Origin of the sequence: Hydrogenimonas thermophila, assembly GCF_900115615.1 — a bacterium.
In the GTDB taxonomy this organism is placed as follows: Bacteria; Campylobacterota; Campylobacteria; order Campylobacterales; family Hydrogenimonadaceae; genus Hydrogenimonas; species Hydrogenimonas thermophila.
The window spans coordinates 57,672-115,342 of record NZ_FOXB01000005.1 but is presented as its reverse complement, the minus strand read 5'-3'; the positions used below and the strand labels follow the sequence as shown (position 1 = coordinate 115,342).

Annotated in this window: 58 protein-coding genes, 1 tRNA gene and 1 pseudogene (1 of these 60 only partly in view); 19 read left to right on the top strand and 41 right to left on the bottom strand. The window is 34.3% G+C overall.

What is annotated here, in order from left to right; translation table 11 throughout:
* The 3 genes in view from BM227_RS03195 to BM227_RS03185 are tightly spaced (each overlapping or abutting the next) and all read right to left on the bottom strand, a layout consistent with a single transcriptional unit that may run on beyond the window.
* Window positions 1–204, bottom strand: partial view of a YchJ family protein gene (locus BM227_RS03195; protein ID WP_218147905.1) — the 5' portion only. Its footprint begins 186 nt before the window's first position; only the first 204 of its 390 coding nucleotides appear in the window; it begins with the start codon at window positions 202–204; the stop codon falls past the left edge of the window.
* Complete coding sequence (locus BM227_RS03190; RefSeq protein ID WP_092911127.1) at window positions 194–562, bottom strand: hypothetical protein; 369 nt, start codon at window positions 560–562, stop codon at window positions 194–196. Before BM227_RS03190 ends, BM227_RS03195 begins: the two co-directional genes overlap by 11 nt.
* Window positions 559–795 carry a hypothetical protein gene (locus BM227_RS03185; RefSeq protein WP_092911125.1) on the bottom strand — a complete coding sequence of 79 codons (237 nt, stop codon included), beginning with the start codon at window positions 793–795 and terminating at the stop codon, window positions 559–561. Before BM227_RS03185 ends, BM227_RS03190 begins: the two co-directional genes overlap by 4 nt.
* 44 nt (window positions 796–839) lie before the next feature.
* Between BM227_RS03185 and BM227_RS03180 the strand changes: the two genes are divergently transcribed.
* The gene (locus tag BM227_RS03180; protein ID WP_143089684.1) at window positions 840–1,742 is read left to right on the top strand and encodes an AEC family transporter; all 903 of its coding nucleotides are present in this window, start codon (window positions 840–842) and stop codon (window positions 1,740–1,742) included.
* 5 nt (window positions 1,743–1,747) lie between these two features.
* Here BM227_RS03180 and BM227_RS03175 read toward each other — a convergent pair whose 3' ends face one another.
* Window positions 1,748–2,212, bottom strand: a complete 465-nt coding sequence (locus BM227_RS03175; RefSeq protein WP_092911122.1) for a hypothetical protein — start codon at window positions 2,210–2,212, stop codon at window positions 1,748–1,750.
* Window positions 2,213–2,338: 126 nt separating this feature from the next.
* Between BM227_RS03175 and BM227_RS03170 the strand changes: the two genes are divergently transcribed.
* From BM227_RS03170 to BM227_RS03160, 3 genes are all read left to right on the top strand, one after another.
* Window positions 2,339–4,225, top strand: a complete 1,887-nt coding sequence (locus BM227_RS03170) for a PAS domain S-box protein (RefSeq protein WP_092911121.1) — start codon at window positions 2,339–2,341, stop codon at window positions 4,223–4,225.
* Complete coding sequence (locus BM227_RS03165; protein WP_092911119.1) at window positions 4,222–4,902, top strand: response regulator; 681 nt, start codon at window positions 4,222–4,224, stop codon at window positions 4,900–4,902. Before BM227_RS03170 ends, BM227_RS03165 begins: the two co-directional genes overlap by 4 nt.
* 123 nt (window positions 4,903–5,025) lie before the next feature.
* Window positions 5,026–7,005, top strand: a complete 1,980-nt coding sequence (locus BM227_RS03160; protein WP_177201966.1) for an EAL domain-containing protein — start codon at window positions 5,026–5,028, stop codon at window positions 7,003–7,005.
* Between the two features lies 1 nt (window position 7,006).
* Here BM227_RS03160 and BM227_RS03155 read toward each other — a convergent pair whose 3' ends face one another.
* From BM227_RS03155 to serB, 4 genes are read right to left on the bottom strand one after another with little or no spacing between them, the layout of a single operon-like run.
* Window positions 7,007–7,699 carry a tetratricopeptide repeat protein gene (locus tag BM227_RS03155; protein WP_092911115.1) on the bottom strand — a complete coding sequence of 231 codons (693 nt, stop codon included), beginning with the start codon at window positions 7,697–7,699 and terminating at the stop codon, window positions 7,007–7,009.
* A complete protein-coding gene (locus BM227_RS03150; RefSeq protein WP_092911096.1) occupies window positions 7,696–8,460 on the bottom strand; it encodes an undecaprenyl-diphosphate phosphatase in 765 nt (254 codons plus the stop codon). The genes BM227_RS03155 and BM227_RS03150 overlap by 4 nt, the downstream gene beginning before the upstream one ends.
* A complete protein-coding gene (locus BM227_RS03145) occupies window positions 8,447–10,228 on the bottom strand; it encodes an ABC transporter ATP-binding protein (RefSeq protein ID WP_092911095.1) in 1,782 nt (593 codons plus the stop codon). Before BM227_RS03145 ends, BM227_RS03150 begins: the two co-directional genes overlap by 14 nt.
* Window positions 10,218–10,841 (bottom strand): phosphoserine phosphatase SerB, encoded by a 624-nt coding sequence (gene serB, locus BM227_RS03140; protein WP_092911094.1) that lies wholly within the window; start codon window positions 10,839–10,841, stop codon window positions 10,218–10,220. The genes BM227_RS03145 and serB overlap by 11 nt, the downstream gene beginning before the upstream one ends.
* A 71-nt stretch (window positions 10,842–10,912) precedes the next feature.
* On the opposite strand from serB, the gene BM227_RS03135 reads away from it, so the two are divergent.
* Window positions 10,913–11,827 (top strand): methylenetetrahydrofolate reductase, encoded by a 915-nt coding sequence (locus BM227_RS03135; protein ID WP_092911093.1) that lies wholly within the window; start codon window positions 10,913–10,915, stop codon window positions 11,825–11,827.
* Window positions 11,828–11,868: 41 nt separating this feature from the next.
* Here BM227_RS03135 and BM227_RS03130 read toward each other — a convergent pair whose 3' ends face one another.
* Genes BM227_RS03130 through BM227_RS03095 form a run of 8 tightly spaced genes read right to left on the bottom strand, consistent with a single transcriptional unit; the run spans window position 11,869 to window position 20,517 of the window.
* The gene (locus tag BM227_RS03130; protein ID WP_092911091.1) at window positions 11,869–12,366 is read right to left on the bottom strand and encodes a chemotaxis protein CheW; all 498 of its coding nucleotides are present in this window, start codon (window positions 12,364–12,366) and stop codon (window positions 11,869–11,871) included.
* A 2-nt stretch (window positions 12,367–12,368) separates the two neighbouring features.
* Window positions 12,369–14,891 (bottom strand): hybrid sensor histidine kinase/response regulator, encoded by a 2,523-nt coding sequence (locus BM227_RS03125; RefSeq protein ID WP_092911090.1) that lies wholly within the window; start codon window positions 14,889–14,891, stop codon window positions 12,369–12,371.
* A gap of 24 nt (window positions 14,892–14,915) precedes the next feature.
* Window positions 14,916–15,860 carry a chemotaxis protein gene (locus BM227_RS03120; RefSeq protein WP_092911088.1) on the bottom strand — a complete coding sequence of 315 codons (945 nt, stop codon included), beginning with the start codon at window positions 15,858–15,860 and terminating at the stop codon, window positions 14,916–14,918.
* On the bottom strand, window positions 15,857–16,621 hold the full coding sequence (locus BM227_RS03115) for a UDP-2,3-diacylglucosamine diphosphatase (RefSeq protein ID WP_092911087.1): 765 nt from the start codon (window positions 16,619–16,621) through the stop codon (window positions 15,857–15,859). Before BM227_RS03115 ends, BM227_RS03120 begins: the two co-directional genes overlap by 4 nt.
* A complete protein-coding gene (gene argC, locus BM227_RS03110) occupies window positions 16,611–17,618 on the bottom strand; it encodes an N-acetyl-gamma-glutamyl-phosphate reductase (protein WP_177201965.1) in 1,008 nt (335 codons plus the stop codon). Before argC ends, BM227_RS03115 begins: the two co-directional genes overlap by 11 nt.
* 3 nt (window positions 17,619–17,621) lie before the next feature.
* On the bottom strand, window positions 17,622–18,113 hold the full coding sequence (gene greA / locus BM227_RS03105) for a transcription elongation factor GreA (RefSeq protein ID WP_092911085.1): 492 nt from the start codon (window positions 18,111–18,113) through the stop codon (window positions 17,622–17,624).
* A 59-nt stretch (window positions 18,114–18,172) separates the two neighbouring features.
* On the bottom strand, window positions 18,173–19,204 hold the full coding sequence (gene lpxB, locus BM227_RS03100) for a lipid-A-disaccharide synthase (protein ID WP_092911083.1): 1,032 nt from the start codon (window positions 19,202–19,204) through the stop codon (window positions 18,173–18,175).
* Window positions 19,201–20,517: a thioredoxin-like domain-containing protein gene (locus BM227_RS03095; RefSeq protein ID WP_092911081.1), complete on the bottom strand. Its 1,317-nt coding sequence runs from the start codon at window positions 20,515–20,517 to the stop codon at window positions 19,201–19,203. The genes lpxB and BM227_RS03095 overlap by 4 nt, the downstream gene beginning before the upstream one ends.
* A 46-nt stretch (window positions 20,518–20,563) precedes the next feature.
* Here BM227_RS03095 and surE point away from each other — a divergent pair, with 46 nt between their 5' ends.
* From surE to BM227_RS03075, 5 genes and pseudogenes are all read left to right on the top strand, one after another.
* A complete protein-coding gene (gene surE, locus BM227_RS03090) occupies window positions 20,564–21,358 on the top strand; it encodes a 5'/3'-nucleotidase SurE (RefSeq protein WP_092911080.1) in 795 nt (264 codons plus the stop codon).
* Window positions 21,348–21,986: a tRNA threonylcarbamoyladenosine dehydratase gene (locus tag BM227_RS03085; protein WP_092911078.1), complete on the top strand. Its 639-nt coding sequence runs from the start codon at window positions 21,348–21,350 to the stop codon at window positions 21,984–21,986. The genes surE and BM227_RS03085 overlap by 11 nt, the downstream gene beginning before the upstream one ends.
* Window positions 21,987–22,047: 61 nt before the next feature.
* Window positions 22,048–22,220 (top strand): annotated as a pseudogene (locus BM227_RS13300) (DEAD/DEAH box helicase family protein); the annotation flags it as partial.
* 114 nt (window positions 22,221–22,334) lie between these two features.
* The gene (locus tag BM227_RS03080) at window positions 22,335–22,619 is read left to right on the top strand and encodes a nucleotidyltransferase family protein (RefSeq protein WP_092911077.1); all 285 of its coding nucleotides are present in this window, start codon (window positions 22,335–22,337) and stop codon (window positions 22,617–22,619) included.
* Window positions 22,612–23,043 carry a HepT-like ribonuclease domain-containing protein gene (locus BM227_RS03075; protein ID WP_092911075.1) on the top strand — a complete coding sequence of 144 codons (432 nt, stop codon included), beginning with the start codon at window positions 22,612–22,614 and terminating at the stop codon, window positions 23,041–23,043. Before BM227_RS03080 ends, BM227_RS03075 begins: the two co-directional genes overlap by 8 nt.
* 246 nt (window positions 23,044–23,289) lie before the next feature.
* Here BM227_RS03075 and BM227_RS03070 read toward each other — a convergent pair whose 3' ends face one another.
* The 14 genes from BM227_RS03070 to BM227_RS03005 all read right to left on the bottom strand — a co-directional run bounded on the left by BM227_RS03070 (window position 23,290) and on the right by BM227_RS03005 (window position 37,811).
* The gene (locus tag BM227_RS03070) at window positions 23,290–23,763 is read right to left on the bottom strand and encodes a hypothetical protein (protein WP_218147904.1); all 474 of its coding nucleotides are present in this window, start codon (window positions 23,761–23,763) and stop codon (window positions 23,290–23,292) included.
* A complete protein-coding gene (locus tag BM227_RS03065; protein ID WP_092911073.1) occupies window positions 23,751–24,056 on the bottom strand; it encodes a nucleotidyltransferase family protein in 306 nt (101 codons plus the stop codon). Before BM227_RS03065 ends, BM227_RS03070 begins: the two co-directional genes overlap by 13 nt.
* Window positions 24,057–24,108: 52 nt before the next feature.
* Window positions 24,109–24,194, bottom strand: a tRNA-Leu gene (locus BM227_RS03060).
* A 94-nt stretch (window positions 24,195–24,288) separates the two neighbouring features.
* The gene (locus tag BM227_RS03055; protein ID WP_092911072.1) at window positions 24,289–24,594 is read right to left on the bottom strand and encodes a F0F1 ATP synthase subunit C; all 306 of its coding nucleotides are present in this window, start codon (window positions 24,592–24,594) and stop codon (window positions 24,289–24,291) included.
* Window positions 24,595–24,693: 99 nt separating this feature from the next.
* Entirely contained in the window at window positions 24,694–26,898 is a 2,205-nt protein-coding gene (locus BM227_RS03050) for a polyribonucleotide nucleotidyltransferase (protein WP_092911070.1), read from the bottom strand.
* A 71-nt stretch (window positions 26,899–26,969) separates the two neighbouring features.
* Entirely contained in the window at window positions 26,970–27,239 is a 270-nt protein-coding gene (locus tag BM227_RS03045; RefSeq protein WP_092911068.1) for a J domain-containing protein, read from the bottom strand.
* 14 nt (window positions 27,240–27,253) lie between these two features.
* A complete protein-coding gene (locus BM227_RS03040; protein WP_092911066.1) occupies window positions 27,254–28,696 on the bottom strand; it encodes an MlaD family protein in 1,443 nt (480 codons plus the stop codon).
* A 12-nt stretch (window positions 28,697–28,708) separates the two neighbouring features.
* On the bottom strand, window positions 28,709–30,781 hold the full coding sequence (locus BM227_RS03035; RefSeq protein ID WP_092911064.1) for an LPS-assembly protein LptD: 2,073 nt from the start codon (window positions 30,779–30,781) through the stop codon (window positions 28,709–28,711).
* Window positions 30,782–31,234, bottom strand: a complete 453-nt coding sequence (locus BM227_RS03030; protein WP_092911062.1) for an RDD family protein — start codon at window positions 31,232–31,234, stop codon at window positions 30,782–30,784. It abuts the gene before it with no gap.
* Window positions 31,234–32,508 (bottom strand): phosphoribosylamine--glycine ligase, encoded by a 1,275-nt coding sequence (purD, locus tag BM227_RS03025; protein ID WP_092911060.1) that lies wholly within the window; start codon window positions 32,506–32,508, stop codon window positions 31,234–31,236. Before purD ends, BM227_RS03030 begins: the two co-directional genes overlap by 1 nt.
* Window positions 32,509–32,823: 315 nt before the next feature.
* On the bottom strand, window positions 32,824–33,483 hold the full coding sequence (locus tag BM227_RS03020) for a uroporphyrinogen-III synthase (RefSeq protein WP_092911059.1): 660 nt from the start codon (window positions 33,481–33,483) through the stop codon (window positions 32,824–32,826).
* Window positions 33,474–35,018, bottom strand: a complete 1,545-nt coding sequence (gene guaA / locus BM227_RS03015; RefSeq protein WP_092911057.1) for a glutamine-hydrolyzing GMP synthase — start codon at window positions 35,016–35,018, stop codon at window positions 33,474–33,476. Before guaA ends, BM227_RS03020 begins: the two co-directional genes overlap by 10 nt.
* Window positions 35,019–35,031: 13 nt before the next feature.
* A complete protein-coding gene (nhaD, locus tag BM227_RS03010; RefSeq protein ID WP_092911055.1) occupies window positions 35,032–36,339 on the bottom strand; it encodes a sodium:proton antiporter NhaD in 1,308 nt (435 codons plus the stop codon).
* A gap of 26 nt (window positions 36,340–36,365) precedes the next feature.
* Window positions 36,366–37,811 (bottom strand): L-aspartate oxidase, encoded by a 1,446-nt coding sequence (locus BM227_RS03005; RefSeq protein WP_092911053.1) that lies wholly within the window; start codon window positions 37,809–37,811, stop codon window positions 36,366–36,368.
* 110 nt (window positions 37,812–37,921) lie between these two features.
* Between BM227_RS03005 and BM227_RS03000 the strand changes: the two genes are divergently transcribed.
* Both BM227_RS03000 and uvrC read left to right on the top strand, forming a co-directional pair.
* Complete coding sequence (locus BM227_RS03000; RefSeq protein WP_092911051.1) at window positions 37,922–38,368, top strand: hypothetical protein; 447 nt, start codon at window positions 37,922–37,924, stop codon at window positions 38,366–38,368.
* A complete protein-coding gene (uvrC, locus tag BM227_RS02995; protein WP_092911049.1) occupies window positions 38,353–40,170 on the top strand; it encodes an excinuclease ABC subunit UvrC in 1,818 nt (605 codons plus the stop codon). The genes BM227_RS03000 and uvrC overlap by 16 nt, the downstream gene beginning before the upstream one ends.
* On the opposite strand, the gene BM227_RS02990 is transcribed toward uvrC, so the two are convergent.
* The 4 genes from BM227_RS02990 to BM227_RS02975 all read right to left on the bottom strand — a co-directional run bounded on the left by BM227_RS02990 (window position 40,163) and on the right by BM227_RS02975 (window position 44,719).
* Window positions 40,163–40,618 (bottom strand): GGDEF domain-containing protein, encoded by a 456-nt coding sequence (locus BM227_RS02990; RefSeq protein WP_177201964.1) that lies wholly within the window; start codon window positions 40,616–40,618, stop codon window positions 40,163–40,165. The two genes, uvrC and BM227_RS02990, sit on opposite strands and share 8 nt — an antisense overlap.
* Before the next feature lie 14 nt (window positions 40,619–40,632).
* A complete protein-coding gene (locus BM227_RS02985; protein ID WP_092911045.1) occupies window positions 40,633–41,256 on the bottom strand; it encodes a hypothetical protein in 624 nt (207 codons plus the stop codon).
* A 326-nt stretch (window positions 41,257–41,582) separates the two neighbouring features.
* Window positions 41,583–44,006, bottom strand: coding sequence for an endopeptidase La (gene lon / locus BM227_RS02980; RefSeq protein WP_092911043.1), 2,424 nt, complete (start codon window positions 44,004–44,006; stop codon window positions 41,583–41,585).
* Window positions 44,007–44,071: 65 nt separating this feature from the next.
* Window positions 44,072–44,719 carry an outer membrane protein assembly factor BamD gene (locus BM227_RS02975; protein WP_092911041.1) on the bottom strand — a complete coding sequence of 216 codons (648 nt, stop codon included), beginning with the start codon at window positions 44,717–44,719 and terminating at the stop codon, window positions 44,072–44,074.
* Between the two features lie 74 nt (window positions 44,720–44,793).
* Between BM227_RS02975 and fliW the strand changes: the two genes are divergently transcribed.
* From fliW to hpf, 7 genes are all read left to right on the top strand, one after another.
* Entirely contained in the window at window positions 44,794–45,198 is a 405-nt protein-coding gene (gene fliW, locus BM227_RS02970) for a flagellar assembly protein FliW (RefSeq protein ID WP_177201963.1), read from the top strand.
* 21 nt (window positions 45,199–45,219) lie between these two features.
* Window positions 45,220–45,972: a pyrroline-5-carboxylate reductase gene (locus BM227_RS02965; protein ID WP_092911037.1), complete on the top strand. Its 753-nt coding sequence runs from the start codon at window positions 45,220–45,222 to the stop codon at window positions 45,970–45,972.
* 142 nt (window positions 45,973–46,114) lie between these two features.
* On the top strand, window positions 46,115–49,126 hold the full coding sequence (locus tag BM227_RS02960) for a hypothetical protein (protein WP_092911036.1): 3,012 nt from the start codon (window positions 46,115–46,117) through the stop codon (window positions 49,124–49,126).
* A gap of 4 nt (window positions 49,127–49,130) precedes the next feature.
* Window positions 49,131–49,775 carry a pilus assembly FimT family protein gene (locus tag BM227_RS02955; RefSeq protein ID WP_092911034.1) on the top strand — a complete coding sequence of 215 codons (645 nt, stop codon included), beginning with the start codon at window positions 49,131–49,133 and terminating at the stop codon, window positions 49,773–49,775.
* Entirely contained in the window at window positions 49,766–50,656 is an 891-nt protein-coding gene (locus BM227_RS02950) for a type II secretion system protein (RefSeq protein ID WP_092911032.1), read from the top strand. The genes BM227_RS02955 and BM227_RS02950 overlap by 10 nt, the downstream gene beginning before the upstream one ends.
* A gap of 11 nt (window positions 50,657–50,667) precedes the next feature.
* A complete protein-coding gene (locus BM227_RS02945; RefSeq protein ID WP_092911030.1) occupies window positions 50,668–51,096 on the top strand; it encodes a type II secretion system protein in 429 nt (142 codons plus the stop codon).
* A gap of 64 nt (window positions 51,097–51,160) precedes the next feature.
* Window positions 51,161–51,700, top strand: a complete 540-nt coding sequence (gene hpf / locus BM227_RS02940) for a ribosome hibernation-promoting factor, HPF/YfiA family (protein ID WP_092911028.1) — start codon at window positions 51,161–51,163, stop codon at window positions 51,698–51,700.
* A gap of 19 nt (window positions 51,701–51,719) precedes the next feature.
* Here the strand turns inward: hpf and recG are convergent, their stop codons facing one another.
* From recG to ribH, 7 genes are all read right to left on the bottom strand, one after another.
* Window positions 51,720–53,528: an ATP-dependent DNA helicase RecG gene (gene recG / locus BM227_RS02935; RefSeq protein ID WP_281244289.1), complete on the bottom strand. Its 1,809-nt coding sequence runs from the start codon at window positions 53,526–53,528 to the stop codon at window positions 51,720–51,722.
* A gap of 61 nt (window positions 53,529–53,589) precedes the next feature.
* Window positions 53,590–53,958 carry a HepT-like ribonuclease domain-containing protein gene (locus BM227_RS02930; RefSeq protein WP_092911026.1) on the bottom strand — a complete coding sequence of 123 codons (369 nt, stop codon included), beginning with the start codon at window positions 53,956–53,958 and terminating at the stop codon, window positions 53,590–53,592.
* Window positions 53,951–54,259, bottom strand: coding sequence for a nucleotidyltransferase family protein (locus BM227_RS02925; protein WP_092911025.1), 309 nt, complete (start codon window positions 54,257–54,259; stop codon window positions 53,951–53,953). The genes BM227_RS02930 and BM227_RS02925 overlap by 8 nt, the downstream gene beginning before the upstream one ends.
* 143 nt (window positions 54,260–54,402) lie before the next feature.
* Window positions 54,403–55,692: a M16 family metallopeptidase gene (locus BM227_RS02920; RefSeq protein ID WP_245757004.1), complete on the bottom strand. Its 1,290-nt coding sequence runs from the start codon at window positions 55,690–55,692 to the stop codon at window positions 54,403–54,405.
* 26 nt (window positions 55,693–55,718) lie between these two features.
* Window positions 55,719–56,765, bottom strand: a complete 1,047-nt coding sequence (locus BM227_RS02915) for a dehypoxanthine futalosine cyclase (protein ID WP_092911023.1) — start codon at window positions 56,763–56,765, stop codon at window positions 55,719–55,721.
* Window positions 56,762–57,181: a transcription antitermination factor NusB gene (gene nusB / locus BM227_RS02910; protein WP_092911021.1), complete on the bottom strand. Its 420-nt coding sequence runs from the start codon at window positions 57,179–57,181 to the stop codon at window positions 56,762–56,764. The genes BM227_RS02915 and nusB overlap by 4 nt, the downstream gene beginning before the upstream one ends.
* The gene (ribH, locus tag BM227_RS02905) at window positions 57,181–57,651 is read right to left on the bottom strand and encodes a 6,7-dimethyl-8-ribityllumazine synthase (RefSeq protein WP_092911020.1); all 471 of its coding nucleotides are present in this window, start codon (window positions 57,649–57,651) and stop codon (window positions 57,181–57,183) included. The genes nusB and ribH overlap by 1 nt, the downstream gene beginning before the upstream one ends.
* Window positions 57,652–57,671: the final 20 nt, after the last annotated feature.

Here is a 57,671-nt window from a genome sequence, read left to right as displayed (position 1 = left end):
ACGTTCCATCCACTCTTCTATTGCAGTTTTATTGTCTAATACAAGCGCTGTATGCACTATATAATCAACTTTTTTCATGGCATATGCACTATATCGAGATCTCATCAATGCTTCAGCTGTTGTAGGAGCTGCATCTCCTTTATGGTACTTTCCACAACACTCATCATATGTTTTACCTAAACCACAAGGACAATCAATTTGCATGAATAGTTCCTGTATGTAAATCTACCCTAAGAGACTCAGGCGTTTTTAGAAAGTAATAAACCAAATAGACAATAAGTCCAATCCCAGCAAGCGAGAGCCACAAAAGTGCAGCTCCTACGCTAAACTCTCTACGAGAGACTATAAGAGTATTTTTTTTCATATCTTCTATTTTATAGTTGTTTTGTGTAAAGAGGTCAATTATACGGGTCATCTTTTCTCTATCAAGAAGTTTTGAATCATTCACTACCTGCATTAGATAATTTTGCATTTTTGAAATGCCATCTTCTTTTAACCTCTTTTCATAAACTAAAACTACTGCACCAGCCAAAGCTGCTACTAAAAGAAATAGAAGTGTCAATCTTCACTCTTTTCTATAATTTCATTAAAAACAATTCCACGAATCTTTCTTGCTTGATAATCTAGCTTATGAAACAGTTCATAAACTTTTTGGGCATCAAGCATAACTTTACCGCTGAAATCATAAATTCCTGTATTTGTATTTTGTGGAATATGTTCATCTAAAAACTTATAAAACTCATTCCGTCTCTCTTCATAAGCTTTCAACTCTTTCATAATTGCATCTTTTTCCATTTTTTCCTCCCACTTTTTTCTCTGATTATACTATACTTTCAGCTATGATTTCACTACTAATTTCAATACTCGGTATCTATTTTTTTGTTATGCTAGGTAGCATAGCCAAATGGCACTTTAAAAATGAGTTGCAAGAACGCTCTTTGATTCTTGTTTCAGTCTATATTTTACAACCATTTTTAACCTTCTGGGGACTGACAACAAGACCTTTTGAGCCTGATATTTTTGAAGCACCTATATGGTATCTCATAATTGTTTTAAGCTTTTTTACCATAATGCTGCCTATAGGCAAAATGCTCTTTAAAGATAAGAAAAAAAGGGCAATATTTCTTATCTCTTCACTCGTTGGAAATACTGCAAACCTTGGAATACCACTGGGAATTGCCATATTTGGTGAAGAGAGTGTACCATATACAACAATGATCAACCTTGCAAATGTCTTTTTTGTAAATACAATAGGAGTCTATATATACTCCTCTGGAAACTTCAGTCCAAAAGAGTCACTGATGAATGTTATAAAAATGCCTATTTTATGGAGTGCCATTGCTGCTTTAATAGTTAATTTCTTAAATGTTCAGATCCCTGAATCTATTGCAGAAAACTTGAAACTAGGAGCTTATGCATCTATTGTCATACAACTTTTGCTATTTGGAATTTACCTATCACAAGTAAGAGTTGAACATATTGACTGGCTTTTGGTAAAAACAGTAGGTCTTATAAAATTTTTCTTACTTCCTGGTGTTTCGTGGATTTTATTAAAAGGAACATCAATAGAACCTTTTATTGCATCTGTTTTGTTAATGGAGCTTATAACCCCTTTGGCAATTGCTAATGTAAACTTTGCTGCCCTATTCCACTGTCGTCCAAAGGATGTAGCTGCACTTGTATTTGTAACCTCTCTATTTTTCTTAATCTACTTTGCTGTTATTTGGCCAATAGTTCATTGATAATGTTATACATCATAAACAACAACGCCGTACTTATCATCAATACGATAAAACCGGCAATCTGGAGTGATCTCAAGACGCTCCAGTCGATCTAACTGAATTATAGATCTCCTGCCTACTTGAATCTGATTTTCAAGAAAAAAACGGCGAATATTTACAAATTTTACATCACAAACAAACTTATACTCAAAACATTTATGAAGTTTCATCTGTTTTGTATTGAAAATATGTACATCTGTTCCCAACATTCCAGCTGCATACTGAGTAGGTAAATAACCACTTAAATCTGTCAAAATTGGCTCAACATGAGCATACTTTTCAGGTAAGCTATTTTTTTGTAAAAAGATATATCGACCAAGTTTTATATGAGGTGTTGATGGCCAAAATGTGTATGCTGGATTACTAAGCCCCAAATGCTCCCTCACCTCTTTCCATAGCCAATGCTTATCTAGAATATTGTAAAAAATCATAACAACTCTATTTTTATATTTTAAAAAATTATAGCATATGCATAAACTAACTTTACTATAAGTCAAATCAGAATTTTAGCAAATAGTTTAATTAAAAATTCATCGATTTATCTTTATAGTTTCGAAATGCACGAAATAGATTTCAAAGATTTAGTAGAAAATAGTGATGATATCATCTGGCAAACAGATGCGGAAGGGCGTATAACTTACATCAATAGAGCTGTAGAAAGAGAGCTTGGCTATAAACGTGAGGAGATTTTAGGAGCTTTAATTCCTCCTTATATTCCAAAAAAAGAAAAAGTTGGGTTTGAAAAAATATCTTACTATTTAAGAAAAGTCTCTCCACGAAGTTTTGAAGGATTGATTCAACCAAGACAACATAAAGATGGTCGTATACTATTTTTTGAGATGAGAGGAAAACCTTTTTTTGATAAAAATGGAAAACTTCTTGGATATAGAGGAATAAATCGAAAACTTCCTTATGGAATAACTACAAAAAAGATACTAAATAAGCAAATTATTGCTGAACATTTAATTCTTGAGTCAATTGTAAATACTCTTCCTATTCGTATTTTCTGGAAAGATAAATATTTTCGATACCTTGGAGCTAATCGTCTTTTTCTACAAGATATTGGAATTAACACTCTTGAAGAGCTGATAGGCAAAGATGACTATACACTTCTAAAATCTGAAAATGCAGAAGTTTGCAGAAGAGGAGATTTACAAACTCTACATACTGGAAGAGACATATATGGAATAGAAGAGGTTATCTATACTAATGATGGTAACAAAATATACATTTCACTTTACAAAACTCCTCTTAAAGACAAATTTGGCAACATTTTTGGAATTTTAGGAGCTTATATAGATATAACAAAACTTAAAGAGCAGGAAATTCAACTAAAAGAGAATACTTACCGACTTAAAGAAGCCCAACAAATGGCAAAAGTTGGTTATTGGGATTTTAATCTTTCAGATCAAACTATACAATTTTGTATAGAAACTTATAGAATTTTTGGATATGCCCCTTCTGAAAAATCAATAACACTTAAAACATTTCTTCGGCACATTATTCCTGAAGATAGAGATACCCTACTCCAAAAAGTAAAAAAAACTATTGAAAATAGAGATATTGAATATGACAATATCTTTAAAATTATTAAAAAAGATAGAACAGAAGCCATTTTACATTCACGTGCAAGAGTTATATATGATGAAGGAGATAAACCTATTCAGATAAGAGGAATGATACAAGATATAACTGAATCATACAAATTGCAAAAAGAGAATGAAGAGAAGCAAGCACTACTAATGCACCAAACACGTCTGGCACAGATGGGACAGCTTTTAAATAATATTGCTCATCAATGGAAACAACCTCTTGCTGAACTAAATGCACTAATTTTAGATATGGATACTGATTTTAGTCAAAATAAGCTTACAAAAGAGAGTTTTAACTGCTATTTTGAACAGTTTGAGAAAATAACAGAATTTATGGGTGATACAATCAAAAGTTTTCAAGAATACACAGCTCCTTCAAAAGAGTTAACTCTGATTGAACCAATAAAAGTACTAGATGAAGCACTAATAATGTTACGTTCACGTATTAAAGAGATTGGTGCAAATGTAAATATTAAACGAAGCAACAATGTAAAAATAGTTGGAACAAGACAAGATATACTTCATCTTTTTTTGGTACTTATAAATAATTCACTTGATGCTTTCTATTATCGTAAAATTCAATATCCAAAAATAGATATAACATTTAAAATATTTACAGAAGAAGATATACACAGATGTGAAATTTCTGTTAGTGATAACGCCGGTGGAATAGAACCTCACATAGCAAAACAGATTTTTGATCCATACTTTACTACCAAATTCAGAGAGAAAGGAAGAGGCATAGGTCTTTATATTGCAAAAATGATTGTAGAAAATCGAATGCAAGGCTCACTTAAACTTATTGATGCAAGAAAAAGCTTATTTAAAATTGATTTGAAAGGTGTTATATGAACCAAAAAAAGGGGTATACTGTTCTGTTTGCAGAAGATGAAGAGATTATAAGAAAGGCTTACCTAAATTTTCTTTCATACTATTTTGAAAATGTTATTGTGGCAGAAGATGGCAAAGAAGCATTTGAGCTATATAAAAAATATAATCCAGACCTTGTAATTACAGATATTGTAATGCCTAAAATAGATGGGTTAACATTAATAAAAATGATACGACAAAATGATGATATTACAAGAACAATCCTTTTAACTGCATACAGCGAACAAGAACAACTACTCAAAGCAACTGAATTAAATATTACAAAATACCTTATAAAACCTGTAAGAAAACAGGCTTTTAAAGAAGCACTTGATCGGGCTATTTCTCAACTGGAAAAAATCAATGATTCTATTTTATCACTTATTGGAAACTTCTCTTTTCATAAAAAAGATCAATTACTTATGTACAATGGGGAGCCTATTCCTCTAAGCAGAAATGAACAACTATTTATTTCCATTCTTACATCGGAACCAACCTGCTTTTTTCCTATTGCAAAAATCAGTGAACAATTTTACTTAAGGTACAATAAAGATTTAAGTAATGATGCTATTAAATCACTTATTAAGCGTCTGAAAAAAAAGCTTCCTGATAAATTAATAGAGAATCGCTTCGGTATGGGGTATCGAATTTTAAAATAACTTTTTTACTCTCATTTTTAGTAGTGACACTTTTTTGACACTTTTAATCTTTTATAATCCTATTCGATATTTAAGTTCTAAGTTTTTATTATAACAGAGCAGTCAATGAAAAGAGTCCTATTAATGAAAAAACATTACAGTATACTTATTAAAAAACTACAAAAATTTCATAAACATAATGCACTTATGCATAATTACAATCTTAAATTCAGTGAAGATGCCATTCTTGATGAAATTGAAAAATTTATCAAAACATTTGAAATAGCACCATGTTCTATTGAAACAGCAGCAGATAAACTTTGCAAAATATTTGTAAAACATGATATTCCTTTTGCAATTTTATCAGATGATCTAGAAATTATTAAAGATACACTAATCTCTACCGTTGAACCTAAAAGAGTAGAAGAGATAAATAACTATTTTGCAGAGTTAAAAAACAGTATCGCTTTTAAGTTTCTCATTATGGCAGCAAAACGACATGAGCCAATTATCTCTGGAAGTTACAAAGAAAAAATACTATATAAGATACATGCTGAATGGCAAGAAAATTTACGCAATGCTATTATTGAAAATGATATGAGTAAATTTCCTATATATGATAGCATCTCATGTCCTTTTATAGCTGCACTTAACTATCCAGAGTCTAAAATGGTTTGTAATGAATTAAATATTTGCGAATATTTACGTTCTACACATACAAAACTGCACGAGCTAGCAGCTACCTTTGCTTATCTACTTACACAAAAGCACTATAAATCGGCATATATACTTTATAATGAAATAAGAGAATATAGTGAACGACTGATGAATCTAATAGGTGTTCTCTACTTTAATGCACAACTTGATAGAACTAAAACATTTAAAAGATACATTCATAAAGCCATTCCTACACAAAAACAATCTTATATTGCTGTATTTGACATTTATAGTATGAAACATATTAATACTTTCTATAATCCAAAAGTAGGTGATATGGTTATTGAAATGGTAGATCAATCTTTAAAGCAGGTCTATAGTGATAATCAAGAATTTATGGTTTATACTAGAGGGGTAGGAGGAGACTACTATCTCTTTTTTGAAGATTTTTTACTTGAAGATGTTAAAACGGTAATAGATGAATTTAATAAAGACCTTCAGAATAGAATCCAAAATTGCCCTTCTCTTCCAGTTTTTAGTGTAAAACAGGGAGTAATAGAAATAACACCTCCTTTTACTCTGGAAAATGATGAGATAAGAACAATCTTTATCTATCTTAAAGAGAAGCTAAAAAATAGTGAATCACCTCTTTTCTTGACATCAGAGTCAGCTCAAAAAGATATGTTACACTGGATCAATAACCACTATAAGCATATTACATATCTTAAAAAAATGCTTGATAATGGAAATATAGAAATTTTCTTGCAACCAATTTCACGTATTCATAATCCTGATAATATACATGCTTTTGAAGTTCTTGCACGTATTAAAGAGAATGATAAATATATACCTGCAGGGGCTTTCATTGATCTGCTAATAGACATGAAACTTATTGGTCGTTTGGACCACTTGATTTTAGATAAAATCATACACTATAAAGATTTAATCAGTATATTTGCAACCAAGCTTTTCATAAATGTTTCAGCAGATACACTGCTTGAAAAAGATTATGTGAAAAAACTAATAGATGCAATAAGAGGACCTCTTATTGGTACTGAAATAATTGTAGAGTTAACAGAGCAGGTATTGCTGGAAAATTTGGGATTGATTGTAAAACTGCATAAAGAGCATGGGCTTATATTTGCAATTGATGATTTTGGTACCGGATACAGCTCACTTCAAACAGTCATAAAACTTGCAGAAGATGGCATCATACAGTACCTAAAATTTGATGGTTCTCTTACAAGAACAATGGAGCATTCAGAATCAACAAGAAGAATTATTCATATTGCTTCTAAAATGAGCCACTCTTTGGGACTTGAATCTATAATTGAGTGTGTAGAGACTGAAAAACAGCGCAGAGAGCTGGAAGAGTTTGGAATTGAGTATGCTCAGGGCTATTTTATTGGTCGTCCGCAAAGTGTTGAAGCATGGCATTTAAACAGAAAAGAGAAAGGGTATATATAAACTAAAATACAATCTTACCCTCTTCTTGAAGACGGCGAATAATTCCTTTCGCCTTCTCATGACCAGCATGAGCAGCTTTTCTGCACCACTCTAATGCTTTTTCATGGTCTCTTGCAACACCCCAGCCTTTGTCATAAAGCATACCAAGATTATACATTGCTCTTGGATGTCCTTCGTTAGCTGCCTTTTCATACCACTCAAATGCTTTTGCATAATCTTGAGGAACGCCATGACCCTCTTGATACATTGCACCAATAGAGTTTTGAGCTTCTGTATGACCATACCTTGCAGCTGTTTCATACCAACTTGCAGCTCGTTCAAGACTTTTTGGAGTACCTATACCATTTTCAAGCATTTGTGCTACTTCAAACATCGCATGCAGATTACCAGCGTGAGCTGATTTCATAAAATGGTTAAAAGCTGCAGACTCATCGACACTGCCGGCTTTTCCACTACGTAAAATCTGCCCAAGATTAAAGTGAGCTATAGATTGTCCCTGATCAGCTGCCTTTTTATACCATTCAACTGCTTCTTCAAGATTAGCATCACATCCTTCAGCATTTTCAAGCATATAAGCAACCATTGCCTGTGCATCAGCATCACCGTCAATAGCCAACTCTAAAAAGGAATTAAACGCCGATACTTTATCACCATCCTGATAAAGCTTAGATGCCATCTCAAAATATTTACTCATAAAACAACTCCTAAAAATATAAGCCCTACAACTATTCTATAAATCCCAAATGGAATAAAACTATGCTTCTTTACAAAGCTCAAAAACCATTTGATTATAGCTAATGCTACAATAAAAGCGGTTACAAAACCAACGCCAAGTGCCTGAGCTTGAGAAAAATCAAACTCACTATGGTGTTTGAGTATATCATATGCAGTTGCCGCCAACATTGTAGGTACAGCAAGTAAAAAACTAAACTCTGTTGCGGTCTTTCTCTTCAAACCTATTAAAATTCCACCTATTATAGTAGCACCTGATCGAGAAGTACCTGGAACCATTGCCATAGATTGAAAAAGACCAATGAGAAAGGCTTGTTTGTAACTGATCTGTTCCACTGACCCAATATGATGCTCTTTCTCTTTATAAAAGAGTTCAACCAAAATAAAAATTACACCACCAATTACAAGCATATAAGCAACTGTTTCAGGAGCAAATAGAGACTTGATAATCTTATACAAAGTTAAACCAAGTACAGCCGTAGGAATAAATCCGACAATAAGACGTTTCCAAAGCTCCAAGCTATGAAAAATTTTATCTTTAAAAGCAAAGATTACTGCAAGAATAGAACCCAGTTGAATAACAACTTCAAATGTTTTATGGACATCTGTCTGCTCAATTCCTAAAAGGCTTGAAGCTAAAATAAGGTGACCTGTTGATGAGACAGGTAAAAACTCTGTAATTCCTTCTACTATGCCTAAAATTAATGCATCAAACAACTCCATTACAAGCTCCTGACTGTTGAATATATCCCATATAAACACCCTCCTCTTTTAAAAGCTCTTCGTGTGTACCCTCTTCTACAATGCGCCCTTTTTCTAGAACATAAATATAGTCTGCTTTGCGAATAGTACTTAACCTGTGTGCGATCATAATAGTTGTACGTTTTTCAAAAAATGGCTCAAGTGCCTCATAAAGATTGGCTTCAGTATGTACATCAAGAGCAGATGTTGACTCATCTAAAATTGCTATTTTTGGATCAGCCACAATCATTCTTGCAATAGCTATACGTTGTCTCTGTCCACCAGAAAGTTTGATGCCGTCACGTCCTACTACAGTATCTAACCCTTTTTCAAAATCTTCAATTACACTCTTCATTTGAGCCATTTCAAGAGCTTTCCAAATTTCATCTTCAGAAATCTCACGTCCAAGAGTAATGTTAAAACGAATCGTATCGTTAAAAAGTTTTGGACTTTGCAATACAAGGTTTACATGTTCTCGAACTACATCTAATCCAATCTCTTTTACATCAATGCCATTAAAAAGCAATCTTCCACTGTCAATAGGGTAAAAACCTACAATCAATTGTGCCAGTGTTGTTTTACCTGATCCGCTTGCACCAATAAGTGCAATCCTCTGAGACGGCTTTGCTTCAAAACAGATATCTTTCAATATTTGTGTATCTTCAGAGTATCCAAAATTTACATTTTCAAGTTTTACACCAACCTGTTCATCTGTAAATGGGTTTTTCTTATGAGGAAATTCCGGCTCAATTGGCATGTCAAATATTTCATTAATGCGAGCAACTGCCGCTCTGGCATTGTGCAGAGCATACTGAATACCTAAAATATCCTGTACAGGCGTTACCATATACCAAAGATAGCCAAATACTGCTAACATCATTCCGATGCTTAGATCAGAAAATGCAACAGCTAAAATACTTGCAGCACGAAACACTTCATACCCGGCAAGAAAAGTAAGATATGATATACGGTTTGCCGCATCACTCTTCCAACCAAATGCTATACTGCGCTCACGAATATTACGTGCCTTATTGGTGAGTTGTGAAAAAAATCCTTGCTCTTGATTGGATGCTCTTATCTGCCCAAATAGATCAAGTGTCTCTGTCAGTGCAGATTGAAATAGATCTATAGCAAGATTCTCCTCTTTTTTTAGTTTGGAGACTTTCCTAGCCAATTTAGTTGTAAAGGTAATTACAAGAGGATTCAGTATGATGATAAAGAGTGCAAGCCCCCAGTGAATCCAAAAAAGTACACCAGCAATCCCAATAAGCGAAAGTACTGAAATTATCAATCTGCTTACCGTTGAAGCAATAAAAGTATCAATTGTTTCAATATCAGTTACTAGCTTGGAAGAGATAGAACCTGAGTGCGATGTCTCATACGCTTTCATAGAGATTCGTTTAAGATGTTCTAGTGCTTGAACACGTATGCGGTATGTTACATCTTTAGATATTTGCATAAATATTTTTGTCTGTAAAATACTAAGTGCTGTATATAAAAAACGTAAAAAAACAGTTGCAAGCAATATAGTCAACACATAGCCTAATGTATCCATTGGCATTATATGTGTATCAAGCCAATGTGTTAATGTATCACTCTTTTTCAAAAGCACTTCATCAACAAGGACTGGAATCAACAGTGGTGTAGGCACACTTACAAGTGCTGCTAAAATAGCGACAATATTACCTGCTATAAGTGCTTTCTTATAGCTTTTTATCGTATCAAAAATTTTTTTTAAACTAAGAGACATGTGCTAAAATCTGAGTTAAATCTTTTGTATCAATAATAACATTTGCCTCTTTTTTCAATATATCTTTGGCACAAAAAGCTATACGAGTATCAGCATGAGCAAACATACTGCGATCATTGGCACCGTCACCTACAACCAATGTATCTTTAGATGTAATACCCAAAAGAGCCTGAAGTCTTTGCAACATATCACCCTTAGAAAAGTCAAACATCATATCACCACCTACCAAACCGGTAAGCACTCCATCTTTAGAGTGTAAAACATTTGAAAAATCGGCATCAAAACCAAGAATCTCTTTTGCATAGCTTGTTGCATTTCTAAAACCGCCGCTAAAAACAACTACCTTATACCCAAAGCTTTTTAATTCAGCAATTGTCTCTTTAGCCCCTGGCATAAATGGAAGATTGTGGCAGATGGTATCAACCGTTTCAATAGAAAGCCCTTCTAGAAGCTGTACACGTGTTGTCAAGCTTTCAAAAAAGTCCAATTCACCTCGCATAGCACGCTCTGTAATAATTGCAACCTTCTCTTTAAGACCTAAAGGCTCAGCTAAAAAATCTATTGTCTCTCCATCCATCAAAGTAGAGTCAAAATCAAATACAGCTAACTTCATAAAAATTCTCCTAACTATTAACTCGCAAAAACAAAATGATATAATATCGTAAAAAATAGATGGATAAAATAATGTTTGAACAATTCATTGAAAAACTTCAAGATCCAAAAAAGAGCTACATTACGCTTGAAACAACACCAAAACATGATGCGAACTTTATACCGGTTATAGATACAATAGAAAAACTTGGAATTGCCGATAAAGTAGATGGTTTCAGCACTACAGATAACCCCCTGGCAAAACTGAAATTTAACTCAATTATTGCAGCAATGCTTCTTCAACAACGTTTTAAAAAACCGGTTCTAGCTACTATGAGTATGCGTGACAGAAATAAGATAGCACTACAGTCGGACCTGCTTGGGGCTAACAATATAGATGTACGTACCATTCTTGCTCTTACAGGAGACCCTGCAAAAATAAGTGATCAACCTGCGGCCAAAGGTGTCTTTGAGAGTGATAGTACAATGCTTTTGGATATCATTAAATGTTTCAATGCAGGCATAGATTTTGCCGGTCGTGAATTCAACATTAAACCTCGTCCTATCTACCCTTTTGCAGTTAGCAATGCATTTGCAAAAAACCCAAAAACATTATTGAAAAAATTTACCAAGAAACTTGAACATGGAGCAATTGGCATTATTACCCAGCCTGTTTTTGATAAAGAGAATGCACAAATGCTTCTTGAACTATTTGAAGAAGCTAAACATTTAAGCAATGCAAACAAAGGAACATTGATTATTGGTCTCTTTCCTATAACACGCCTTAAAACTGCACAATTTCTTGCTTCGCATGTACCAGGCATACATGTACCAAAAAGATGGTTAGATATACTCTATACTGCCAACCAAAAAGGTGAATCAGAAGAGGAGAAGAGAGGTTTAGAATTAAGTCAAAAGATTTATGAAGAGATAAAAGAGTTACATCCAAAAATTCACTTAATGACTGCCAACCGTTTCAAGTTGGCAAAACAACTACTAGATGAATGATGAAATTAATTCATCATTCATCACTCATAATTCATAATTTTTTAAAAGTCTCTTTTTAAAAGAGCTTTAACATTTAAAATTGAGATAAGTTTGTTTTCCTGCTTTCCTACACCTTCAATGAGATTATTCTCATCATTTAGTGTTTCAGGTGCTGGATCAATATTTTTCTCTTTAATGCGTGTAGCATGTGTCAATCTGTCTATAACAAACCCGGCAATTTCATCATCTTCTTTAATTACCATATATCTGGTATCTTCACTCTCTTTTGATTTTGAGAGACCAAATTTCATTCTCAAATCAACAAGAGGTAAAACACTACCGCGAAGATTGAAAACACCAAGTACATACCCTGGTGTTTTAGGTACTCGAGTATATTCAATAGGTTTAATAATCTCCTGAATACTTAAAATAGGAACTGCAAACTCTTCATCACCTACCATAAATCCTACTATTTGTACCTCTTTTTCCAAATCAGCTTCATCAGGAGCTTGTTGTTGTTGCTGCTGTTTTTTTAGTACTTGTTCAAGTTGTGTACTCATGATTACTGCTCCACATTAAGATTTATATTTCTTGCAACTACATTCATTAGATACTCTGGAGTATAAGGCTTGGTAATATACTCAGTCATACCAACCTCAACTCCTCTCATTCTATCACTTCGACTAGTTCTACTTGTAACCGCTATAAGTGGAATGTTTTTGAATTTGTTGAATTTTCTAATTTCACTTGCAAGAGTGTAGCCATCCATTCTTGGCATTTCAATATCTACCAATGCCGCATCAAAAATCTTACTTCCATCTTTCATAAGATTTAATGCTTCTACCCCATTGGTCGCTTCTGTTATTGATACACCTAGAGGTGCAAGAGCTTTACGCATAATAGATCTATCTGTTTTACTATCATCTACTATTAAAATATTGTAATCACTTGGCGAAGTTTTCTCTTTCATTGCATCACTTGGCCCTTCAAGGTTTTGAATAGAGCTTTTCACATCTTTTGCCATATTCATCAATGCACCAACATCTACAATAAGAGTGACTCTACCATCTCCTCGAATTGTAGCACCAGCAATACCTTCAATACCTTTAAGGTATTCACCAAGTGACTTAATAACAATCTCTTCTTGACCAACTAGAGAATCAACAATCAATCCAATCTTAGATTCAGCTAAACCTATAATAACAACATATGCATGTTCACCCATACTGAAGACACGTTCTACATCAAAAATATCAGCAAGATGAACAAGTGACAATACTTCATTTCTAAGTCTTAGAACACTTCGCCCTTCAACACTCTGTATCTCATCTGGTGTAATTCGTACTGTTTCAAGAACAGAAGCAAGAGGTACCGCATAAAACTCTTCTTGAACACTAACAAGTAAAGACTGAATAATTGCAAGAGTCAATGGAATTTTAAGTTTAAGAGTTGTACCTTTACCTACTTCAGAATCAATCTCAATAATACCATTTAGTTTTTCAATATTTGACTTAACAACATCCATACCAACGCCACGGCCAGAGACATTTGTTACTTTGGCAGCAGTAGAGAAGCCTGGTTTGAAAATCAGCATATATGCCTCTTTGTCACTCATTTGTTCAGCCTCTTTTTCGCTGATCAAACCTTTTTCCAAAGCTTTCTCTTTTAACATATCTGCATTCAAGCCTTTACCATCATCAACAATCTCAATAATGATATGGTTACCTTCATTATAAGCTTTTAATTGTACAGTACCTTTTGGTGGTTTACCTTTTGCCACACGCTCTTCAGGCGGTTCAATACCATGGTCACAAGAGTTACGAATAATATGTACAAGAGGATCACCAATCTCTTCAACAATAGACTTATCAAGTTCTGTCTCTTCACCGCTAATGACAAGTTCAATCTCTTTATGCAACTCTCTTGAGAGGTCACGTACCATTCTTGGAAACTTGTTGAAAACTTTACCAATTGGCAACATTCTGGTCTTCATAACTGCTATTTGAAGGTCTGTGGTTACCAGTGAAATTGATGAAACAACTTGATTTAACTCTTCAAGGAATTGTTCACCCTCATATCTCTCTTCTACATCATCATAAATTTTAAGAAGTCTGTTTTTACCAAGAACAAGTTCGCCAATAAGGTTCATCAAGTCATCAAGACGCTTAACATCAACACGTATGGTCTGCTCCATTGTAGTTTTTCTCTCTTTTGCAGCAGGAGCAGGTTTAGGTGTCTCTTTTTTTACTGGTGCCGAAGGTGATGGTGAAGGTGCTTTTACCTCTTGCTTGGCTTGTGGAGCTGCCTCTTCAGCCTTCTTCTCTTCTTGAGCTTTTGCTGCTTCTTCTTGAGCTTTCCGTTTAGCTTCTCTCTTTTTACGATCCTCTTCTTGACGTTGCTTCAACAACCTCTCTATCTCTGCTTCCACCTCTTCTTCAGTCATTTCAGAGATATCTTTCTCTCCACTCTCTTCAACTTTTTCACCAGCTTCTTGGGCTTTTCTTTTAGCTTCTCTTTTTTTACGATCCTCTTCCTGACGTTGCTTTAATAACCTCTCTATCTCTGCTTCCACCTCTTCTTCAGTCATTTCAGAGATATCTTTCTCTTCAGTAGAGCTTGGTTCAGATTCTTCTTCAGGCTGTGACTCAGTTTTTTGCTCAGATTCTGACTGAGATTCAGAAACAGAAGATATATCTTCACCTTTTAATACCGCATCAAGTCTTGCTACAGTAGGTGCAACATCTATAGCACCTTCATCAGTTCCAGTCTCTTTGATATGCTCTAAAAGAGCTTTCATCTTATCTGTAGACTCAAGTACAACATCCATAATCTCAGGCGTAATAACCAACTCGCCACGTCTAGCTTTATTTAATACATCTTCCATATGATGTGTAAGATGAGTCAATACATCAAAATTCAAAAATGAACTTGAACCTTTTATAGTATGAGCAACACGGAAAATACGATTCAATAAATCCAAATCTTCCGGATTGCTCTCCAAATCGATCAAATCATTATCGAGCTGTTCGATCATCTCGAACGCTTCAATTAAAAAGTCTTCTAATATTTCCTGAAATTCATCCATCTCTCATCCTTTTATTACACAACTCTAATTCTTAATGTGGGAGCGCACAATTTTAGCTACTTCTGTATAGAAAGTATTGGCATCGAATTTAACTAAATATCCTTCACCACCTGCATCTTTACCTCTTTGTTCACTAAAGTGATCACTTATAGATGAGTTAAAGACAATAGGAATTTCATTAAACCTAGGATCATCTTTTACTCTTGCAGCAAAGTGGAAGCCATCCATTAAAGGCATTTCTACATCTGATACAATAATTTTCAACTCATTTTTTACTTGATCGCCATATATATTATATAATTCTTCAAGCTTTTCAAGCCCCTCTTTACCATCTTTTGCTTCAATAACGGTAAAGCCCATTTTTGCCATTGCATCTTTTACTATTTTTCTAGCAGTTGCACTGTCATCTAAAATTAATGCCATACCACTAAAACTTTCAACTTTTATGTCTGCATCAATTTCAGGCTGATAGAAACCTAACTCTTCTACAACACTTTCAAGATCAAGAATTAAAAGTACTTCATTATTTTCAATTCTAGTCACACCAGTTATCTTGCTCTTATCTAAAACTCCATGCCCAGATACAAAAGAAGCTGGTTCAATATCGTTCCAGTTTATTCGTCTAATACGCTTTGCTTCATGCACAACAAAACCAATAAGAACATTATTAAATTCTGCAATAATTACTCTAGGCTGAATATTTAAATTTTCTGGTACCTTAATGCCCATCCATTTTGCCAGATCAACCACTGGTATTACAACACCACGAAGATCAAATATTCCTTCTATAAAATCTGGTACACCAGGAAGTTCAGTTAGTTTAGGGTATTTAATGATTTCACGCACTTTTGATACGTTAATACCATAAATACCCTCATACACCTCACCATTCTCTTCTTTGAGAATACGAAAATCCACCAACTCCAATTCGTTGGTTCCAACCTTTAATACATCTCTTTTTGACGTCATGGCGAACCTTTTTTTTCTATAAAATTGATGCCGCTTTCACTTAATTTTACAACAATATAACTTTGACAACAAGCAAAAGCAGGTAAATTACAATATTTTTTTTCATTAAAATTGTATTGTACATTTTGATGAAAATGCCCCTCTACCCAATAGTCAAATTCAAACTTTTGTTCCAATATATCTAAACGTTGTGAAACTATATTTTCAAAACTATCTATTGAATAACAAGGCTTTTTTTGGCGATTATATCTTTCAAGCCAATCTATTATTTTTCCATCTCTTAAAGAATCAATAGTGTTTAAAACTCGATCTATCCATCTATTTCTAATTAATGCAGTATATATCTCATAACCAATCCCTTGCATCATATCTCCATGATGAAGTGCTACAACTTTACTGTTTGCACTCATAAAAAGAGGCTGTTTTGTTCTTGGAACTATCTTTATAGAGTCACCAAATATTGTTTTTAAACCAAAATCATGATTTCCTTCAAGGTAGATAACCTCAACCTTTTTAGCAATGCTTTTTAAAAGATCGACCATTTTTAAATTTGGTTCAATGGAATTTGGAGCATTTCCAAACAGAAGATCAAAAATATCACCCATCAGTATGAGCTGTGGAGGTAAATCTTCATCTTTACAACTTAAAAAGTCATATAATGCAGTGTTGTAGTGGGCATAGTGAGCATCAGCAATAAGCCAAGCTCCATCTTTTAAAGTCAGGAGCTGGAAGTTAGAAGTTAAGAGTTTTTTATGGGACATAAGCAAGTTGAGGAATTCCTAGTGTTTCATCAAAACCGCAGATGATATTTGCATTTACAACAGCCTGGGAACTTGCACCCCTTAAAAGATTATCAATAGCTGAACTGATAAATAGACTATTGCCATTCATTGTTGCGTAGATATCGCAAAAGTTGGTACCAGCAACAGATTTTATGTCTACAGGATTATTTCTGACTCGCACAAACGGCTCATCTTTATATAAACTTTCAAGTACTTCAATAGGATCCAGTTCATTTTCAAGCTGCATGTATATACTACAAAGCATTCCTCTTGTTACTGGAATTAGATGAGGCACAAAGTTTACCTCTACCTGCGTTACAAAAAGCTCATCAATCTTCTCAGCAATCTCAGGTGCATGACGATGCTTTATAGGATTATAGGCAAAGATATTTTCATTAATTGTCACATAGTGGGTTGTTGATGAAAGTTTCTTCCCTGCTCCACTTACTCCACTTTTAGCATCTATGAAAATAGGAGTATCTTTTTTTATATATGGTATAAAAGGTAAAAGACCAAGCAAAGAAGCTGTAGGATAACAACCAGGATTGGCTATAATCCGACTCTCTTTGATTTTATTGCGATAAAACTCTGGAAGACCATAAGCTGCTTCGCATAAGTGTTTTGTATCTGTATGTTTGCAGTAGTGTGCTTCATATCTATCAAGTTTCAAACGATAGTCTGCCGATAAGTCTACTACTTTTACACCTAGTTCAAGCAATTGTGATGCAAAACCCATAGATGTTTTATGAGGCAAAGCCAAAAAGGCTATCTGAGCAACTTTTGCTACTTCACTAGCATCTGCCTTCTCTACTTGCATTGTTACAACGCCTTCAAGTGAAGGATGCAACTGCTGTATAGTTGTTTCACCTTCACTGGTTGCTACATAAACCAATTCAAATTCAGGGTGCTGAGTGAGAATTTTAACTAACTCTAATCCAGTATATCCACTGGCACCAATAATAGCAACAGGAATCACAGCTTAATCTCCAAAACAGATCTCTTTGTAACATACCTCATCTATCTCATAATCCTTTTCACCGCCAGGCAAGTTTACACGCACTTCGTCACCGGGTTCTTTTCCAATCAACTGTTTTGCAAGCGGCGAATGATAAGAGATAAGCCCTTTATCTGGATTTGCTTCACTTGCTCCAACAATTGTATATGTTATTTCATCATCTGTATCTATATCTATAAGAGTAACTGTTGATCCAAAACTAACACGCTTATGCTCAAATGTTGAAGGATCAACAACCTGTGCACGTCCTAAAATATCTTCAAGCTCTGCAATGCGAGCCTCCATTAACCCCTGCTTTTCTTTAGCAGCATGATATTCAGCATTCTCTTTCAAATCACCAAGCTCTCTTGCCTTTTGAATCTCTTTTGCTACTGCAGGGCGTGCTTCGCTTTTTAAATATTCCAACTCTTCACTAAGTTTTTTATACCCAAACTCTGTCATAGGTTCTTTTTGCATAAACTCTTCTCCAATCTTTTTTCTTTATATTATATCTTTATTTGGCTTTATTAAAAAAATCACGATAAAATCATACTAGCTACACGTTGAGCACTGCCAGTTTTAAGAATACTCCTAAGTTCTTCACTCTTTTTATCAAAATGGTCTCTATCCATAGTTTCATAAAACTTAAGCAGATTGTCACTGTTTACATCCTCTTGAAAAAGTTCTGGATGTACAGGCGATTTTTTTTCAAAATCCATAATAATATTTGCAAGCCCCACATGTGGAAGTTTGACAAAAAATCGTCCTATTTTATAATCCAGAGGACGAGCTTTGTAAACCAGAACAAATGGAGTTCCTATAAGAGCAGTCTCCAATGTTGCCGTTCCACTGCAAACAAAAGCAAAATGACTTTGTGCAACTGCTTTATGGGTATCTTGCACTACTTCAAAAGAGCTGATGTCACCATACCACTCTTCAATTCTATTTTTATCTATAAACTCAGGTATAACCAGCAATTTTCGTCTATTACCAAGCTGTTTAGCAGTCTCTTGAAAAACAGGCATCAACCTTGTAATTTCACTCTTTCTGCTACCAGGCAAGAAAGCTATAGTATCTTTATCACTACTTACTACTCTTTTTATATCAATCTCATCAAGCAGTGGATTACCTACATACTCTGCATTTTTAAAAAAATCTCTTTCAAATGGAAAAATTGAAGCAAGTCTGTCACAGTAGTGATCTACCAATGCTGCACGATGCTTTTTCCATGCCCACACCTTTGGCAAAATATAATATATAATCTCTTTATCCGGATACCTCTTTTTAATAGCTTTTGCAAGAGGAATATTAAAAGCTGGAGCATCTATAAGCAGAACTTTATCGCAATTTTTGCTCAAGCTCACCATCTCTGCAATCGCCTCTTTGCCTTTAAAGTATTTGGCTAGAACATCAACAACACCCATAACGGAAAACTCATCCATCCCATAAAGAGGCTCTCCTAGGCTACGATCAAATATACCTGATATATTTACATTCTCAAGCTCTTTAAGCAAAAACTTCAAATGCAAGTTTGCAGAAGGCTCCAATGCACTGACCAACAGATTCATTCTATCTTCATCCTTTCATACTCCATTGTACTTATATCAAATCGACCCAATATATCTTCTCCTCTTTCAACTACATATAGCCAACAATCTACCTTGCAAATACCAGTAGGATGATTCAACCCATCTATCAGTGTTACTACACGCCCATTTAGTGGATCATAAACTTTTACTTTTCCATTATATGTATCGCATATAAAGATTCGTTGATTGCCACAACCTCCAATACCGGCACAAAGACCCTCTGGATGCTGAAGACGCACTAATTCTGCAATTCCATCACAATCACCAAATGTAAAAAGATCCCATCCAATCAATGTTTTAACACGCCCATATTCAATAGAGCGTAATGCACTTCCTTCTGCATCTATGACATAAAGCGTATCATTCAACCAATCCAAATCTGTCGGTTGAGCAAAAAGAGCTTCTGTTACAGCATCTCCGTCACGAATACCTTCAGAGCCAATTCCGGCTAAAAGAGTAAGATTGTTTCCATCATAATCAACCTGCCATATCTGATGAGACCCAGCCACTGCAATCTGTAATCTTTGTTCATCACCTGTCAATCCCCAAGGTGAACGTAAATTATCTGCTATAACTCTTCTATTTCCATTTTGAAGATCAACTTTTACAACTGTTCCGGCTAATCTGTCTGCTACATAAATATAATCATCTTTAACATAAATCCCCTGTGGCTCTTTAAAACCTTCAATTGTTTTAATAATTTCACCGGTGTGTGTACAAATATGCACGCACCCTCTGCCTATATCACTCAAAAAAATATTCTCTTTTGTAGCAAACAGTTTTGAAAAATCACTAGATACTCTTTTGCTATTCATATTTAAGATACTCCACTCACCAGATAAAGTGTAATCATTACGGTACTTTTCAAAAGCTTCAAGTAGTTTTGGTACTCTTCCTTCTCCACTACTTCTGGCTACTTCATAGCCATCTGGAGAAACCAATACAAGAGTAGGCCAAGCCCTAACACCATAACTGTCCCATAATCTGCCATCAGCATCATTAATCACAGGATGATCGATGTTGTACCTAGCAATTAACTCCTTGATCCACTCATCCTCTTTCTCTTTATCAAACTTTCCTGTATGAATGCCAATAACAACCAAACCTTTTGGAAACTCTACACGCTTCAACTCTTCAAGAACGTGCAGACAGTTAATGCATCCGCCTGTAAAAAAGTGAAGCAGTACAAAACATTTATCTGTAAAAGTATTAATCTTTTTTCCTGATACAATACACTCTAATTCTGTAATAGATGGCGCATGTACCAGTAATTTTCTCTTCTTGCTATTCATTATGGGCCAATTATAATATAATTTGCAAAAAATTCTGGAGTAAATCTTGAAACGTATACTTATTACTAATGATGATGGCTTTGAATCGCTAGGGTTAAAAGCTTTGGTTGAAGCACTGCGCCCATTAGGTCATATTACTGTTGTTGCACCAACAGTGGAAAAATCAGCGTGCGGTCACAGTCTAACCCTTACACGTCCGCTTCGATTTGTGCAGATAGATGATGATTTTTTCAAACTGGATGATGGAACACCTACAGATTGTGTTTACCTAAGTAAATATGCTCTTTTTAGTGAAGAGTGTCAACCAGATCTTGTTGTCAGCGGAATTAACAAAGGTGCAAATATGGGTGAAGATATCACCTACAGCGGTACAGCGAGTGCCGCAATGGAAGCAGTCTTGCAAGGTATTCCAGGAATTGCCATAAGCCAGGTTTGCAGAAGCCGTTGTCAAAACATTGATGAGCTTGGTTTTGAACTGGCAAAAAAAGCAGCTTACAACATCTGTAAAAAGATTTTAGAAGATGGTTTCCCATTGGGTGACAGGCGTTTTTTAAATATAAATGTACCTCCTGTTCAACCAAAAGAGTGCAAAGGCTTTCGAGTTACCAAGGCAGGCTACAGACTATATGGGAATGATGCACAACTACACCGCAATCCACGAGGTGAAGAGTACTACTGGTTAGGACTTCACCCACTTCAATGGATTCCAGATGAAAATAGAATGTGCGACTTTGAAGCTATCAAAGAGAACTATGTTTCAATTACACCGGTAAAACTTGATATGACAAGTTATGAAGATATTGATAGATTAAAAGAGTGGAAGATTGAAGATGAAATATGAACGATGTCGAATGTTAATGGGAGATGACTTTGAAAAACTCCGTAAAGCAAAAATACTCCTGCTTGGCGTAGGAGGAGTTGGAAGTTTCTGTTTAGACTGTTTAGTTAGAAGCGGTGTTGAAGATATTACAATAGTTGATTTTGACAAATATGACATTACTAACCAAAACAGGCAAATTGGCAGTGATAAAGTTGGAGCTGTAAAAGTACATCGACTAGCAGAACTCTACCCAACTGTTACTCCAATAGAGGCTAAAATTGATGATAAATGGATAGAAAATTTTGATTTTAGCTCTTTTGATTTGGTACTTGATGCAATAGATGACATCCGTGCAAAAATTACACTAGCTCACAAAGTATCGCCAAAACTCATAAGTGCCACAGGAGGAGCCAGAAAACTGGACCCGACAAAAATAGAGATAGCCTCCATCTGGAAAACACATGGTGATCCATTTGCAAGAAAGATACGCTATGAGCTTAAAAAAAGTGGATTTAAAGGTGACTTTCCAGCACTCTTTAGCCCAGAAGAGCCAAAGTGTCAAACAAAAGGGAGCTTTGTTGGAGTAACAGGAAGTTTTGGTCTTGCTATGTGTTCAGCTGCTATTCAAAAAATAATAAATAAAGATTAATTTACCTCTAGCTTTACTATTTTTTGCTAAAATCCACATAAATCATTTAAAATGGATTGTTATGAGTTATCTTGAAGCTGACACTAAAGCAAAACTAATTACACCAAAACTAAATGAGAGTGGATGGAGTGAAAACTCATTGGCGGTAAAAGAGGTAAAAAATATTTTGTAGATTACCTTATAACTTACAGAAATACAAACTTAGCCATAGTGGAAGCAAAAGCTGAATCTAAAAAGACCCATAAGATCACCAATGGAGTTTGTAGAAAATATCAAGTAAAATAGTAAAGAGATAGATGATATAATCAAAGAGATAGAAAATATCTTAAGCAAAAAGGAGAGTAGCTAATGGATAAAACAGACATACTCAACTTTTTAAAAGAGAATAAAGAGCAATTAGAGTCAAAATATCATATTAAGAAAATAGCTCTTTTCGGAAGCTATGCAAAAAATACACAAAATCAAAACAGTGATATAGATATTTTAGTAGATATGCCACCAAGTTTTGATGCTTACTACGAACTAAAAGAGTTTTTAGAAAAAAGTTTTCAAAAAAAAGTTGATTTAGGTCTATTTCACAATGTTAGAGAACATCTTAAATCAACAATCTATAAAGAAGTAGAATATGTATAAAAGAGATATTAGTTTATATATTGTAGATATTTTTATAGCTATAGATAAAATAGGCAGATATACTAAAAACTTTGATAATGCTCAAGATTTATTATATAGTGAATTAGAATGGGATGGTACTTTAAGAGAATTAGAGATCATAGGCGAAGCTACAAACTATCTTTTAAAAGAAGGGTATTTAAGCAGTGATTACAGAAGAATTGTTGATTTTAGAAATCAAATAATTCATGGCTATTTTGGTATAGATGAAAATATTGTATTTGATGTAATTAAAAATAAACTACCTAAATATTACCAAGATTTAATAATCATTGCAAAGAATACAAATCTATTAAAAGCTATAAAATCTGCAAAAATAGAGAATGAAAAAAATCAAAATGTACTAAAGTTCTTAAATGACTTAGAAAAAGAGATAGAAGAATAATATTTACAATAGAAGTAAAAGATAGTATAGTAAATAAAATCCTCTCTATTTTAGAAGGCTTTAACAAAGATGTAAAGATTATAGAAAAAGAGGATAACTTTATAACTATTATTGAAAAATCTCAAAAAAATTTAGATGAAGGAAACCTTATATCATTCAATAATGTAGATAGATATATAAAAGAACTTGCCGATGAAATTTAGTAAAACTTTTCATCATTCAAAAATTGAAAAGTAATTCTATTAATTATATTCTATTTTTATATGTTTCTTTTATGTGATCGTATATATTTACTATAAGATCTTTTTTGGCATATAGCTGATTTATAACCAGACTCATGCTCTCAGGTTCATTCTCATAATTGTGAGATAGTTCGTTTCTATCATCTCTTAACTTCTTCCAATCATTTGCACTTTTTATTAGTTCTAGTTTTTCCATTAAGTTTAATATATCAATAAATGGTTTACCTTCAATATCTTCTTCAAGAAAAATCAATATATTCTTAAACAATTTTGCACCCATGGCATCTTGAAGTTTTGCAAACCTAAATAAAAACTGGTCAATATGTTCTACTTCGTCGTCACTTAAGTTTATATATCTCTCTTTTGTTAACGGCATAAAGCTTGACATCTTTTTGTATGCACTATTTAATCTTAAAATATGCATATCACACTCATAAAATATCTTTTCAAGTTTCTCTTTAACGACTATATCTCGCACAATAAAATACCTTTTTTTAAAGCTTCTTGCACGATTGAACTCTGTTTATCTTTAGATATTACTATATCAATCTTTTGCTCTCCAATTTTATCATATATATCCAATTTAAAATCTTGTTTCATTTTCATAACTTCTTTTAAATCAACATTATCACCTAAATCTATATATAAATCGATATCACCACCCTTTTTATTTTCATCTACGCGACTGCCAAAAAGATATACTTTACCTTTTTGAAAATTTTTGATAAAGCTTTCCCTTATTGCATCAAGCTCATACTGTTCTAATCTCATAGGCTAACTCCAATTGTAAGAAGAAGGAAAACGAAAAAGCAGAAAACTAAAGTGGTGCGTCGGGCGAGACTTGAACTCGCACGGGCGATGCCCACTGCCCCCTCAAGACAGCGTGTCTACCGATTCCACCACCGACGCGTAAAGCTATGTAGTAGTTGTTTAGAGGTCGGAATTTTAGCAAAAAAAAAGGCCCGAGTCAAGAGACTCAGGCCAATTTTAAAAAATATGCAAATTATCCTAGGAATGGGTTTGCATAAAGAGCGATCAAAGCAATAACAAGTGTATAGATAACCTGAGCTTCGATCATCGCAAGTGCGATAAACATTGTAGTCATAAGCTTTCCGCCAAGACCTGGGTTGCGAGCTGTACCAGCAATTGTAGCTGCTGCAGTGTTACCCATACCAATAGCACCACCAAGTGCTGCAAGACCAAGACCAACACCAGCTGCAACAACGCTGTATGCTTGGATCATAGACTCACCTTCACCTGCAAATGCAAACCCTGCAAATGCCATCATCAAAAGAAAAAACTTTTTCATAAAAAGCTCCTGTTAAAATATTGCAAAGTCCGTTCGGCTTGCGTATCCCTACTTATCACTTTGCAGGCGCATTTTAACCAAAGTTTTGTAAAACTATGTTTAATCCAAAGGCTTGGCAAGTGCCAACTCTATTTTATGACCCTTTTGTGATTTTACTACAACTTCAACTTCCTGACCTTCACTCAACAAATCACTTGGATGGTCAATGCGTCCTCTTGAAATTTTAGAGATGTGCAACAGACCGTCAATATCTCCAGGCAACTCAATAAACGCCCCAAAATCAACCAGTTTTTTCACTTTTCCAACAATAGGTTTATCAAGTTCAAATTGTGGAATCTCTTTTTTTGCTCCACCGTTTTGAACTATACCTTTAATATGATCGCAAGCAGCTTTCACTTTAGCTTTGCTAGGGCCTGAAACTTTAACCTCACCCTCTTTTTTGTCAAGGTCTATGCTTACTTCAAACATTTCGATAATTTCACGAATTGTTTTTCCAGCCTGACCAATAATATCTACTATTTTATGAGGCTCTACATGGAAAATTTCTGTACTTGGCAAAATAGACTCATTAACCTCAATCTCAGCAGCTGCTTTTTCCATAATTTCAAGAATATGCAATCTTGCCTCACGAGCCTGTTCAAGAGCTTCTCTTAAAAGAGTTAAACTGATACCACCTAGTTTAATATCCATTTGAAGGGCTGTAATACCATCTTTGCTACCGGCAACTTTAAAGTCCATATCGCCATCATGATCTTCCAATCCCATGATATCTGTTAAAATGGCATATTTGTCATCCTCTGTAACAAGCCCCATAGCAACTCCGGCTATCAGTTTTTGAACCGGTACATCAGCAGCTTTAAGAGCTAATGAACCACCACAAACAGTTGCCATAGAAGATGAACCATTAGACTCCAAAATTTCTGAGACTAAACGTACAATTGCATCCAACTCTGTTTTATCAAGGCTTGGCTCAATTGCACGTTTTGCAAGGTTTCCGTGTCCTAATTCACGACGACCTGGAGGTCCTATGCGAGAAGCTTCCCCAACGCTAAATCCCGGAAAGTTATAGTGAACCATAAACTCTTCATAACTAGCACTTTTACCAGTAATTCTTTCAAACATCTGTGCATCTTGGCGGTTCCCTAAAGTACACGTAACCAAAGCCTGTGTCTCACCTCTGGTAAAGAGGCATGATCCGTGAACGCTAGGCAAGATATTTGTCTCTATGCTTATAGGTCTTACATCTTTTAGCCCTCTTCCATCAGCACGACGACCCTCTTCAAGAATCATCGATCTAACTCTTGCACGTTTAACCGCATCAACAGCACACTTTACCTCTTCTTCACTCCACTCCTCTTTTACAGCAACATCATCACTCATTACTTTTGCAACTATTGCTTTGAGTTCACCACCACGCTCGCTTTTTGCCATTCCATCTAAAGCGTGATTAATGTCATCCATGTAAAATTCCTGAATGTATGCTACAATCGAAGGATTGGCTACTTCATCAAACAGTTCTACATCTGCTTTTGGTTTTACTGCTTCAGCAAATGCTTTCTCGTACTCACCAGCTGCTAGGCTGATTGCATTTTGAGCTAGAGAAATTGCTTCAACAAGCTCCTCTTCATTCAGTTCATTAACTCTTGGAATCTGAATAACCTGCTCTGCCATCATAGGATCAATCATTGGATCAACAGTTACAGATGGCTCAAGCTCAACTTCTACTGTACCAATTGAGCGCATTTCAATCATTAAAAGATCTTCTTTTGTTCCTGAAACAAAAAGGTCCAATGATCCATCTTCAAGCTCATCTAGAGTAGGATTTAAGATAAACTTTCCATCTTTTCTTCCTATTCGAACACCAGCTACACACTTCTTAACAGGAATATCAGAAAGGTAAAGAGCTGCTGATGCTGCATCAAGTGCCAATGACTGTAAATCTGCACCATCATCAACACTTAAAAGCATTACTGTTATCTGTACCGGATAAAAAAAGCCTTTTGGGAAAAGTGGTCTTAAAGACCTGTCAATAAGACGTGATGTTAAAGTCTCAAAATCGCTTGGTTTTGTCTCACGTTTTACAAAACCTCCAGGAATTTTACCTGCTGCATAACTTTTCTCTATATATTGAACAGTTAGAGGCAAAAAATGCTCTTCTACAGGTTTTTCATCCATAACTGCCGTTGCCAACAAAACTGTATTGCCACTTTTTAGCAAAACTGCTCCATTAGCTTGACGGGCAACTTTACCTGTTTCAACTGTTATGGAACGATTATTCATCTCAAATTCAAATCTACATGTCATGGTGTCTCTTTCTATCATATTTTATATTTTTAATAAGATTATTCTACAAAATAATTTTACATCTAAAAAGATTAAAATCTAAAACGTTTTGTATGAAAATCTTGGGGAAACTGTTTATCTACTTCCTCTTCACTAAATGAAAAGCGAAAATTTTCAACATATTTTTTTAATAATTCATATGCAGCATTAATTTGAGCCATCTCTTCATCATCACCACCAGTGTCAGGATGTTTTTTAGATGCCAAATATCGATATCTTGATTTTATGTCATACCAACTTACATGGGTAGGCAAACCTAAAATTTCTAACGCCTTTTGAATAGCTTCATAATTTTTACTCAAATACACTACCTATATTAGTTTGACGAAAATGCTCCAGCACTGCTTCCTAGAAGATACTTTATTCTATCATCTTCAAAACTTACACCCATACCAAACATAATATTGAAAGCATCTTGATTTAACATATTATCTGCTCCGATATATGCATCAATATGTTTTAAGAACCTATACCTAGCTAATGCTCTTAAATGTAAATCTTTTCCACGTAAATCATTTACAGCTCTAAAATCAAATGCTTCCATAGTCAATTTCAAGCGATCATGATAAAGGTAGTAGTCAATACCAAATCCTGCCGTACTCTCTATCAAGCCTCCTCTAAGCATAAAATCACGATAACGTTTTCCTACTTGGGCAGAAACAAAAAACTTTGATTTCGCATGGTCTACATTAGCTAAATAATTTCCATTTATATCTTTCTCTGAATAATCAGGCAATGACACGACATCTATCATATAGTGACGGCTATATGAAGGCATATAGTCAGCTCTAAAAACTCCTCTACTTTGTCCATCATTTGCCATATAAAAATAGTCCATTCCCAAATCAAGCCGACTTTGTGTTACAGAGTTTAGATAATTGTCAAGTTTATCTATGGTACCTTGCCCCTTTTTGAAAAAGCCATCTACAGATTTAAGAGCACTGTTTAATGGCTGTTTATTCTCTTTTATTACTGTATCGAGTTGATCTTCAAGTAATTCAAATTTATCTGCCAAAGTTGGAAGTTTTGTATCAAGGGTTTTACCTACACTATCAAATGAGACAAGAATATTTTCAAGCTTTGTCATAATATTTGGCAAGTCAGCATTTATCGTATCAGCACTGGTGGAAAATTTTGATGACATATTGCCAAACTGTTTTGCCGCATCATTAATATTTTTAACTAAATCATCTATATTCTCTTTATTACGCTCTACAACCTCTTTTAAATCTTTTGTTAATTTTTCCAAATTTGAGAAAGTCTCTTTAAGTTGTTGACGACTCTGATCATTCAGTGTCATACGAAGTTCATGTATAAAGTGCTTAAGCTCTTCGGCTGCTAAAGCAACCTCTGTACCCATCTCTTCAAGAGAAACACTTCTTTTCTGATGTTTTAAAATTCCATCAGCTTCTAAAAAAGTTTGTGAACTACCTGGAAGTATATTTACATACTTTCCACCCAACAATGACTCTTGTGCTAAAATAATAGTTGAGTCTTCAGGAATCTTAACACCTTCATTAATTTTCATTCGAACTAAAACACTATTACCATAAAGTTTTATTAAATTGATATATCCAACTTCTACACCTTTCATTTTTACTTTTGCATGATTTTCTAATCCACTAGCATCTGTAAGAACAGCTTCAATTTCATACCCTTTCTTAGTAAAGCCTTGAAATTTATTGACTTGTGTACTGAGCAGGAAAAGAAATACTAATCCTATTGCTATAAAAAGCCCTACTTTAGCTTCTGTTTTCATAGTTTAATCCTTTTAAAACCTCTGCTCATAGACTTGTGAAATCCCACCTAAAGGGAAAAGGTTTATCTGAAAATAAACAGCAAAGTTATTTATTGATTCAGCTCCTATAGATGTTAATATTGGTCTTTTCTCATTTTTTATGCCGAGTAAAAAATCCCAACATCCACGAAAAAGCTGAATTCCAGCTTCCCATTTGAGAAGTGTGCTGTCTATGTTATTATATGCAAAAGATGCATAAACATCACTTCCCTCATTATATTTTACTCGTGTTGAAAAAGTAAAAAAATCTGATACAATTTCTTCTTCTGTTTTTTTATAAAAATGTGTTAACATTATATCGTAAACACTATCTCTATACTTTATATGTGAAGACTCTGATGTTATGTTGTGTTTATAGTATGAATAAAAAATATTAGAGTACAATTCATAATTATTCCAAAACTTTAAACGTATCTCATTTTCAATATCACCATAATCATGTTCACTATTTTCAAAATATAAAGGTTGAGATACTCTGTAAAACAACCACTCTTTACCTGAAAAATCATAAAAATAGTTTACAGCACTAAGTATCATATTCTCTTTTGGAGAGCGTAAAACAGATATATTTTGATCAATATACCCACTTTCAGTAGTGTAACTTGGTCTATTATAGGTAGCTCTAAGTTGTAAAGTATGAAAAAAGTTTGCATATGGACGTGCCAAATCAGAGTAAAGATCTATTTTATGATAATTTCTAAAAAACTTATAATAACTCTCTTTACCGCTTAAGTCTATATTTTGATATCCTATATAAGCATAATACATATTTTCAGAAATAGAATACTTTATATAATCACCAAACAATGAGCCATAAAATGTCAAAGGAAGATTTATCTCTTGTAACTGTGTATGCTGACCACTACCGGTAAAAAAGTTACTAATTTTATAATCTGCTGAATATTGTAAATTATTCCAATCTAATACTATATTTTGATATTTATGCAATTGGACTATAGGAAATGTCTGTATAGTTTCTTTATTGTTTTGCAAAGAAGTATCAATAAAGTATTTTCCGTAAATACCCGCATAATATTGTGGTGTATCAAAATAGTAGTTAATTCTAGATTGAATTTGAGAGCTGTAAAGAAGTTCAACTAACGACTCTTTTTGCAAATTCAAATAGTCAGGATCTTTCAGATATGTAATATCCAAATATATACCATCTCTGCTACTTTTTTGATTGTCTGAAAAGAGTTTTGCAGAGTTATATAAAAGTTGATACCCATAATGAGAACTATTTTTTATATTATATTGATTTACATATGAACTCTTATTTCTAAAATATCCAGTTGTAAAAGAGCCATGAGAGTTTGGAGAATCAACAAACCTTAATGTTGAAAATATTCCTTTACCACGTAAACTTCTTATTTGAGGATCAAATTCAAGATCCCACTCTGGACTAGTAGCTATATAGATTGGTTGTCTATATATAAACCCATCACGAGAAGATATTCCCAATGAAGGATACAATAATCCACTTCTTCGTTTTGTATTTGTAGAAAAACCTATATAAGGAAAGTACAAAACAGGTACATCTCCCATATATATTAAAGGATTCCAGACATTCAACCACTCTTTCTCTTCATCATACTCCAGGGTAGAAAAGTGCATTGTCCAGTCAGGGCATTCAACATCACAACTTGATACCAGTGCATTGCGCAAAGTTATTATGTGAGCCTTTTTTTCTGCATTACTCCCTTTTGCCCATAATGCTGTTTCCGTCTGGGTAAGAAAAATAGAAGTAAATGAAGCATCGTTCTCTTTAAGATCAAACTTGGCATAATCACTTAGTGAACCATATTTTATACCTTTTATTATCTCAACATTACCAAATAGTTCAAGAAGTGATCTGTTTTGATCATAAATTGCTCTATCTGAGAGTAAAATTGTATTATTATATAGTACAACTACATCACCAGATGCATTAACAAGGTTATTCAAATACAAAATTTTAGATGCAAAAATCTCAACTTTTGGCTGAAATTCACTCTTACCAAAAGCTAAACAATAAAAAAATATCAACAAAAAGATAAAAATTCGCATTTAATCTTTACTTACAACCAGTGTAGAAGCTGTTTTATCATGAAGTGTCTGTCGTTTGGGATCAATAAATGCCCAAACAAAGCCTAAATAAAATATCATACCACTTACAATTCGAAATATAGCACGATTCAAAGCTACACTAAACCTTGGTTTTGAATATCCATTAGACTCAACAACCTCTATTCCCATTGCAATTTTGCCTAATGATGCTCCATATTGCCAAACAAAGAAAGTATGGTATATAATTTGTGTCATTACCATAAAAAGCCAAACACTATTTATGATTGCTGCAACCTCTTCTACACTTGTAGAAGATTTAACAGGTCCCCAAAGTATTATAATAAATAAAATGCTAATCAATAAATCATCAATAGCATAAGCCAGAATTCTCTTGCCAAAAGGTGCTAACTCCGGCTCTGCTTTTCTATCTCTTTCATTTAAATAATCAGACACTAATCACCCTTAAGAGCCTGATATGCAATATCACTTCGACACTGCTTACCTGCAAAATGTACTTGTCCACAAAGCATATAGGCATTATCTCTTGCTTCTTTAATAGAGTCACCTAAACCAACGCAAACAAGTACACGACCACCGGTTGCCATAAGTTTTTCATCTATTAAAGATACACCGGCATATGCAATCAAGGCTTTCTCTTTCAACTCTTTGTGTACAATCTCATCTACAATTATCTCTGCTGGTTCACTGCTTTTATATGGATAATCTCTACTTGCCATTACAACACCAACAGCATATTTGTCGATAAACTCAACTTTTAGTTCATCTAGTTTTCCTGATGCTGCTTTATCAAAAAGTTCACCTGCAGGAGTTTTAAGAAGAGGCATCAAAACTTCACATTCAGGATCACCAAAACGTACATTAAACTCAAGTGTATATGGTTCACCGTTTACAATCATCAAACCAGCAAAAAGTACCCCTTCAAAAGGCATACCCTCTTCTGCCATTCCATCGATCGTAGGCCTGATTATTCGATCTTCTATTTTTTTATACAACTCTTCATCTATCAATGGTGTTGGAGCATATGCACCCATTCCACCGGTATTTGGTCCTTCATCATTATCTAAAAGTCGTTTATGATCCTGTGCTGCCGGCAGTAAAACAAAATCTTTACCATCACATATAGCAAAAAGTGAAAGCTCATAACCATCAAGAAACTCTTCAACAACTATCTTTGTTCCAGCTTCCCCAAATGCTTTACCGCTCAACATTTCAGAAGCAGCTTTTTTTGCATCATCATGAGTAGGAGCAATGATTACTCCCTTACCTGCACATAAACCATCAGCTTTTACAACTATTGGTGCTGGAAGTGAATCAATAAATTTAAAAGCCTCTTCAATGCTATCTGTTTCAATATATCTTGCTGTAGGAATATTATGTCGTGCAAGGAAGTTTTTCATAAAAATTTTGCTTCCTTCCAACTGTGCAGCTTTTTTGCTTGGACCAAATATCTTAAGTCCACGCTCTTTAAAAATATCAACAATTCCTGCAACCAAAGGAGCCTCTGGTCCAACAACAGTTAAGTCAATTCCCTCTTTTTCAATATAATCAGCCAATTCATTATGATCACTAATGTTTATATTTTCACCCAATTGCCAAGTTGCACCGTTACCTGGTGCGAAATAGACCTTTTCAACATTTTCATCTCTCTTTAAAGCCTGTCCAATTGCATATTCGCGTCCACCGCTTCCTACTACCAATACTTTCATTACTGTGAAACCTTTTAGAATGGGAGATATAAGAAAAATTCAATGAAGACTGAAAAATGAGTGGAAAATTACATTTTTCACTTTTCATTGAAATAGCAATAACCAAGCGGGCGTTCACGCGTGAGTGTGGTCCATCATAGACCAACGGTGCAGGAGGGAGATGCACTTTAGGCGGCAGCTTCTCGCCGGATAACCGGCTCAAGCGAAGTTGCCGACACACCGCACATCTACACAGTCCCACAATATCAAAGTGTTGGACCCCCAGTATGCGGGTAGCGCACCGCTCAGTTATTTTAAAATTATACTCTAAAATACCTAATCATAGATTAAATTTTCGGAAAATTTAATCGATTCATCAATAGAAGTAGTCGGAGCTATCTCTGTTTTTATATGATCAGGAAATACAGCAGCAGTTTTTTTACCTAAGCTTACTGCTTTCCAACTATCATCCCAAGAGAAATTTTCAAAAAAACACTTAACTACAGAAGGAGAAGTAAAAATTAAAACAGCTCCACTGCAAGGCTTTGAAGTGTTATCATATTTAACACAACTAGTTTCATAAATAATTTTTTCTTCTACTTTAATGCCAGAGTTTTTTAAGTCTGCTGCTATTTTAGATACAACAACTTTTGGGCGTGGATATAGCCATCTAAACCCCTTAAAACTTAATGCAAGCTCATGAGCTAAAACATCACCATATGCACTAGAAGCTATAAAAATTACCTTTCCTCCGTGATTTTTAACCTCTTTTGCAGTTGATTCACCTATTGCAGCTACAGGTAGAGTTTTCCATTTGCCGCAACTAATCTCATCAAGTGCTAAAACACCCTGTTTTGAAGTAATAATTAAACCATCAAACTTATTAAAATCTATATCTTGAGGAATTGTTTTGAACTTTATCATAGGAAGATGCCGCACACCACTTTTTGGTGTGGGCGAAAGAAGATATATAGGTGGTATGTTTTCTATTCCCATTCGATTGTCGCAGGTGGTTTAGAGCTTATATCATAAACAACACGGTTAATACCGTCAACTTCATTGATGATACGTCGGCTGATTCTCTCAAGCAGATCATGTGGAAGATGTGCAAATGTAGCAGTCATTCCATCAACTGCTTCAACAACACGTACACATATTGTATTGTCATATGTACGGTTATCACCCATTACTCCAACACTTTTTACATTTAAAAGTACGGCAAATGCTTGCCAAGTTTTATTGTAATATCCACTTGCTTTAAGTTCTTCAAGTAAAATAGCGTCAGCTTCACGCAACAGGTCAAGATCATATATATTTACGTCACCCATAATACGTATAGCTAGTCCTGGTCCAGGGAAAGGATGACGGTAAACAAGTGACTCAGGTAGTCCTAACTCAAGACCAAGCTTTCTTACTTCATCTTTAAAAAGCTCTCGTAAAGGTTCAATTAATTCAAAATCCATCCAGTCAGGCAAACCACCTACATTATGATGTGACTTAATCGTCTCACTAGGACCCTTAACTGAAACAGACTCGATCACATCTGGATAAAGAGTTCCTTGAGCCAGGAATTTGATGCCATCATGCTTTTTAGCCTCTTGTTCAAACACCTCTATGAAAGTATGACCAATAATCTTTCTTTTTCTCTCTGGATCAGTTACACCGGCAAGTTTAACAAGGAAATGCTCACTTGCATCTACTGTAATCAAAGGCACTTTCAAGTGTACTTTAAAGACACTCTCTACCTGCTCACGTTCACCCTTACGAAGCAATCCATTATCTACAAATACAGGGATTAACTGATCACCAATCGCTTCATATAAAAGTGCCGCAACAACAGAAGAGTCAACACCACCACTAAGAGCGCAAAGCACTTTACCGTCACCAACTTGCTCACGAATTTTTTTAATCTGCTCTTTAAGGAAGTGCCCCATATCCCACTTCTCATCAACGCCACAAATCTTTCTGGCGAAATTGCGAAGCATTATGTGACCCTCTTGTGAATGATGCACTTCCGGATGAAACTGCATTGCATAAATTTTTCTCGACTCATCGGCAATAGCTGCATAAGGAGAGTTATCGCTATGCGCAATAGGTTTAAAACCTTCCGGCAACTTTTCAACACGGTCAGAATGGCTCATCCAAACAACAGTACCATCACTGCATCCATCAAAGAGTACAGAAGTTGCTTCATCATTAAAATGAAGCTCTGCTTTTCCATATTCATGATGTGTAGATCGTACAACAGCACCACCAAAATCGACTGCAATTCGCTGCATACCATAACAGATACCCAGAATTGGCAAACCTAAATCATAAATTGCACGATCAACTTCAAAAGCTCCTTCATCATATACCGATGCAGGTCCACCACTAAGAATAATTCCTTTAGGGTTTTTTGCCTTAATATCTTCAACTTTGGTAAAGTAAGGAACTATCTCACAATAGACCTTTTCCTCTCGTAATCTGCGAGCTATTAACTGAGTATATTGAGAACCAAAATCAAGAACAATAATACTTACATCTTTCAACCACAAATCCTTTTTAATAGAGTCCCATTATTTCAAATTGAATATACCATAACACCATGGCTAAAATATAGCCAGCCAATACTGTCCATGCAAGTTTAATATGAGCACCAAAAGTATATATACCGCGTAAGCGACCCATTACACCTACACCAGCTGCTGAACCAAAACTAATAAGACTACCGCCAATTCCTGCTGTTAGAGTTACCAAAAGCCACTGGTCTATACCCATTTCAGGGCTAGCTTTCAAAATTGCACTCATAACAGGAACGTTATCTACAATAGCTGAAATAAATCCAACACCAATATTTGCTGCAGTTGCTCCTACTATGCCGTATAGATCATGAATATAATCCAAATATCCTAAAAAGTGTAATGCACCGACTGCAGAGAGAATACCGAAGAAGAAGAGAAGAGTATCATTCTCTATCTTTTTCATATTTACAAAAATATCATACCCATCTTTACCTTTTTTAGTTAATCTAAAAGAGTGTAATTTTAAAAGTGAAAGACCAAACATCATACCCCACATAGCAGGGAAGTGGAATAGCTGATGACCTATTACAGCAATGGCAATTGTTGAGGCACCTAGCCAAATAACTGTTTTTCCACCATCTTTCATAGTTGGTGCTTCCTCTGTTGCTGCATCAAAATGAGGTTCACCATCTGGTACATAGCGAGACAGAAGCCATCCTGTAAACAACCAACTGGCAATTGAAGGCACAAACAAGAATAGAAAATCTACAAACTCACCTTTTCCTGCTGTCCAAGCCATAAGAGTTGTAATATCGCCAAATGGACTCCACGCACCACCAGCATTTGCGGCAACAACAATGTTTATGGCACCAGCTACCAAAAAGTCTCTGTTTGTTTTATCAATTGTATAAAGAACTGTTGAAAGAATCAAAGCTGTTGTTAGGTTATCTGCCACTGGAGATATGAAAAATGCCAGCAGACCTGTTAGCCAAAAGAGTTTTTTGTAACTGTAGCCTTTTGAGACAAGTTTATACTTCATTACATCAAAGACACGTCTTTCTATTAGTGTCTCAATAAATGTCATTGCAACGAATAGGAAAAAGAATATTTCAGCAATTTCCAAAATAAGCTTTTGCATCTCTTCATGCATAGGCTCAGGGTCCATTCCATTAGTTGCGAAATAGACACCTATAAGCATAAACATAAATGTACCAGCAAAAAGTGCAGGTTTAGCCTTATTAATCTCATATTTCTCTTCTGTTGCAATAAAATAGTATGCAACAATGAATATAAACAGATCGATAATGCCTACCCAAGTAGTAGTCAAATGAAACGTAGCTTCATGCATATGGTTCCTTTTAATTTAATGTAGATTTACTCATTGATGATATAGTGTGCCCCAACCGACTCTTTTCTAGCCAAGGCACTCTCAATAATCATACGTGCTGTTTTTAGACGAAGTGCCAGCAGTCTGCCAATTGTTAGATGCTGTACATCATCTACAAAATCCAAAGCGCGCTCCAAGCCTGAACGTGTTCTAACAATGCCAACCTCTTGCCACATCGTACGCCTTAAACGCTGTTTTAAAATTGTATCATCTTTTTCAACTAAATTGCCCTTAAATTCTGCAAATGGAGGCTTATGATTCCACTTATAATCTTTCTCAACTATTTTTAAAGCAGCACGGCGAGCAAAAACAAGCCCTTCAAGTAAAGAGTTACTTGCCAATCTATTAGCACCATGCACACCTGTAGAGGCAGCTTCACCAATAACATAAAGGTTTTCCAACCCTCCTACTGCACCATCCAAATCACTTACTATACCGCCTATTGCATAATGAAAAGCTGGTGAAATAGGAACTAAATCTTTAGGAAGATCAAACCCTACTGCTTTCATTGCCTTTTTAATATTTGGAAAACGGTGAGCGAAAAACTCTTCATCAAACATATCCATCTTAAGATATATTTCACTGCCTGTTCTTTTTTTATAATCAAATATTGCACGGCTGACAATATCTCTTGGAGCCAATTCTCCACGTTCATCATAATCTAACAAAAATCTTTTGCCAGATTCATCTACAATTTGCGCTCCCTCTCCTCGTAAGGCTTCAGTTAAGAGCTGTTTACGCGCCCAAGGATTGTCAACAAAAACAGTAGGATGGAACTGCATCATCTCCATCATATCAAGCTTAATACCACGCTCTAAACAGATTCCATGAATATCAGAGCTTATTGTTCTTGAGTTTGTATGGTAAGCGTAAAGACTTCCTACTCCTCCGCTTGCTATGATAATGTTATCTGCATAAAGTTCGTTTATCTGATTATTAATAAGTGCTCTTAAACCATAACAAGTATCACCTGAACGAAGCAGATCAAATACACGAACATTGTAAATTAGAGGATGCGGATTGGCTCGCATTAAGAATTCATGCAAATACCGCCCAGTTGCATCTCCTCCTGCATGTAGAATTCTAGGGCGAGAGTGAGCCGCTTCTTTTGTATAAAGAAGTTTACCTGAGTCATCTGTATCAAATGAGAAACCTCTAGATATAAGGTCAGGAATAACTTGAAGACTCTCATTTACCATAATCTCTACTGCTTCACGCTTACATTGACCTGCCCCTGCGCGAAGAGTATCTTCTATATGTGACTCTATGTCTGATTCATCAACTGCTGCAGCAACACCTCCTTGAGCATAGAAAGTATTACACTCCCAAGGAATATCTTTACATAAAATTAGTACATTTTTCTCTTTTGGTATATGCAATGATGCATATAAACCAGCAATACCAGCACCAATTATAATAACATCATACTTCATTAATTTCCTTATCTTAATACTTTTTTATTAGCTTTATGATTAGGGTAATATGGTGGTTTTTTATAGCCACAACCATTTAGAAAAGTAAGTAAAAGTGCTATAATAAATATATGAAAAATATTAACGTAGTTCTTAATCATTTAGTAACAAATCCTCTCTATTCAAGACTAAAGCATCAAAAATGTTTTGATTTAATTAAAAAATCTCTACCTGAACCTTTACAAAAAGGCATTCTTTTTATGTATGTAAAAAACGATACACTATTTTTTGCCCTAAAACATCCAGCATTTAAAATGGAATTTGATTATAAGCTCTCTTTAATTAAGACTCTATTAAGTTCTTTACCTCCACTGCAAGAGTCATGCAAAAATTACAACATAAAAAAAATAAAAACATTTGTTTCAAAGTTTACAACACAGTCTGAAGTTAAAACAGATACTATTCCTAAATATAAAGAGTGTGCGACAGGGCTTTTTGAAATAAAAGCTCAAAATGATGATATAAAAGAAAAATTTGAAATTATTAAGAGACAAATAACAAAATGCTTACAACACTAAAAAACTTACCAGACAAACCAGGGGTATATCAATATTTCGATAAAGATAGAAAACTTCTTTATGTAGGAAAAGCAAAATCACTTAAAAAGCGTGTAAAAAGCTACTTTAGGTTTACTCCTGAGTTGGCACCTGCTCAAAAACTTAGTCCTAGAATCTACAATATGGTCTCACAAATTGCGCATATTGAGACAATAGTTACAAATAGTGAGAGCGATGCTCTTTTGCTTGAAAATTCACTAATAAAGCAACTTAGACCAAAGTATAATATTCTTCTGCGTGATGATAAGACATACCCTTATCTCTATATTGATCTAAGTGAACCTTTTGCAAGATTGGAGTTAACACGTAAAGTAGTTAAAGGTAATAAAGTAAAATATTTTGGACCTTTTCCTAATGGATCAAAAGCTATTCTTTCATCTATTTATGAGCTTGTTCCATTAGTTCAAAAAAAATCTTGTATTAAGGGTAAAAAGGCTTGTCTCTTTCATCAAATCAAACGGTGTATGGCTCCTTGTGAAGGGAAAATTAGTCAAAAAGAGTACTCAAAACTCATAGATGAAGCTATCGGCTATATTCATAATAAAAAGGCTCTATTGACTGAACTTGAAAAGAGAATGGAAAAGTATGCTGAGCAACTTCGGTTTGAAGAGGCAGCACAGATTAGAGATCGTATAGAAGCAATTAAAAAAATTGAAGAGGTGAGCACTACAGATATAGCTAAACTTGAAGATTTAGATATATTCACCGTAGCTTTTGATGAGACAAGAGGGGTTGTAGTGCGTCTCTTTATGAGAGAAGGAAAGATTGTATCATCAAGTCATACATATATTGAAGAGATAGAAGAGCAAATAGGTGAAGAAGAGATTGAGGCTATATATAGAAGAACTATACTAGAGTTTTACACAGCTGAGACACCTTTTACGGCTCGTTCTATCTTAACTGCTCACAGCTTGAGTGATAGAGATGAACTTGAATCTATTTTATCTGAAAGATTTGGTAAACGCATACATTTGCACCACCCAAAACGTGGAGAGAAAAAACGTTTAATAGACCTTGGATTGCAAAATGCCACTGAACTTTTAAGACAGAAACGCAGCAAACCTCAATCTGATATTCTTGAGCGTATTAAGTCACTTCTAAATCTTACTAGCAAACCTACACGTGTAGAAGTTTACGACAACTCACATTTGATGGGAACTGCTACAGTAGGAGCGATGGTGGTTTATGATAATGAGAAATGGGACAAAGCATCATATAGGCACTATAACTTAAATGCTAAAGATGAATATCATCAGATGCAAGAGATGTTAACAAGGCGAATAGAGTCATTTAGTGAAACACCACCTCCAGATTTATGGGTTATAGATGGTGGAGAGACATTAAGGGTATTGGCAGAGAATCTACTAAAAAATGCAGGAGTAAACCTTCCTGTTGTAGGAGTTGCAAAAGAGAAAATTGATGCAAAAGCCCACCGTGCAAAAGGTTCAGCAAAAGATATACTCTACACTGAAGATGGAGAATTAAGACTTCAACCAACCGATACACGTCTTCAATGGTTTCAGAGGCTACGTGATGAAGCCCATCGTTTCGCAATATCATTTCATAAAAAACAGCGTCTTAAAAAAGAGAAGACTATATCTTTACTTGAAGTTAATGGTATAGGGCCAGCAAAAGTGAAACGGCTTTTAGACTTTTTTGGAACATTTGAAGAGATTAAGAAAGCAAATTTTGAAACTCTTTGTAAAGTACTATCTACTAAAGATGCCAAGACTTTAATAGATTTTTTTAAAAACTTTACTTAAAAACCATTACTTTATTTCTACCTGACTCTTTTGCTTTATATAGTGCCTGATCAGATTTTTCCAGTAAATCATCAACACTGCCATAAGATTTATTATATGCTACCAACCCTATACTACAAGTAATATTTATATTATCAAATTTACGATTTTCTATAGTTTCTCTTAAATGTTCACATTTTAAGAAAGCATTTTCTAAATTTGAATGTGTAAATATTAAAATAAACTCTTCTCCACCCCATCTTCCAAATATATCTGTATCTCTTATTGAATTTTTTACTAATTCAGAAAATTGTTTAAGCACATTGTCTCCACAACTATGCCCATGTTCATCATTAACACTTTTAAAAAAATCTATATCCATAATTGCTACACAAAAATCTACACCATATCTTTTAGCTTTATTAAACTCTATTTTTAATAATTCATTAATTTTTCTTCTATTATACAAGTTTGTAAGATAGTCTATATCTGCGCCATCTCTTGTAGCTTTTTTAAATACTCTTTATTCTCTTTCTCTTTTTCTGAAAGCAATACATTAGATCTATAAATAGCTAGTTCATTTACATAAATTACATAAAGCAATACCAAAGAAGAGATAACAAACCTTATATAACTATGAAAATTCCAATTTCCATTTTGCCATTCATCAATGCCAAAGTATGCTATTGTAAAAGCTATTGCATAAAAAATTAAAGATATTATAAGTCCTCTATTATGACCATTTAGAGGAATTATAAATATTGGTAAAAACATAATCCAAAATAGCCCATTGTCATTATTTTTATTTAGTATTAAAAATATTAAGAAAAAGAAGAATAGGTTAAAACTACTTATATTTACTGCTAAGTTTAAAGTATTTCTATTTTTTAGTTTTTTTATAGAATAAAGTGAAATAATAGAGGCTATTATATCTAGAAAAGCTACTGGATAGTTTTTATATATAAACAAATTTATAAAAGTAAATAAGATTAAAATAACTGTTGCTATGTATAAAAAAACTCTTACTATCATCTCTTTTCTAAGTTGAAAATAATCATTACTGTCTATATTTGCTGTAATTAAGTCATATACTGTCTTAAAAGACATAAAATACCTTTTTTAGTTCATTATAAATGATAACTTTTTTGGATTTAATTAAAAAATATTTGATTAGTTAATTCTAATAAATTTTTTTATTTAAATCACTCTGTTATGAAAAAGTTTGTAATACTATTACAGTAAAGATAAATAATTACTAAAATATTAATTTTTATATATTGTCACACTCAAGATCTATTCATAATTAAAAGTATTTAGTCTTACTTGAATTTTGTTTATAGTAGCCGTAATTACTTAGTAGAAAAATATAGAATATAGTAAATTTATTTTAAAGTAAAATATTAAGTAAGCAGAGAAAAACCCCTCTGCTTAACTTACTCAAGAATTAATGCCTCTTTTAAGACCTCTTCAATTCGTGTAACAGGAACTATCTCTAAATTCTCTTTTACACTTTCAGGAATATCATCTAAATCTCGCTTATAGTTTTTCATTGGAATAAGTACTTTTTTCATTTTCGCTTTATCTGCTGCAATCAGCTTCTCTTTTAATCCGCCTATAGGAAGAACTTTACCTGTCAATGTAAGTTCACCTGTCATTGCTACATCAGCACGTACTTTGTACTCTCCCAATATTGAGGCTATTGCGGTTGCCATTGTAATACCTGCACTAGGTCCATCTTTTGGAGTAGCACCTTCAGGAACGTGAATGTGAAGATCATATCTTTTATAGACTTCACTTGGCTCTAATTTAATATTCTCTTCCTTCTCTTTAGGTGTTTTAAAAATAATAGACTCATCTATTTTCAGTTTTCCTTGGTCAATTTGAGTCTTAACAACACTTAGTGCAATACGTGCAGACTCTTTCATAACCTCACCAAGGCTACCTGTAAGCTGTAGTCCGCCTTTGCCTTTTATCTTGATACTCTCTATTTTTAAAACATCACCACCTACTGCAGTCCAAGCCAATCCATTTACTACGCCTACAGTAGGAACATTGTCTGTTGGATCAATCTCAAATACAGGCTTATCTAAAAACTCTTTTAAATTTTTAACACTTACATTTACTTTTCCAATCTCCGGATTGGTCAAAATCTCTTTTGCAGCTTTACGTACCATATCTGCAACTCTTCGGCGCAAATTACGTACTCCTGCTTCACGGGTATAGTTTTCAATCACCATTTCAAGAGCTGCTTTAGAGATGGAAAACTCATTTTTTTTCAGAGCATGTTTTTTTAACTCTTGAGGAATCAAATAACGCTTGGCAATCTCATACTTCTCTTGCGGTGTGTAACTGCTAAGGAAAATAAACTCCATTCTGTCACGTAATGGTCCTGGAATAGCTCCAATATCATTAGCCGTTGCAATAAATATAACCTGACTAAGGTCAATATTAAAGTTCAAATAGTAGTCACGAAATTCACTGTTTTGCTCTGGATCAAGTATTTCAAGAAGTACCGAAGTTGGATCACCTCTCATACTTCTGCCGACTTTATCTATCTCATCAAGAACCATTACAGGGTTCATCTCGCCTGCATCAATAAGTCCTTGAACAATTCGCCCCGGCATTGCTCCAATATATGTACGTCTATGACCTCTAAGCTCATTAACATCTTCCAAACCACCAAGTGCGATACGTACCAATTTTCTTTTAAGTGCTTTTGCAATAGAGTTTGCCAAAGATGTTTTACCAACACCTGGAGGTCCTGCAAAACATAAAATAGCACCTTTTATCTGCTTATCTGCCACACCTCTAAGCTCTGCTAATTCACGTACAGAAAAGTATTCGACAATTCTCTCTTTTGGTTTTTTAAGAGAGTAGTGATCTTTATCAAGCTGTTTTTGAACATCTTCAACTTTAAGATGTTTCTTAGAATGTTTGCCAAATGGAACCTCTAAAACCCAGTCAAGATAACCTTGAATGAGGTTGGCATCAGCTGAATCTGGATGCATACGTGCAAAACGGTCAATTTGCTTCTTAACCTCTTTGTATGCATCTTTCTCCATAAATGGCTTTTTCTCTTCAAGCTTTTTATAGTACTCTTCAATCTCCTCTTCTCTTTGAGTATCAGTACCTAACTCTTGTTGAATCTGCTTTAACTGCTCTTTTAGAAAATACTCTTTATTTACCTTCTCTATACGGCTGTGAACTTTTGATCGTATCTCTTTTTGAAGTTTACTAGCTTCAATCTCTTCACTGATAATATCTATAAGCAAAAGAAGTCTTTTTTCTATATCTTCTTCTATAAAAAGCTTATATGACTCCTCTTTTTTTATCTTTATAGTGCTAGATATTAGATCAGCTATTCGATTAGGTTCATGATTCTCTTCTATTGTACGAAGAAGATCAGGTGGAAACTGATTGGAAACACTGGAAAGCTGTTTTAGCTTTTCACGCAATACTTCCATAAGAGCTTCAATCTTAAGTTCATTATATGGCTTTGTTTGAATAATATCCACTTTTGCAGTAAGAGGAGATTCACTTACAGGTTCAAGAATTTTACCTCTTGCAAGCCCTTGAAAAAGAACTTTTATTCTGCCGTCAGGTAGTGTAACTTTACGCATAATAGAGCCGACTACACCGGCATCATATATAGAATCGAATGTTCGCTCTCCCTCTTGCCCAGGCTTTGTGGTACAAACTAAAACCAGAGAATTTGTATCTACTGCTTCAACTGCTGCATGTACATTCTTTTCGTCACTCAAAAAAATTGGTGAAATCATAAATGGGTATAAAAAGATATCATCTTCTACGAGAATGGGTATCTCTGCAGGAAATGCGCTGTAATCGCTTAACTGCATTACTCCTCCCTTTTTTATTTAAATTTTTCTTAAATATAGTCTTTTTTCAAATTTTTGTCAAGGTACTAATATAACAACCAGTCAACCCAACTATTTGCAGGTGGCTGAATGTCGCCTTTTTTAATACGACTTTTACTATTTTTCTCTTCATAGATTTTAGATGCTTTATCTTTATCACGTCTTTTATAAAGTTTAGCAATACTCTCATTCATCATATATTCTGTCATTTCAAGTCTGACTTGAATAGTATGAACGTATGGTGTATAAATGCCATTTGGGTACTTTTCTATATAACTTTGAGCTTTTTTGAGTGTATCAAGTATTAACTTCTGATCACAACGTGGCGAGTTTAACCCTAAAAATGCAGCTTTTATTTTCAAATATTGAGCAAACTCTTTATTTTGCCGATTTCCATAACGTTTAATATACTCATCAAGATAGAAATTTGCCAATAGATACTCTTCAGAATCCATATGAGCCTGTACTAAAATTAGCATTGCTTCAGGAATTAGCGGAGAACTTATATGTTCACTCTCTAAAGATGTAAAGTAACTATCTGCTTTTTCAAGATTTCCTGATGAAACACTGCGTATTAACTTCTGATACCAATATATAGCAGGCTTTTCATACTCCTGTTCAACTTTTGAAGAACACCCATTATTAAATATTACAACAGAACCAAAAATTAAAAAAATTATAATATTACGAAACATTTAGAACCTTTATGTTAAACTTGGACAATGATTTTATCCGATATATCATTACTTATCTATTAAAGGAGACCTTTATGGAATATAAAGCTGTACTGCCAATATTTGGTTTTGATGGTTGTGAAAGAGTTTCTCTTGAACAAATTGATGATATTTTTTTCCGAATGGAAAACTTGGATGACAAATCTTTGCCATCATTTACACTTGTAATGCCAACAGCACTCAGAGATGACTATAACTTTGATATTCCAGATCATGTTGTACAAAAATTACAAATAGAGAATCCTGAAGATGTAAAAGTACTCAATATTATGATCTTAAATACTCCTATAGAGACTTCCCATGTTAACTTTATGGCTCCTTTACTTTTTAATACAAAAAAAGGTTTAATGGGACAATTTGTTATAGAACCAAAAGAGGGACAAAATTTTGGCATTGCTGATAAACTTGGCGATTACATTGCAAAAGAAGATATTTCATAAAATATATTAGGAGATTTTAACGTGAAAATTACCATCATTGGTCCTGGGAAAATGGCTCTAGCTCTGGCAAAAGGTTTGGAAAAAGAGCATGAACTCACCATTGTAGGACGAGATGGAGAGAAACTGTTACAGTTTACCGAACAGCTTTCAAAACATGCAAAAACAGCTCTTTTAGATAAATATGAGATAGATGGTCAAACAGTTTTACTATGTGTAAAACCATATGCACTTAAAGATACATCTGCGCATCTTAAAGGTAAAGCTAAAACTCTCTACTCAGTATTGGCAGGTACAGATATTGCAAGCCTTAAAAAAGCTATTAAAGCAGAAGAGTATATTAGAGCTATGCCAAATCTCTCAGCTGAATTTTTCTCATCTATGACTACTTTGACCGGTGATAAAACAAAAAGGGATGAAGCCGAACAACTATTTTCATCTATTGGGCAAACACTGTGGGTTGAAAGTGAAAAAGAGCTTGATATTGCAACAGCAATAGCAGGAAGCGGACCAGCATACCTAGCTTTGGTTGCAGAAGCATTAGCCGATGGAGGAGTCAAAGAGGGATTAAAACGATCAGATGCCATTAAACTGGTTGAAGGACTATTTTCAGGATTCTCCCCTCTTCTTAAAAACAATCATCCAGCCATAATAAAAGATGCAGTTATGAGTCCTGGCGGTACTACAGCAGCTGGTTATGCAGCACTCGAAGAAAAAAGTACACGTGACGCATTCATAAAAGCTGTCCAAGCAGCCTATAATAAAACCAAAAAATAGATGTTGTGTATAGAGATATACACAACACTTCTTACCACTTAATAGCAAAAATTTCCTATCTACATTTTGTCTTAGTTAAGATTAGTCAAAACTAATCTGTCTTATACTTTAAAATAGATGCTATGCAATAAAAGGCGCTATCATGAAAAAGCTTGTTTTACTATTTTCACTGTCGATAACTTTACTCGTGGCAAAAACAATCATTGTAGATCAAAACTCCAGTCATTGTATTGAAGGTGACTTTTATGTCAACACTATAAGCGATGCTATTTCTAATGCTGATGATGGTGATACTATTAATATATGTCCAGGAACATATAATGAATCTATAACTATAAATAAAAAAGATTTAATTATTAGAGGTGTTGGTGAAAATATTGATGATGTTGTAATTGATAGTAACGGATACACCATTAAAATTACTTCTGCAAGCAATTACAATATGGTTATGGAGCATTTTAGATTAAGATCTAGAGAAAGAGCATATGAAGCTGCTATATGGGCAGATGGAAATACAAATAATAAAATTATCTTAAAAGATTTAATTATTGATTCGGATGGAAAAGGCTTGATGTTTCAAAATGGCTTCTCCTGTGCAAAAAATATAACTATTAGAAGCAGAAAAAGAGGCATAGATATTGGTACACCTAAAGGTCCCATATTTATTGACGGTTTTGATATAAACAGTGCAGAAGCTGATGGAATTTGGATTGGTAGTGATAAAAATATTGATGTATTCATAAGAAACAGTATGATTTCAGCAAAAGATAATGGTATACAAATTGATAAAGCCTCAAATATTTTAATAGATTCAGTATGTGTTAGTTCAAGAAAAAGAGGAATATATCTTCCTGCAAATGCACTTAATCCAATTGTAAAAAATAGCATAATAACAAGTAGTTCTACTGATGAGCCAGCACTGGTTCTTGAAGTAAACCAATATGGATTTCCACGTATAACAAACAACTGTTTCTATGGAGTACATCAAGTAAAAGCAACTAATAGAAACAGCTATTTCAATGGTAATTACTTTGATGGTGTAGAAGACATTGACAACAATGAAAAAATCTCTAGTAATGATAGTGAAAAACTAGAAACGCAAGATGGTGATGAATCATACATAGAAGACTATAACTATAGACACACTTGTCAAAACAGGTGCAGAATAGGAGATATTGAGTATACTTGTCCATATAGTGAATCTTATCCTATTACAGAAACTAAAACGGGACCTTTTGATGCTTGGGATGACTACAACAACTTTCGTGGAGTATTTGATAGAAATATATCTACAAAAATTGCAGGAAAAAGTTTTAAACTTACAATAGCTTCAATGAACAGATACAATAACGGCATTGAAACAAAAGAGAATATAGATATAAAATTTAGGCTATATGATAAAAGTAACTCTGAATACCTTGACAATGATTGGATAGATTTCAATGCATCTGCAGGCAAAGATGGACCGAGCAAACAATATACATTTACAATTGAAGAAGCACATAAAGATGTAGTTGTCAAATTTAGAGTTTGTGCAAGTAAAGATGATTCACTCTATATCTTATACCCATATAATGAGTGTGAAGTTGATCATGATGAACAAGATGACGATGATGACTGCAATGATACAGATGAACTTCATAGTTATATTGATGATATTCATGAAAATATAAATGATAATGACGATAATGATAATGATGACGATGACGATGACGACGATGATGAAAAAGAGTTTATTGAGTTTGAATCAAGTGACTCATTTGCAATAAGACCAAATAGTTTTCAAGTAGATAATCCAAATAAAATAAAAAAGTATATAAAAGCTGGTAATTTCAACATCATAGTTAAAGCTGTTAATGAAATAAATGATACTGTAAAAGACTATAACGCATCTATTATCTCTTTAAATATTCAACCAACTCTTTTTATTCCAGATGAGCTCAATATATCTTGCCCATCAAATGGCTATGTTAAAATAGAAAACAAGAGTCAAAAGTTTTTGAATGGAGAGATTAATGCAACTATAAAATTCAGCGAAACAGGTCTGTTTAAATTCAAAGTAAGCGAAAAAAATGGAAGCGAGTGGGCATATGTAGATAGAGATGATACAAATGATGATATAAGATATATTCAACCTTCAGAAATAAAGTTTGCTTTTATTCCTTATAAATTTGAAACAAATGCTACATATGAAACAACAAATGGAAAAGATTGGGTATATATGAATACCATACCCAAATCATCAATACCAAAAATGTCTGCATATATCAACTATACAGTCATTGCAAAAAATGAAGATGGAAATATTACGCAAAACTTTACAAACCAATGTTTTTCTGATGAAAGCTATGAATATCGCACTACATTTGATCTATATCTTAATACAGAAATCAATAGCAGCAGTGAAATAAATATAAGCCAATATGACGACAACAATTACACTAATTGCTCATTAAACATAGGTAAGAACAGTATCAAAAGTATAATAAAATCATCTCAATTTACAAATGGCATAGGAAAAGCAAAAATATATTTCAATATAGATAGAGATAAAACAAAAGCTGTACCTCCAATATTAATTACTCTGCTAGAGGTAAACTCATCAAGTACCTCATCTGATTATAATGATATTAATGTCATAGGTAAAAAAGATATAAACAGTTCTAAAAAATTCTATTATGGAAGAGTTTATGCACCAAACTATCGCTTAACAGACAATAATCAAACAAAGATATTTGCAGAAATTTATTGTGGAGAAACATCTTCTTTATGTCCAAGTGACTATGAAAAGTCTGTTGATAATGAACTTTGGAGAATAAATAGAGATCACTCTTTAACTGATGGAGAACTTCAATTAATTCCAATTCAATCAGAAGTGACAATAAATACTGAATCAGATACATTTCAAGCAGGAGCAATTCAACCAAATATTACATATGATGGCTCAAAAGGTTACCCATTCTCAACACGTATTAAAATTGTTCCAGACAGCTGGCTGATCTATAACCAATACGATCAAAATGCTAAATATAAATCATTTTTTATTGAGTTTTACAATTCAACAACAAATGGATGGACAGGAAAAGGTTATAACATAGGGCTGCATGTTGATGAAAATAGTTCAAAAGTTCCAAATAAAAGAATAAATTGGTAAAAATATGAAGCAAGCTTTTACTCTAATAGAGTTGATAATATCAATTGTTGTTATCGGCCTGGCATTTTCTGCCATACCTTTGATGTTGCAACAAGAGAGTAAAAAGGAGATAGAAAATATTAAACAAGAAGCAGTTATGATAGCCATAATAAAAGCTGGTAATATTCTATCTTATGCTTGGGATGAAGCAATAGCTGAACAAAGAGAACTTGGAGTTAAAGATAAGGTTTTAGATGTTAAAAATGGTCTTTCTAAATACGATCGATACCCAGATATAAATTCAACTTACCGCATAGGACATTTTAAGGGTGATAGTCGCAGATCATTTTACGTAAATCAAATATTTGCATCAGAAGAACTTCAAATGGATATAAACGACACAATACCTGATGATATGGATGACTTGATAGGAGATATTTTTATTTCAGGCGATTCAACAAACGAACATGAATATAAGGATAAATATAAAATATCAACTACAATGCGTTATGTTCAAGACTATAATATGTCAATGCCATCTGATAACTCTACAAATATTAAAGAGTTTACTGTTACAGTTAAAGATAGTAATGAAAATATTATCACATCCATCACTGCTTTTAGCACAAATATTGGTCAACAAGATCTTCTTATACGATCATGGGAATAAAAATATATAAAAAAAAGAGTGCTTTTACTCTACTAGAAATTATAATTGTGCTTGTTGTTTTTGGAATTGTTTCATCTATATCGGCAGATATTTTTGTAAAAATATATAATGCATATCTTTCATCTCGTTCATTAAATGAAATTGAAACAAAAACTGAACTTGCGCTTGAGTTGATAGCAAAAAGATTACAAAATAGAGTTCCAGGTAGTGTAATAGTAAGTAAAAATCCTGATGGAACTGTTTATGGAGAAGATTTTATTTCTTTATCACAAGTAAATGGTGAGTTTCAAAACTTAGAGTGGATTAGTTATGATATTGATACATTCATAGGAGAGTGGAATGGTTCAATCTATAGACCAAATTGGAGCGGTTTAGTTGATCTGTACCACCCTGAAACCAATGTAACTACAATTATATCTCCAGGAAGCAATTTTAATATAGACTTTTCTAACAGAGTAGTAATATTTGACAAGATATGTCCAGCTCAAGACTTTGGATTACATAATACACTTGATCATAATTGTGCTCTTTTAGTAGAGAACAACTTGAGTAACATAAAACTTCTACTTAAAGAGAACCCTGAAAAAGAGATGGTAGAGCACTACTATATTGCAAAAGAGGCATATGCCATTGTAGCCGAAGGAGATGATGAGGATTTTAACTTGACACTACACTACGATTACCAACCATGGGATGGAGAAAATTACAACTCATCAGATGCAAAAAAATCTCTGCTTATTGATCATGTTAACAGATTTCGTATAATGCAAACAGCAGATGGCACAGCAATTCGCATTAAACTGTGTGTATGGGCACCATTTGCAGATGAAGAGAGAAGAAACTTCAACGCATCTGTATGCAAAGAAAAAATTATATATTAAGGATCAACTATTTGAGACACGGTTTTACACTTCTTTTAGCTATTGTAATAATGGTACTTATAGGTACATTAATGAGCCTGATGCTAAGTTTTACAACTACAACATCAAAGCAGACAGAAGATATTTACCTTAAAGAGCAAGCAGAACTTATAGCAAGAAGTGCAACAGAGTACGCTCTTTTAAAAATTTCCGGCAATAATTGGTCAAATGGAGAGTGCATTAACAATATAAATGATCTAAATAGATACAAAAACTTTGATGTGAATATAACTATATACTACTTTGGAAAAGGTCTACCATCTAGTTGCAATATATTAGACAATAATCTATACACAAAAGAGTCAAATGGAACAGCACTAATAGATGTTATTGTCTCAATAACAGATCCTATAACCTCAGAAAAGATTAATTTTCATAAACGGACTATACAAAAACCTTGAATAAATGGAAAAATTACACACAAATTGGGTATAATATTTTAATTTTAATATAAGGAGTTTACCAATGAATATAAGCATTGTAGGTCGACATTTTGAATTGACTGATGCCATTAAACAACATATTGAAAGTGCTATTGACGGTTTGAAAAAATATAATCTAGATATCATTTCTACTCGTGTTGTAATAGATGCAGATGAGCGAAACGGTAAAAAAGGTTACAGCGTAGAGTTTGTTATCAATATGGCAAATAAAAATACTGTTGTCATTAGACAAAAAGACAAAGATGTTTATGCTGCTGTCGACTTGGCTATTGATCGTGCTCACAAAGTTTTAAGAAGACATCATGATAAAGTGACTGAACATAAATCTGTAAGACCAGATGAACTTGCTGCAGCACACGAAGCTGAAATTGCTGCTGCTTTAGCAGATGATACTGATGAAATTGTTCCAACAGAACTTGAACTTTACAAACCACTTGAAATAGAAGAGGCACTAAATCTACTAAAATCTTCACCAGATAAACAGTTTATAGTATTTAATGATATGGATGGAAAAATGAGAGTGCTTTATCGAAGAAATGATGGACGTTTCGGTCTTTACTAAGAGTCTCAAAGGACGGGTTTTACCCGTCCACTTTTGCTTTCGCCTCTTTTACTATCTCTTCATCTTCTGCCAAATCAAGCCAAATAAACTCTTTACCACTTTGAGCTTTACCTGTTAAAAGATCACCTGACTTTCTAAACTTCAAATCTAACCTTGCAATCTCAAAACCGTTTGTAGTTTTAGCAAACTCTTTAAGGCGAATATTGTTTTTATCGTGAGTAAAGAGATAACAGTACCCTTTTAAACCATTTCTACTTACACGTCCTCTTAACTGATGAAGTGTAGCAAGCCCCATTCTCTCAGCACCAACAATGATGATGGTAGATAATTTAGGCAATGAAATTCCAACCTCTATAACTGTTGTAGCAAGCAGTATCTTACCATTTTGAGCAAACTCTGCAAGCACTTCATCTTTTAGCTTATCTTTACCGTGTGTTACATAGACTCCATCAAACCTACTCTTCCAAAACTCTACACTCTCTTCTAATGAACGATAGTTGATCGACTCACTCTCTTCCACCAAAGGGTAAACTACCAAAACCTGCCTACCCTCTTCAACCTCACACTTTATATGCTCTAAAAGAGAGGCAAAATCACTTTTGTCTATTATGCGTGTTGTAATATCTTTGACAAATGGTGTTGACTCAATGAGAGTAACATCTATTAAAGCTGAATCTATCATCGCTTGAGTTCTTGGTATTGGAGTAGCTGAAAATTGTAAAAAATGGGGCTTGGCTTTTTCTTTATCTTTTGAGACAATCTGCTCTAAAAGTTTACGCTGTTCGGTACCAAAACGGTGCTGTTCATCAACCATAATTAGCGGTGCTTCGGGAAGATCACGATAAAGAAGTGCGTGTGTACCTATGATAAAATGATCACTCTCTATGTCGCCTATCTCTTTACTCTGCGTTACCAGTGCAATCTTTACAAACTTAGGCAACCACTTTTTTGCCTCTTCATAAAGTTGTCTGGCTAAAATGGATGTAGGTGCCATTAAAACAGCTCTATTTGGATAAGCCATCATTGCAGATGCTAAAATTACCATTGTCTTTCCTGACCCAACATCACCAACAATCATGCGCCTTGCGGCAAATTCAGATCTTAAATCGTTTGATATATCTTCAATTGCCCTTTTTTGATCATCTGTCAACTCAAAAGGTAGGTTTGCTAAAAAAGGCTCAATCGATCCATTTAATTTACACATTGAAGAGAAACGAATACGTTTACCCTTTAACCTTTGAAAATGATCAAGTGCTTCTGCAAACTTTAATGCTTCAACTGTTTTTGGTCCAAACCCTCCATATTTTCTATATAGTCTTAACCACGTATCATCAGGCTTATGAGCTCTTACAATAAGAGATGCTCGTGCTTCATCAAGTCCTTGTGCTTTTAAATTTTCCAAAGTTACAAGATTATCAATTATTCTTCTATAAACATCTTGTCTTAGTTTGCACTTGTATTTTGGAACAATTTCACCTATTTTTGAAATCTTCTTTGGATTTACAACCTGCAGTTTTGATCCGAATCTCTCTATCTTGCCTTGCAAATAGTGTTTAAGACCTGGTTTAAAAAGTGCGCTATGGTAAGGTTTAGGATGAAAAATAGTAACTTCTATTGACTGATCACACAAAGAAGAGTTTACAGTAATAACCAACCGTTTAGGCTGTTTAGCAACTGATACAACTTCTGCTTCAAAAGTATGTATCTCTCCAATAATTAATTCATTTGAAAGCCTTGTATCAAGATAAGATACAGGAGTATGTATGGCAAGTTCAAGCAAAGATGCAAACCCAGCCTTCGATAACATATCTTTGCTTGTACTTGACACTTCTTTTTTATCCTTTTTTCTATTCAATAAATCTTACTATTCCTATACCGATACGACTAAATTATAGTTGTAACTCACTATTTTCAATAATAGAGATTGACTGTTCCTTTAACTTTGGCAAACCATAACGTATAATCCATTCTATAATAGCTAAATTGACACCTTCATAATCATGTGCTATGTATGTTCTAACATCATACATACCTTTGAGATCATTAGGATCATATTTATTTAAAATAGCATTAGCCTGTGACTTTTTAAGTTTATCAAATTGCTCTGCAATTGCAACCATATGCATTAAAATAGCTGGACGCATAGTAACTGTATCTTCTAACGCATTAGATACTCCTCCAGCATTTTTAACAATCTGCTCAATATATTCAATTTTTTCCAAAATCAGATATACTTTACTAATTAATTCTTTAGACATAAATTGTTCTATCAATAATAAATTTTTTTGCAGTTTGTCCCATACCACTACGATCAGCAAGATCAACTTTTACACCCAAAATATTACTTATCTCTTTTTCAATATCTTTTAGTCTAGCAATTGCTGAAAAACCATATCTTGCTGCAAATTCAGGTGTTGCTTCAACTAAGATATCAATATCACTTTCTGGCGTAGCTTGGTCATGAGCATATGAACCAAATAGTCCATAAATTTTCAATCCCTCTTTTTCATACTTTGGTTTCAGTTTTGATAATTGATTTATTATTATTTCTTTTGTCATGTTTCCATTATATCAAAACATTGAATATTTTCTTATGCTTCAATGCTTTCAAAACATTGCTTTGCATAACTTATATCATTATTTTCCTATATTAACAATGTAATACAAGTAATACAATAACTTGGACATAAATAAGTCCAAAGTTATTTTTTATCCGTTACAATAGCAAATGACAGCTTCAATAGTTCAGGATGTTTTGCAATAAACTCATTTAAATCTTCCAACTTAAGCTCTTCTATAAGCTCTAGCTGTTTTTTAGAAAAACCAAGCCTTAAGCCCTTGTAGTATTCGTTAAAAGCACGGCTTAGACGTTGAGATAGTGTTTCATTTCTCAAAGGCTCAGAGCCAAGCAGGAACATTTTGGCATCATCAAGCTCTTTTTGTGTTACACCCTTTTTTACAAACTCATCTATAACTTCAAGCACTACTTTTTTAGCCTCTTCCTGGCTTTCAAGTTTTGTCTGCAGATATCCACTAAAATAGCTGCTGCTTCTGTTTAAAACAATGCGTCCATAAGCTGAATATGCTAATCCTCTTTTTACACGAATCTCTTCCATCAAACGACTTCCAAAACCGCTACTGCCTAAAATGAATGCTGCAACTTTTGCCTTGTAACTCTCTGGATCATCAACCCTCATATTAAAAGGTGATCCAAAATAGATATAAGCTTGTTCTGTCGGTTTAACTTCAATAGAGGTCTTTGATTTTTCACTTGCTTCAAAAAATGGCAAAGGTTCAACCTCACCAACAGTTAAAGGTTTTAGAGCCTCTTTTGCATATGCTTTAGCTTCATCAATCGATAAACTGCCGCCTATCACAATAATTGCACGCTTTAAAACCAGATGATTTTTTAAAAAGTTCTGTACATCACTTAATTTCAGAGCCTTAATATCATCAACTGTTCCATCAGCAGGTCTCTCTAATGGTGTTCCTTCAAAAAGACTCTTTTTAAGCAACAGACTTGCTTGATAGTCATAATCGCTCTCTTTTCGCATCAATGAACCAATGGTTGTAGTTTGTACCTTTTTAAAACTCTCTTCTGTAAGATTTGGCTCTTTAAGAAGCTCAGCAAAAAGTTTAATACCATCATCAAACTCCTCTTTCAAGCTCCCAAGCTCAAAAACAAATGTCTCTGTTCCTGAGTGACTACTCAAGCTAATAGCCTTCTCTTCTAATGCTTTTGCAAATCCTGTTGAACCAAGTTTTTTTGTCCCCTCATTCATCATACGGGCAGAAAATTTTGCAAGTCCTGGATGCTCACCATCTGCCAAAGAACCGCTATACTGGAAAGTTACCTGCATTGAAACTATCGGCAGTAATCGCTCCTCTTCAAAAATAAGAGGTATTTCAACACCATTTATCTCAACTTTATCTAAAATTGCACTCATCAATACTCCTTGCAGTAACAACAGACCCAATAATATTTTTTTCATATCTTTTCTCTCACCTTTGAGCTCTGTCAATAGACCTCTAAAATCTCATAGGCTGTATTGCGTTTTGCCGGAGTTTCACCGATATCACGAATAAGCCGTATCATCTCCTGCTGATTCATTCTGTTTGCAGCACCTGCAGCTTTGACAACATTCTCTTCCATCATTGTACTACCAAGGTCATTTGCGCCATACTGCAGTGCCATCTGACCAATGTAACTTCCCTGAGTAACCCATGAACTTTGGATATTTTTAACATTGTCTAGAAAAAGCCTACTAACAGCAAGAAGTCTAAGGTATCGATTAGGGCTTGTTTTTTTGGTAACTATACCCTCTTCTGCTAGCTTTGTATGGTGCGGCTGAAAACTCCACATAATAAAAGCACGAAAGCCGCCAGTTTCATCTTGAAGATTTCGTATGTGCTCCCAATGCTCAACAATCTCTTCATCTGTTTCTACTGTACCAAACATCATTGTAGCTGTAGATTTAATGCCATTTTTATGTGCCAATCTATGGACACCAAGCCAATCTTTGACATCTATCTTTTTAGGTGCTATTATATCTCGCACCCTGTCACTTAAAATTTCAGCTCCAGCTCCTGGAATAGAGCTAAGTCCCTTTGCAGCCAGGCGCTTAAGCACCTCTTCAACACTTATGCGTGATACTTTGGCAATATAGTCTATTTCAACTGCACTAAATCCGTGAATAGTAACTTCTGGGTACTTTTGATGAATATGCTCTACAAGCTCTTCATACCACTCAATTTTAAGTTTAGGATGCACACCACCTTGAAAAAGGATCTGCGTACCACCAATCGATAGAAGCTCTTCAATCTTTTGATCAATCTCTTCAAAAGTTAAAACATAAGCATCATCATCTTTACCGTGTCTATAGAAGGCGCAAAATTTACAATCGACCCAACATACATTTGTATAGTTTATATTACGGTCTACAACAAATGTAGTAATCTTTTTAGGATGCAGTTTTGCCTTCATTTCACTTGCCATACGACCAAGTGTTTTAAGGTCTGCATTACGGATCAGATTAACCGCCTCCTCTTTGCTAAGACGGCTCATGCCTCTTCACCCTTTTTAGAAGTGGTCTTTTCAATAGCATCAAGAACACCGTTGACAAATTTTGGAGACTGATCACTGCCAAGCTCTTTTGCAAGCTCAACTGCTTCATTGATAACAACAGCTCTATCAAGTTCGGTATAAAGCAATTCATATGTACCTAAACGCAAAATTGACTTGTCAACATGATCTAAACGCTCAAAGTCCCAATCTTTCAGATGTGCCTTAATCTCACTATCGATAGTCTCTAAATGACTCAATACACCATTATAAAGACCAAGTGCAAACTCTCTTTGCTTATTTCTTATCTTCTTCTCTTCAAGCAGATCTTCACTAAACTGCTGAACTTCAGGATTACCTATATCGTGGGCATATAAAAGACCTATTACTGCCCCTCTGGACTGATGACGTGTTGCCATTACTCCTCCATTGCCCGGTATAGATCAAGCATCTCTATAACGCCTGCCATAGCTTCAAAACCTTTATTTCCAGCTTTACTACCTGCACGCTCGATTGCTTGTTCAATAGTATCGGTAGTAAGTACTCCAAATGCTACAGGTTTGCCATATTTAAGCGTTGTACTGGCTACTCCTTTGGTTGCTTCTGCCGCAACATAATCAAAGTGTGGAGTAGAACCTCTAATGACAGCACCAACACAACAAACGCCATCATACTTACCGCTTGCAAGAGCCTTTTGTAGAGCAAATGGAATCTCAAAAGCTCCAGGTACTAAAATAAGATCTAAGTTTTCCTCTTTACCACCATGACGCAAAAAGGCATCACGAGCACCTTCAACTAAACGATCAGTAATAATATGATTAAATCTGCTTGCTATGATAGCAATATTTTCACTGCCGTGTAATCTTAACTTTCCTTCTATAACATTCATCAAACTACCTTCATTTGAAT

Coding starts and splice junctions, on each gene's coding strand:
- BM227_RS03185 (WP_092911125.1), bottom strand. CDS start 795: ATGGAAAAAGATGCAATTATGAAAGAGTTGAAAGCTTATGAAGAGAGA.
- BM227_RS03180 (WP_143089684.1), top strand. CDS start 840: ATGATTTCACTACTAATTTCAATACTCGGTATCTATTTTTTTGTTATG.
- BM227_RS03175 (WP_092911122.1), bottom strand. CDS start 2,212: ATGATTTTTTACAATATTCTAGATAAGCATTGGCTATGGAAAGAGGTG.
- BM227_RS03170 (WP_092911121.1), top strand. CDS start 2,339: ATGCACGAAATAGATTTCAAAGATTTAGTAGAAAATAGTGATGATATC.
- BM227_RS03165 (WP_092911119.1), top strand. CDS start 4,222: ATGAACCAAAAAAAGGGGTATACTGTTCTGTTTGCAGAAGATGAAGAG.
- BM227_RS03160 (WP_177201966.1), top strand. CDS start 5,026: ATGAAAAAACATTACAGTATACTTATTAAAAAACTACAAAAATTTCAT.
- BM227_RS03155 (WP_092911115.1), bottom strand. CDS start 7,699: ATGAGTAAATATTTTGAGATGGCATCTAAGCTTTATCAGGATGGTGAT.
- BM227_RS03150 (WP_092911096.1), bottom strand. CDS start 8,460: ATGGAGTTGTTTGATGCATTAATTTTAGGCATAGTAGAAGGAATTACA.
- BM227_RS03145 (WP_092911095.1), bottom strand. CDS start 10,228: ATGTCTCTTAGTTTAAAAAAAATTTTTGATACGATAAAAAGCTATAAG.
- serB (WP_092911094.1), bottom strand. CDS start 10,841: ATGAAGTTAGCTGTATTTGATTTTGACTCTACTTTGATGGATGGAGAG.
- BM227_RS03135 (WP_092911093.1), top strand. CDS start 10,913: ATGTTTGAACAATTCATTGAAAAACTTCAAGATCCAAAAAAGAGCTAC.
- BM227_RS03130 (WP_092911091.1), bottom strand. CDS start 12,366: ATGAGTACACAACTTGAACAAGTACTAAAAAAACAGCAGCAACAACAA.
- BM227_RS03125 (WP_092911090.1), bottom strand. CDS start 14,891: ATGGATGAATTTCAGGAAATATTAGAAGACTTTTTAATTGAAGCGTTC.
- BM227_RS03120 (WP_092911088.1), bottom strand. CDS start 15,860: ATGACGTCAAAAAGAGATGTATTAAAGGTTGGAACCAACGAATTGGAG.
- BM227_RS03115 (WP_092911087.1), bottom strand. CDS start 16,621: ATGTCCCATAAAAAACTCTTAACTTCTAACTTCCAGCTCCTGACTTTA.
- greA (WP_092911085.1), bottom strand. CDS start 18,113: ATGCAAAAAGAACCTATGACAGAGTTTGGGTATAAAAAACTTAGTGAA.
- lpxB (WP_092911083.1), bottom strand. CDS start 19,204: ATGAATCTGTTGGTCAGTGCATTGGAGCCTTCTGCAAACTTGCATTTG.
- BM227_RS03095 (WP_092911081.1), bottom strand. CDS start 20,517: ATGAATAGCAAGAAGAGAAAATTACTGGTACATGCGCCATCTATTACA.
- BM227_RS03085 (WP_092911078.1), top strand. CDS start 21,348: ATGAAATATGAACGATGTCGAATGTTAATGGGAGATGACTTTGAAAAA.
- BM227_RS03080 (WP_092911077.1), top strand. CDS start 22,335: ATGGATAAAACAGACATACTCAACTTTTTAAAAGAGAATAAAGAGCAA.
- BM227_RS03075 (WP_092911075.1), top strand. CDS start 22,612: ATGTATAAAAGAGATATTAGTTTATATATTGTAGATATTTTTATAGCT.
- BM227_RS03065 (WP_092911073.1), bottom strand. CDS start 24,056: ATGAGATTAGAACAGTATGAGCTTGATGCAATAAGGGAAAGCTTTATC.
- BM227_RS03055 (WP_092911072.1), bottom strand. CDS start 24,594: ATGAAAAAGTTTTTTCTTTTGATGATGGCATTTGCAGGGTTTGCATTT.
- BM227_RS03050 (WP_092911070.1), bottom strand. CDS start 26,898: ATGACATGTAGATTTGAATTTGAGATGAATAATCGTTCCATAACAGTT.
- BM227_RS03040 (WP_092911066.1), bottom strand. CDS start 28,696: ATGAAAACAGAAGCTAAAGTAGGGCTTTTTATAGCAATAGGATTAGTA.
- BM227_RS03035 (WP_092911064.1), bottom strand. CDS start 30,781: ATGCGAATTTTTATCTTTTTGTTGATATTTTTTTATTGTTTAGCTTTT.
- purD (WP_092911060.1), bottom strand. CDS start 32,508: ATGAAAGTATTGGTAGTAGGAAGCGGTGGACGCGAATATGCAATTGGA.
- BM227_RS03020 (WP_092911059.1), bottom strand. CDS start 33,483: ATGGGAATAGAAAACATACCACCTATATATCTTCTTTCGCCCACACCA.
- nhaD (WP_092911055.1), bottom strand. CDS start 36,339: ATGCATGAAGCTACGTTTCATTTGACTACTACTTGGGTAGGCATTATC.
- BM227_RS03005 (WP_092911053.1), bottom strand. CDS start 37,811: ATGAAGTATGATGTTATTATAATTGGTGCTGGTATTGCTGGTTTATAT.
- BM227_RS03000 (WP_092911051.1), top strand. CDS start 37,922: ATGAAAAATATTAACGTAGTTCTTAATCATTTAGTAACAAATCCTCTC.
- uvrC (WP_092911049.1), top strand. CDS start 38,353: ATGCTTACAACACTAAAAAACTTACCAGACAAACCAGGGGTATATCAA.
- BM227_RS02985 (WP_092911045.1), bottom strand. CDS start 41,256: ATGTCTTTTAAGACAGTATATGACTTAATTACAGCAAATATAGACAGT.
- lon (WP_092911043.1), bottom strand. CDS start 44,006: ATGCAGTTAAGCGATTACAGCGCATTTCCTGCAGAGATACCCATTCTC.
- BM227_RS02975 (WP_092911041.1), bottom strand. CDS start 44,719: ATGTTTCGTAATATTATAATTTTTTTAATTTTTGGTTCTGTTGTAATA.
- fliW (WP_177201963.1), top strand. CDS start 44,794: ATGGAATATAAAGCTGTACTGCCAATATTTGGTTTTGATGGTTGTGAA.
- BM227_RS02960 (WP_092911036.1), top strand. CDS start 46,115: ATGAAAAAGCTTGTTTTACTATTTTCACTGTCGATAACTTTACTCGTG.
- BM227_RS02955 (WP_092911034.1), top strand. CDS start 49,131: ATGAAGCAAGCTTTTACTCTAATAGAGTTGATAATATCAATTGTTGTT.
- BM227_RS02950 (WP_092911032.1), top strand. CDS start 49,766: ATGGGAATAAAAATATATAAAAAAAAGAGTGCTTTTACTCTACTAGAA.
- hpf (WP_092911028.1), top strand. CDS start 51,161: ATGAATATAAGCATTGTAGGTCGACATTTTGAATTGACTGATGCCATT.
- BM227_RS02930 (WP_092911026.1), bottom strand. CDS start 53,958: ATGTCTAAAGAATTAATTAGTAAAGTATATCTGATTTTGGAAAAAATT.
- BM227_RS02925 (WP_092911025.1), bottom strand. CDS start 54,259: ATGACAAAAGAAATAATAATAAATCAATTATCAAAACTGAAACCAAAG.
- BM227_RS02920 (WP_245757004.1), bottom strand. CDS start 55,692: ATGAAAAAAATATTATTGGGTCTGTTGTTACTGCAAGGAGTATTGATG.
- BM227_RS02915 (WP_092911023.1), bottom strand. CDS start 56,765: ATGAGCCGTCTTAGCAAAGAGGAGGCGGTTAATCTGATCCGTAATGCA.
- nusB (WP_092911021.1), bottom strand. CDS start 57,181: ATGGCAACACGTCATCAGTCCAGAGGGGCAGTAATAGGTCTTTTATAT.
- ribH (WP_092911020.1), bottom strand. CDS start 57,651: ATGAATGTTATAGAAGGAAAGTTAAGATTACACGGCAGTGAAAATATT.